The sequence below is a fragment of the Polyangium sp. y55x31 genome (assembly GCF_029946505.1).
Classification (GTDB): Bacteria; Myxococcota_A; Polyangia; order Polyangiales; family Polyangiaceae; genus Polyangium.
In genome coordinates this window covers 57,672-115,342 of sequence record NZ_JARZHG010000026.1, presented here as the reverse complement: position 1 = coordinate 115,342, position 57,671 = coordinate 57,672, and the positions used below count along the sequence as shown (strand labels likewise).

The 57,671-nt window shown below is 68.8% G+C and carries 43 protein-coding genes (2 of these 43 cut by a window edge); 20 read left to right on the top strand and 23 right to left on the bottom strand.

All coding sequences use genetic code 11. From position 1 onward, the window contains the following. The 3 genes in view from QHF84_RS34110 to QHF84_RS34100 are tightly spaced (at most 21 nt apart) and all read right to left on the bottom strand, a layout consistent with a single transcriptional unit that may run on beyond the window. Positions 1-615, bottom strand: partial view of a Zn-binding domain-containing protein gene (locus tag QHF84_RS34110; protein ID WP_281317691.1) — the 5' portion only. 2,766 nt of this gene lie to the left of the window's left edge; 615 of the gene's 3,381 nt are visible here — the first part of the coding sequence; its start codon is at positions 613-615; the stop codon falls past the left edge of the window. Then, positions 612-2,966, bottom strand: coding sequence for a hypothetical protein (locus tag QHF84_RS34105; protein ID WP_281317690.1), 2,355 nt, complete (start codon positions 2,964-2,966; stop codon positions 612-614). Before QHF84_RS34105 ends, QHF84_RS34110 begins: the two co-directional genes overlap by 4 nt. Positions 2,967-2,987: 21 nt before the next feature. Continuing rightward, a complete protein-coding gene (locus QHF84_RS34100) occupies positions 2,988-6,206 on the bottom strand; it encodes a tubulin-like doman-containing protein (RefSeq protein ID WP_281317689.1) in 3,219 nt (1,072 codons plus the stop codon). A 201-nt stretch (positions 6,207-6,407) separates the two neighbouring features. On the opposite strand from QHF84_RS34100, the gene QHF84_RS34095 reads away from it, so the two are divergent. After that, positions 6,408-7,892: an arylsulfatase gene (locus QHF84_RS34095; RefSeq protein ID WP_281317688.1), complete on the top strand. Its 1,485-nt coding sequence runs from the start codon at positions 6,408-6,410 to the stop codon at positions 7,890-7,892. A gap of 42 nt (positions 7,893-7,934) precedes the next feature. On the opposite strand, the gene QHF84_RS34090 is transcribed toward QHF84_RS34095, so the two are convergent. The 3 genes from QHF84_RS34090 to QHF84_RS34080 all read right to left on the bottom strand — a co-directional run bounded on the left by QHF84_RS34090 (position 7,935) and on the right by QHF84_RS34080 (position 15,581). Continuing rightward, positions 7,935-10,055 carry a vWA domain-containing protein gene (locus tag QHF84_RS34090; RefSeq protein WP_281317687.1) on the bottom strand — a complete coding sequence of 707 codons (2,121 nt, stop codon included), beginning with the start codon at positions 10,053-10,055 and terminating at the stop codon, positions 7,935-7,937. 13 nt (positions 10,056-10,068) lie between these two features. Then, complete coding sequence (locus QHF84_RS34085; RefSeq protein ID WP_281317686.1) at positions 10,069-12,282, bottom strand: SulP family inorganic anion transporter; 2,214 nt, start codon at positions 12,280-12,282, stop codon at positions 10,069-10,071. 149 nt (positions 12,283-12,431) lie between these two features. Next, positions 12,432-15,581, bottom strand: a complete 3,150-nt coding sequence (locus QHF84_RS34080) for a tetratricopeptide repeat protein (protein ID WP_281317685.1) — start codon at positions 15,579-15,581, stop codon at positions 12,432-12,434. A gap of 356 nt (positions 15,582-15,937) precedes the next feature. Here QHF84_RS34080 and QHF84_RS34075 point away from each other — a divergent pair, with 356 nt between their 5' ends. Beyond that, positions 15,938-16,549 (top strand): hypothetical protein, encoded by a 612-nt coding sequence (locus QHF84_RS34075; RefSeq protein WP_281317684.1) that lies wholly within the window; start codon positions 15,938-15,940, stop codon positions 16,547-16,549. A 147-nt stretch (positions 16,550-16,696) separates the two neighbouring features. After that, positions 16,697-17,425: a hypothetical protein gene (locus QHF84_RS34070; RefSeq protein ID WP_281317683.1), complete on the top strand. Its 729-nt coding sequence runs from the start codon at positions 16,697-16,699 to the stop codon at positions 17,423-17,425. A 609-nt stretch (positions 17,426-18,034) separates the two neighbouring features. Here QHF84_RS34070 and QHF84_RS34065 read toward each other — a convergent pair. The 3 genes from QHF84_RS34065 to QHF84_RS34055 all read right to left on the bottom strand — a co-directional run bounded on the left by QHF84_RS34065 (position 18,035) and on the right by QHF84_RS34055 (position 20,846). Then, the gene (locus tag QHF84_RS34065; protein WP_281317682.1) at positions 18,035-18,505 is read right to left on the bottom strand and encodes a nuclear transport factor 2 family protein; all 471 of its coding nucleotides are present in this window, start codon (positions 18,503-18,505) and stop codon (positions 18,035-18,037) included. Positions 18,506-18,573: 68 nt separating this feature from the next. Continuing rightward, positions 18,574-19,980 (bottom strand): hypothetical protein, encoded by a 1,407-nt coding sequence (locus QHF84_RS34060; protein WP_281317681.1) that lies wholly within the window; start codon positions 19,978-19,980, stop codon positions 18,574-18,576. Between the two features lie 257 nt (positions 19,981-20,237). Further along, positions 20,238-20,846, bottom strand: coding sequence for a hypothetical protein (locus QHF84_RS34055; RefSeq protein WP_281317680.1), 609 nt, complete (start codon positions 20,844-20,846; stop codon positions 20,238-20,240). Positions 20,847-21,503: 657 nt separating this feature from the next. Here QHF84_RS34055 and QHF84_RS34050 point away from each other — a divergent pair. The 4 genes from QHF84_RS34050 (at position 21,504) to QHF84_RS34035 (ending at position 25,199) form a co-directional block, all read left to right on the top strand. Next, complete coding sequence (locus QHF84_RS34050) at positions 21,504-22,298, top strand: hypothetical protein (protein WP_281317679.1); 795 nt, start codon at positions 21,504-21,506, stop codon at positions 22,296-22,298. Between the two features lie 154 nt (positions 22,299-22,452). Beyond that, positions 22,453-23,370 (top strand): hypothetical protein, encoded by a 918-nt coding sequence (locus QHF84_RS34045; RefSeq protein ID WP_281317678.1) that lies wholly within the window; start codon positions 22,453-22,455, stop codon positions 23,368-23,370. Then, complete coding sequence (locus tag QHF84_RS34040) at positions 23,367-24,521, top strand: hypothetical protein (RefSeq protein WP_281317677.1); 1,155 nt, start codon at positions 23,367-23,369, stop codon at positions 24,519-24,521. The genes QHF84_RS34045 and QHF84_RS34040 overlap by 4 nt, the downstream gene beginning before the upstream one ends. A 57-nt stretch (positions 24,522-24,578) precedes the next feature. After that, a complete protein-coding gene (locus tag QHF84_RS34035; RefSeq protein ID WP_281317676.1) occupies positions 24,579-25,199 on the top strand; it encodes a TetR/AcrR family transcriptional regulator in 621 nt (206 codons plus the stop codon). Positions 25,200-25,215: 16 nt separating this feature from the next. Here the strand turns inward: QHF84_RS34035 and QHF84_RS34030 are convergent, their stop codons facing one another. After that, positions 25,216-25,734: a hypothetical protein gene (locus QHF84_RS34030; protein ID WP_281317675.1), complete on the bottom strand. Its 519-nt coding sequence runs from the start codon at positions 25,732-25,734 to the stop codon at positions 25,216-25,218. A gap of 188 nt (positions 25,735-25,922) precedes the next feature. On the opposite strand from QHF84_RS34030, the gene QHF84_RS34025 reads away from it, so the two are divergent. Then, a complete protein-coding gene (locus tag QHF84_RS34025; RefSeq protein ID WP_281317674.1) occupies positions 25,923-26,426 on the top strand; it encodes a GFA family protein in 504 nt (167 codons plus the stop codon). Here QHF84_RS34025 and QHF84_RS34020 read toward each other — a convergent pair. Both QHF84_RS34020 and QHF84_RS34015 read right to left on the bottom strand, forming a co-directional pair. Further along, the gene (locus QHF84_RS34020) at positions 26,383-27,414 is read right to left on the bottom strand and encodes an ABC transporter ATP-binding protein (protein ID WP_281317673.1); all 1,032 of its coding nucleotides are present in this window, start codon (positions 27,412-27,414) and stop codon (positions 26,383-26,385) included. The genes QHF84_RS34025 and QHF84_RS34020 overlap by 44 nt on opposite strands. Next, on the bottom strand, positions 27,411-28,802 hold the full coding sequence (locus QHF84_RS34015) for a sigma-54 dependent transcriptional regulator (RefSeq protein ID WP_281317672.1): 1,392 nt from the start codon (positions 28,800-28,802) through the stop codon (positions 27,411-27,413). Before QHF84_RS34015 ends, QHF84_RS34020 begins: the two co-directional genes overlap by 4 nt. Positions 28,803-29,047: 245 nt before the next feature. Between QHF84_RS34015 and QHF84_RS34010 the strand changes: the two genes are divergently transcribed. The 4 genes from QHF84_RS34010 to QHF84_RS33995 all read left to right on the top strand — a co-directional run bounded on the left by QHF84_RS34010 (position 29,048) and on the right by QHF84_RS33995 (position 33,949). Continuing rightward, complete coding sequence (locus QHF84_RS34010; protein ID WP_281317671.1) at positions 29,048-31,729, top strand: OmpA family protein; 2,682 nt, start codon at positions 29,048-29,050, stop codon at positions 31,727-31,729. Between the two features lie 47 nt (positions 31,730-31,776). After that, positions 31,777-32,451, top strand: a complete 675-nt coding sequence (locus tag QHF84_RS34005; RefSeq protein ID WP_281317670.1) for a hypothetical protein — start codon at positions 31,777-31,779, stop codon at positions 32,449-32,451. Positions 32,452-32,533: 82 nt separating this feature from the next. Continuing rightward, positions 32,534-32,932: an STAS/SEC14 domain-containing protein gene (locus QHF84_RS34000; protein ID WP_281317669.1), complete on the top strand. Its 399-nt coding sequence runs from the start codon at positions 32,534-32,536 to the stop codon at positions 32,930-32,932. 12 nt (positions 32,933-32,944) lie between these two features. Then, on the top strand, positions 32,945-33,949 hold the full coding sequence (locus QHF84_RS33995; RefSeq protein ID WP_281317668.1) for a glycosyltransferase: 1,005 nt from the start codon (positions 32,945-32,947) through the stop codon (positions 33,947-33,949). A 4-nt stretch (positions 33,950-33,953) separates the two neighbouring features. Here the strand turns inward: QHF84_RS33995 and QHF84_RS33990 are convergent, their stop codons facing one another. From QHF84_RS33990 to QHF84_RS33975, 4 genes are all read right to left on the bottom strand, one after another. Continuing rightward, positions 33,954-35,051, bottom strand: a complete 1,098-nt coding sequence (locus tag QHF84_RS33990) for a DUF2786 domain-containing protein (RefSeq protein WP_281317667.1) — start codon at positions 35,049-35,051, stop codon at positions 33,954-33,956. 49 nt (positions 35,052-35,100) lie between these two features. Further along, a complete protein-coding gene (locus tag QHF84_RS33985) occupies positions 35,101-36,438 on the bottom strand; it encodes a radical SAM protein (protein ID WP_281317666.1) in 1,338 nt (445 codons plus the stop codon). Beyond that, complete coding sequence (locus tag QHF84_RS33980; protein ID WP_281317665.1) at positions 36,425-37,525, bottom strand: aminopeptidase; 1,101 nt, start codon at positions 37,523-37,525, stop codon at positions 36,425-36,427. Before QHF84_RS33980 ends, QHF84_RS33985 begins: the two co-directional genes overlap by 14 nt. A 104-nt stretch (positions 37,526-37,629) precedes the next feature. Then, entirely contained in the window at positions 37,630-37,818 is a 189-nt protein-coding gene (locus QHF84_RS33975; protein WP_281317664.1) for a hypothetical protein, read from the bottom strand. A 464-nt stretch (positions 37,819-38,282) separates the two neighbouring features. Here QHF84_RS33975 and QHF84_RS33970 point away from each other — a divergent pair, with 464 nt between their 5' ends. From QHF84_RS33970 to QHF84_RS33955, 4 genes are all read left to right on the top strand, one after another. Beyond that, complete coding sequence (locus tag QHF84_RS33970; protein ID WP_281317663.1) at positions 38,283-40,256, top strand: sulfatase-like hydrolase/transferase; 1,974 nt, start codon at positions 38,283-38,285, stop codon at positions 40,254-40,256. A gap of 13 nt (positions 40,257-40,269) precedes the next feature. Beyond that, a complete protein-coding gene (locus QHF84_RS33965; RefSeq protein ID WP_281317662.1) occupies positions 40,270-42,270 on the top strand; it encodes a sulfatase-like hydrolase/transferase in 2,001 nt (666 codons plus the stop codon). A gap of 35 nt (positions 42,271-42,305) precedes the next feature. Beyond that, a complete protein-coding gene (locus QHF84_RS33960) occupies positions 42,306-43,493 on the top strand; it encodes a formimidoylglutamate deiminase (protein ID WP_281317661.1) in 1,188 nt (395 codons plus the stop codon). A 372-nt stretch (positions 43,494-43,865) separates the two neighbouring features. Next, a complete protein-coding gene (locus QHF84_RS33955) occupies positions 43,866-44,780 on the top strand; it encodes a zinc metalloprotease (RefSeq protein WP_281317660.1) in 915 nt (304 codons plus the stop codon). An 83-nt stretch (positions 44,781-44,863) separates the two neighbouring features. Here QHF84_RS33955 and QHF84_RS33950 read toward each other — a convergent pair whose 3' ends face one another. Further along, on the bottom strand, positions 44,864-47,095 hold the full coding sequence (locus QHF84_RS33950; RefSeq protein WP_281317659.1) for a tetratricopeptide repeat protein: 2,232 nt from the start codon (positions 47,093-47,095) through the stop codon (positions 44,864-44,866). A gap of 1 nt (position 47,096) precedes the next feature. Next, positions 47,097-47,915, bottom strand: coding sequence for an SDR family oxidoreductase (locus tag QHF84_RS33945; protein ID WP_281317658.1), 819 nt, complete (start codon positions 47,913-47,915; stop codon positions 47,097-47,099). 97 nt (positions 47,916-48,012) lie between these two features. On the opposite strand from QHF84_RS33945, the gene QHF84_RS33940 reads away from it, so the two are divergent. The 3 genes from QHF84_RS33940 to QHF84_RS33930 are packed head-to-tail and all read left to right on the top strand — an operon-like array spanning position 48,013 to position 51,693. Next, positions 48,013-48,777: a ribonuclease H gene (locus tag QHF84_RS33940; protein WP_281317657.1), complete on the top strand. Its 765-nt coding sequence runs from the start codon at positions 48,013-48,015 to the stop codon at positions 48,775-48,777. A 9-nt stretch (positions 48,778-48,786) separates the two neighbouring features. Continuing rightward, positions 48,787-50,343, top strand: coding sequence for a 2,3-bisphosphoglycerate-independent phosphoglycerate mutase (locus QHF84_RS33935; protein ID WP_281317656.1), 1,557 nt, complete (start codon positions 48,787-48,789; stop codon positions 50,341-50,343). A gap of 9 nt (positions 50,344-50,352) precedes the next feature. Continuing rightward, positions 50,353-51,693, top strand: a complete 1,341-nt coding sequence (locus QHF84_RS33930; protein WP_281317655.1) for a serine/threonine-protein kinase — start codon at positions 50,353-50,355, stop codon at positions 51,691-51,693. Here the strand turns inward: QHF84_RS33930 and QHF84_RS33925 are convergent. The 5 genes from QHF84_RS33925 to QHF84_RS33905 form a co-directional block, all read right to left on the bottom strand. Further along, positions 51,685-52,050, bottom strand: coding sequence for a YkgJ family cysteine cluster protein (locus QHF84_RS33925; RefSeq protein WP_281317654.1), 366 nt, complete (start codon positions 52,048-52,050; stop codon positions 51,685-51,687). The genes QHF84_RS33930 and QHF84_RS33925 overlap by 9 nt on opposite strands. Before the next feature lie 12 nt (positions 52,051-52,062). Then, positions 52,063-52,926 carry a hypothetical protein gene (locus QHF84_RS33920; RefSeq protein WP_281317653.1) on the bottom strand — a complete coding sequence of 288 codons (864 nt, stop codon included), beginning with the start codon at positions 52,924-52,926 and terminating at the stop codon, positions 52,063-52,065. A gap of 97 nt (positions 52,927-53,023) precedes the next feature. Further along, positions 53,024-54,001 (bottom strand): hypothetical protein, encoded by a 978-nt coding sequence (locus QHF84_RS33915; RefSeq protein ID WP_281317652.1) that lies wholly within the window; start codon positions 53,999-54,001, stop codon positions 53,024-53,026. 217 nt (positions 54,002-54,218) lie between these two features. Further along, on the bottom strand, positions 54,219-55,253 hold the full coding sequence (locus QHF84_RS33910) for a hypothetical protein (RefSeq protein ID WP_281317651.1): 1,035 nt from the start codon (positions 55,251-55,253) through the stop codon (positions 54,219-54,221). A 110-nt stretch (positions 55,254-55,363) separates the two neighbouring features. Then, complete coding sequence (locus QHF84_RS33905) at positions 55,364-56,254, bottom strand: hypothetical protein (RefSeq protein ID WP_281317650.1); 891 nt, start codon at positions 56,252-56,254, stop codon at positions 55,364-55,366. A 358-nt stretch (positions 56,255-56,612) separates the two neighbouring features. On the opposite strand from QHF84_RS33905, the gene QHF84_RS33900 reads away from it, so the two are divergent. Beyond that, a protein-coding gene (locus QHF84_RS33900; RefSeq protein ID WP_281317649.1) for an AAA family ATPase crosses the window boundary here: on the top strand, positions 56,613-57,671 show its 5' portion. The gene runs 75 nt beyond the window's last position; the window shows 1,059 of its 1,134 coding nt (coding positions 1-1,059); it begins with the start codon at positions 56,613-56,615; its stop codon lies off the right edge, out of view.

The following is a 57,671-nucleotide window of genomic DNA, read 5'->3' as shown; positions in this document are numbered from 1 at the left end:
CTTGAAGACGCGGCCGAATCGGTCGTCGGCGAGGGGCGCGCTCTCGACGGGTTTGACCGGGAGCGGCCGGCCCTCGGCGAGGGCCTTGGCGATGGCTTTTTGCTGTTCGAGGCGCTCGCGCGCGAGGACGTCGTCGGGCTTCTGTTCGAGCGAGCCGAGCTCTTCGATCGTACGCGCCGCCCAGAAGACGAGGCCGAGATAGACGACGGCGCCGAGGAGCAAGGCGAGCGGCAAATGCACGGGGCCGGGGAGCACGAATCGCCCGCCCGCGGCGAGGGCGAGGATTTTACGCAAGGCCTCGTATGCTTCCCGCCCCTCCCCCGGCGCGAGGAGCAACAGCACGCGCTCCTCGATCAGGAGCATGTCGTAATGGGCGAGCAGGGCGTCGACGATCGCCACGACGAGCGAGAGCGCGAAGACGACGAGGCCGGCGAGCGCAAAGAGCGGGCCGGTGGAGACGCGGACGGCGCGGAGCTCGAAGCGGGCTTTCGCGAGGGCGCCAAGATAAAGGAGAATGGCGATGGCAATGGCCATGCCGCCGAGGGCCGTACGAATGGGTTTGGCCTGGGCGAGGCGGGACCATTCGCCGAGGAGCGCGAGGATCGCGTCGATCACGGATCCTCCGAGCGTGCGAGGGCGAGCGATTCGAGCGGCAGGCCCGTGCGCGCGACGACGAGCAGGATCGAATCGGGATCCGGCGAGAGGGCCCGCACGTCCCAGGCGCCCTCGAAGCCCCCCTCGGCGAGCGCGGCGTCGACGAGCTTGCGCGCCTCGGGCGGCGCGAAGAGGAGGCGGAGCGGCGCGGGGGCCTCGGCCGCATATTTCGAGGCGAGCTCGAGGCCGGGCGAGAGCTTGAGGAAGAGGCGGCGGAGGAAGCTCTTGGCCGAGGATTCGGCGGCCTTGTGCAAAGCGGATTTGCCTTCCTCGAAGGGCGAGGTTTTCTCGAAGGATTCGAGCTCGGCGTGGCAAAAGGCGAGCAGGTCGTCGTGCGCGGCGAACGGGGCTTCGGTCCAGGGATGCTCGGCGAGGCTCTCGCGGAGCCAGCGTTCGGCGGCGGCGCTCGGCTCGGGCGGGCGGATTTCGGCGTAAATGGCGTCGACGTCGTCGCGGCCGACGATGGTCGCGTGCAGGACCGAGGTGGAGAGCAGGCCGCCGGAAAAGAGGTGGCGTTCGCTTTCGTGTTCTTCGCGGTGCAGGGCACGATCGGCGGCGGCGAGGGCGGCGCGCGTGGCTTCGAGGGCGGCGATGGTCTGCTCGATGCGGCCGAGGAGGTGCGCGAGGACGCGCTGGACCCAGAGGAGGCGCGCGTAATGCAAGCGTCGCTCGTAATGGCCGATGAGGTCTTCGCGGATGTGGCGCGCGATCGACTGCGCGAGGTCGTCCCGGGCCTCGCAGGCCCAGTTGTGGTGGCGTTTGCGGTGTTTCCAGAGGCGATACCCCGTCGAATACGCCGAGACGCCGGCAGCGGCGAGGAGCGGGACCGGCGGCGTGAAGAAGGGGCGGAGGCGGCCGTTCGGCAAAGGGGAGACGGCGTCGAAGAAGGGCGGGAATGGGGCGAGCAGGGCGCGATAAGAGGAGACGAGCACGCCCGAGAGGAGGAGCGCGGAGACGAGGCCGAGGGCGGCGCCGAGCACGACCATGCGGCGCGGGCGCGGGCGATAGGAGATGGCCTCCTCCAGTGCGGCGAGTTTTTCCGCGAGCGGCGAGGGCGGGAGCGGCGAGAGCTCGGGGGCCTCGATCGCACGGACGACCTCGTCGAGATACCCTTTCGCGCGGGTGCGTGCGTCCCGTAAAACCAAGAGGGCCCGCGCGTGGCCCGTGGGGCGCTCGGCGACGAGCTCGGCGACGCGGGCAGCGATCGCGCGTTCGCCGCCTTCGAGGCGGACCTTGCCGCGTTGTTCGAGCGCGGCCGCGAGTTTGTCCATGCGGAACCGCTCGACCTCGTCCCGGAACGCGCCGATCGTGGCCTCGGCGCGCGCCCGGAAGAGCGAGCCGAATTTGCGTTCGAGCAGCGTCTCGGGGTCGTCGTCCCATTCGATCGGGGGGACGTCGATCGTGGGCGGCGCGAGCAATTCGAGGAGCGGCTCGGCCTCGGCGAGCTCGGTGTCGAGGCGGCTTTGCGTGGGGACGAGCGGCGCGGCGAGCGAGGCGATGTCGAGCGCGGCCGGATCGACGGGGGCGCGGAGGAGCGCGAGGATCTCGCGGCCGAGGCGCGCGGCGGCGATACGCGAGAGTGCCGCGTGATCGAAGACGAGGCTCGCGCAGGCGAACGTGGCGAAGGTGCCGGGCGGACCGTCGTCCTCGACGAGGCGGCGCACGCCGCGATCGTCATCGCGCACCGGCGGCAAGCACAATGTCGAGAGGAATGCCGCAAAGGAGCGGACCATCTCGGCGCGGGAGAGGAGGTATTTGCCGCTCTGGTCCTCGACGAGATAGACGCGGCCGCCGAGGCGCGCGCGGGCCGAGGATTGCGTTTGTCGGGACAGGTCGGCGAGGGAGGAGGCTGCGCGCGCCATCACGGCCCGGTCGCCGGTGCGGGGGCAAAAGAGTAGCGGGCAGACGACGAGCGCGCCGTCACCCGAGCGCAGGATGGCCGAGAAGGCGCGGCGCAGGCCCGAAGCGAGGGCGGCGGCGAGGGGCGCGACGAGGGGCGCGACGGAGGGCTCGCCGAGGTCGGCGACGACGAGGACGTCGCAAAGCGGGCCACGCGGATCGGTCGGGGACGAGGAGCCGAGGTAATGGCCGACGTCGAGCAGCGCCGCGAGCGCGTCCTCGGCGCGCTTCACGATCGGGGAATACGGGTCCTTCGCATTCGGATCGAGGGCCGGGGCGTCGGGTTTGCTTTCCGCGCCCACGGCGATTTCGAGCGCGACGAGCGAGCCGCCGCGGGCCGCGCGCGCGACGTCACGGCCGAAGGCGCCCACGCCGACGAGCAGCGTGGGACGCCTCGTTCGATCGTCGATCACGCGCACGCGCCCCCCGGGGCCTCAGAGCCCTTTTTCCCGGCGGAACACCGCGACGCATTCGAGCTCGCGAGCGAGGTGCTCGAGCTCGGGTTTGCCGCCCGCGCCGTCGGCGAGTTTGACCAGACGCTCGATGTCGGCGATGTGCGCTTCGAGGCGCGAGGCGAGCTCGGAGAGGTTGCGGTCCTCCTCGATCCGGAGAAGAAGCGCTGCACACGCGCGACGCACCCAGGTTTTTTGCGCGTCGATGCGGCCGCGGTAACTCGAAAATGCCTGATCGCGGAACTTGCCGAGCTTGCGGCGATCCTCCGGTAGATCCGGATCCTCGATGAAGTAGACCCCGTCCACGCGGCGGATGACACCGAAGCAAACCGCGAGCGTGAAATCACGCATGTCGTCCGTGCGGACCTGCTCCTCGCCGGCCTTCTTGCGGACGAGCGAGACCCGCTCCATCCAGGCGAGCTTGGAGTCGTTCTCGCGCACGCCGTCGATCGAGATGCGGAAGAGGCGCGTATCCGGCTCCGGCGCGCCCTCCCAGTTCCGGTCGATGTGCAGCGGGATCTGCGGGACGCCCTTGGGCAAACCCGGGACCTTCGCGCCCTCGGCGAGCTCCTTGTCCTTCACCGCGCGATAACGGCGCTCGTAATCGGACAAACTCTTCACCGCGTGCAGCGGGCAGCCGAGCCGCGCGAGGTAGAAGATGATCTCGTACGGGTGCTCCGAGGCGACGATCTGGCCACGATCGACGCGGTGCGTGGCGAGGTGCGCGAGCACGGGCCCGAGCGTGCGCTCGTAATCGCCGTGCATGACGACGTACGCCTTGTCCGGAAGGAGCGGCGCGCCCGCGCCGAGCGTCACGAAGGGCGCACATTTCGCGGCCGCGAATTCGAGCTTGTCCTTGATGTACTTCTGGATCTCGTCCTCGGGCGTGCGGCGCGCCTCTTCGATCCATTGCGGATCGGACGCGGGCGGGAGCGGGCCGCCGCGGCGTTCGAGCCTGCGCGAGGCCGAGACGAGCTGAGCCTCGAAACGAAGCTCTTCGTCGATGCGGAGGCCACGCTCTTCGAGGCCGCCCGCGATGCGGCCTCGAAGCGCGGCGGAGGCGAGCTGGACGAGGTCGTCGATGATGCGGCGCTCGATGTCCTGCTCGGCGCCGCCCTGGCTCGCGACCGCCGCGAGGCGCGAGAGCGCGCCGGAGAGCTGGAGATCACTCGGGCGCACGAGGCGCGCATAAAGGTGATCCCAGAGCCGATGGCCGGTGCGGTGGTCCTGGAGGACCTCGACGTCGAGCACATAGCGATTCGCGTCGCCGCCCTCGTGCCGCCGGCCGCCCGCGGAGACGATACGCGCGGCGCGCTCTTCGAGGCGGCGCTGAATGCGATCGACCCGCGCGAAGAAGTGGAAGCTCGACAGGCGGCGGCGATCGAGCTCGCGCAGGACTGCCGCGAAGTACTCGATCAAGGCGTTCGCGCGGATGCGCGCGCGGAGGCCGTCGAGCACGTCGCGATACCAGCCGGCGAAGGAGGCCGCGACCTCGAAGTAATCGTTTTCCCGGCCCGGGAGTTTTTCGAGGAGCGTCTCCGGCGCGGCCGCGGCGAGCTCGTCGACGCGGCGCTTGAAGTCCTCGCCGAGGCGGCCGTCCGAGAGGACGAGGCCTCGTTCGTAGGCCTTGCGCGCAGTCTCCTGCTCGGCCGCGACGGCCTGCCTCAGCAAGGCGTGGAAATAACGCGCCTCGGTCGGGCCCTTGTCCTTCGCGAGCTCGGTGAGCGAAAGCTCGCCGGATTCGGCCGCGACACGCAATGCCGCCTCGCGCGCCCGCTCACGCGCGGCGTCCTCGCTCTTGCCGACCTGGACCTTGAGCGCGGCGAAGGCCTGCGCGGTCTCGGAGCGGACGCGCTCGGGGTCGCGCTCGAACGTCGAAAGCTCGGCCTCGTCCCAGCCGCGCAGCTTGATGGCCTCGTCGATGCGCTTGGCGACGTCCTCACGCGTGCGGCGGAGGAACGCGCCGATCGTGCCCTCGCCGCCGCTGCCGCCGCCGCGCGCCCACTCGACGGCGCGGCGATACGGCTCTGCATCCTCGCCCTTGCCTTCGGCCTTGCTTTCGAGGCCACGGACGAAGGCCTGATCGGCCGCGTCGAGGTCGGCGCCGTCGCCGAGCGCCGCGCTGCCGCCGGGCACGGCCGCGAGCAAGAGCTCCGCGCCGAGCTTCAAGGCCGCGTGTTCGAGGACGTCCTCGACGGGCAGGACGAGCGCGCCGATGCCGAAGGAGCCGAACGACTTGGTAAAACCCTGCTCGTCGAGCTGCATCAGCTCGCGCGTGTCGTTGTCGAGCGTCGAGCCCTCGCGATCGAGGATGGAGGTGAAGATCTGCGCGTGCGCCGCGTCGGCGATCGCGGGGTAGACCTCCTGCGAGTCGGCGAGGACGACGCCGCTCTCGGTCTTCTCCTCGACGAGATAGATCTGATCGAAGGGAGGCCGGTCGACCAGCACGCGCTCGGGGTTGTCCGGGTCGTAGTGGAACTCGACGGGCGCGGCGGGGCCGGCGCTCTGGAGGAGCTCGAGCTCCTGGAGGGCCGCGTAGCCGTTCGACATGATCTTGTCGAACTGGTTCGGCGGCAGGCCCTTGCCGCGAAAAACGTTCGGCAGGACGAACGTGCCGATGATGCGATGTCCACGCTGGCCGCCGAGGAGGCGCCGGACCGTGAGCGCCATCGTGGCGAAGCCGCCGGAGCCGGTGCCGCCGGCGAGGGAGGCATAGACGTGGATCTTGGCGGCCTTGTTGGCGCGGAAGGGGTTGTGGACGTCGTAGGCGCGGCGGATCGCCTTCTCCAAGGTCTCGAGGATCTTGGCGCGATCGTTTTCGAGGTGGTGGTAGAGCGAGAGGCGGCTCTCGATGCGGATCTGGCCGGCGCCCTTGCCGCGGTGCGCGCGGGGCTGGTACCACGCGGGCCACCACTGCTCGAAGAGAGGATCGGCCTTGGCGTGGAGCTTTCCGCGCTTGAGCTCGACGTACTCGGGCTTGTCGAAGTCCGAGAGGACGAACTTGTGGGCCGCGTCGATCCAGACGAGCCGCGCGAGGTCGTCGGCGTCGGTGTCGAACGCGAAGAAGTGTACGAGGTCCTTGTATCGCTCGAACGAGTCTTCCTGCTTCACCTTGCGGGCGAGCTCGTCGACGATGGCGCCTCCCGCGCCCCCGAGGCCAATGAAAAATGCGGGGGCGATCTTCTTTTCGCTGAGCGGCATGCGTTTCCCCTCCCCGAGAGCGGGGGCTGCGGAGCGTACCAGAGTCGGGAGGGCCGTGGAAAGATCGATGTTCCAGAACAACTCCCTGTACTTCCACGACGATCCACGGGAGCGGCCCTCGCGAGGGCGGGGGGGCGCCTGCTGACCTCGCCGGCCACCCCGCACTAGGTTCCGCGCACACCACCAAAGGGGGGACCATCCATGCGGAAGCACAAGAAAACCGCGCAGGGCAAGAAGCCCAACATCCTCATCATCTGGGGCGATGACATCGGTCAGTTCAATCTCAGCGCCTACAACAGGGGCTTGATGGGCTACAGGACGCCCAATATCGACCGACTCGCCAAGGAAGGCGCGCTGTTCACGGACTGGTATGGCCAGCAGAGCTGCACCGCCGGCCGCGCGGCGTTCATCACCGGTCAGTCGCCCATCCGCACGGGCCTCACCAAGATCGGAATGCCGGGCGGGCCCGAGGGATTGAAGGTGGAAGATCCGACGATCGCCGTCTTGCTCAAGGCGCGCGGCTACATGACCGGCCAGTTCGGGAAGAACCATCTCGGTGATCGCGATGAAATGCTGCCGACGAACCACGGATTCGACGAGTTCTTCGGCAACCTCTACCACCTGAACGCGGAGGAGGAGCCGGAGCACCCCGACTATCCGAAGGATCCGCAGTTCAAGAAGAGGTTCGGCCCGCGCGGCGTCATTCACAGCTTCGCCAATGGCCGCATCGAGGACACCGGCCCGCTGACGAAAAAACGCATGGAGACGATCGACGAGGAGATCACCAAAAGGGCGCTCGACTTCATGGCGCGCGCCAAGAAGGCAAAGAAGCCCTTCTTCCTCTGGTGGAACTCCACGCGCATGCACGTCTTCACGCACCTGAAGAAGTCGGCGCAGGGCAAGACTGGTTATGGCATTTACGCCGATGGACTCGTCGAGCATGACGGCCAGGTCGGCCAATTGCTGGACAAGCTCGAGGAGCTAGGCCTCGCGGAAGACACGATCGTGATGTATTCCACCGACAATGGCGCGGAAACCTTCACCTGGCCCGACGGCGGCACGACGATGTTCCGCGGCGAGAAAAATACGAACTGGGAAGGTAGCTACCGCGTGCCCTGCCTGATCCGATGGCCCGGCGTCGTCGAGCCCGGCACGGTCATCAACGACACCGCCGCGCATGAAGACATGCTGCCGACGCTGCTGGCAGCGGCGGGAGATCCCGGCATCAAGGAACAATTGTTGAAAGGCAAGAAAGTCGGCGACAGGAACTACAAGGTCCACCTCGACGGCTACAACCTCCTGCCCGCGCTCCAGGGTCAGGGGCCATGGCCGCGACGGGAGTTCCTGTACTGGACCGACGACGGCAGCATCGCGGCGCTGCGTTATGACGATTGGAAGGTCACCTTCCTGCGGCAAGACGCCCACGGGCTGCGTGTCTGGATCGAGCCATTCACGGAGCTGCGCGCGCCGCTGATGACGAATCTGCGCATGGACCCGTTCGAGCGTGCCGAGTACGAGGCCATCGGTTACGGGCGCTGGTACATGGAGCACATGTTCGTGGTCCTGCCCGCGGTGGCCTACGTGGGGCAGTGGCTCGAGAGCTTCCGCGAATTCCCGCCGCGCCAGAAGCCAGGCACCTTCAATCTCAACCGCGTGATGGAAGCGGTGATGAACCTCAGGCAGTGATGCCGCACGGGCGGGCCGGGGGTACATCCCAGGCTGAGGACCTCACCGCGGGCTCCACCAGAAGACGAGCCCGGTCCCCTCGATCGCGTATTTCACGCCCGGTGAGACGCGGAACCAGCCATTCACGAGCCTCGGCTCGCGGGGCTCGCCCCCGCTGAAATCGTCCTCGCGCGGGAGCTCCGTCGCGCGTTTGCCCCCGACGGGGCGGGCGAGGACGGCGCCGCCGGGGCCCGCGCGGAGCTCGACGACGCCGCCGCGCGGCATGGGGCCCATCGGGCCGATGGTGATGCGCGCCGATCGATAAAGGCCCGCGCGCGCCTTCGTCCCGAGCGGGAATTTGGCCTGGCGCGGGAGATCGGGGTCGCGGCGATCTTCGTAATGGAGGATCGCCGTGCGCCGGAAGCGCGCCGGGAGCATGAGGCCGATGATGAGGAAGAAGGCGGTGAAGGCCGCGAGGAAGAGCTGGATGTTACGGCCGTAACGCTCCCAGAACGTGAGCGGGACGATCGTGACGGGGACGCGGACGGTGACCGCGCGATCCTCGAAGCCCTGCGGCTTTTTGGGGACGATGCGGAGCGTGATCTCGCGGGGGCCGGGCGGCGCGTCGCGGCCGACGATGAGGGTGACGTCGAATTGTTTCTTCGTGGCAGGCCCAATCTCGACGTCGCGATGCGAGAGCGACATGCCCTCGCGGTTGCCCTCGTTCTCGAGGTGCTCGTGCTCGAGGTCGGCGAAGATGAGCTCGCCGACGTCGCTGCCTTCGAGGGAGATGATGGCGGCGGCGCGGCCGTCCTGTTTGACCGGGCCAAACGGCTGGGTGACGGCGGCTTTCAGGTGAATCGGCGGAATGACGCGGACCGGGGCGCCCCGGGTCTCGCGCGTGAGGACGCCCGACTCGCCCGGGCTCATGCGGCCGAGGAGGCACAAAGCACCCTTTTTCGAGGGCGTGATCGTGGCCTCGAACGAGCCGTCCGCGAGCGCGCGGAGGGGCACGGGAGCGGCCGCGGCGAGGGCCACGTCGTCGCATGCGTTCACGCCTTCCACGGCTGCGAGGGAGAATGCGTGGCGGTCGAGGAAGGTCTTCGACGGGGCTTTTCCGCCCGGGGTCGCGAGGCGAAGTTTTACGGTGGCGCTTTTGCCGGTTTCGAGGACCTCGGGCAAACCCGGGAATGAGAGGTGCAAATCGAGGTTTTGCAGGATCGCATACCGGCCTCCCGTGCCGCCGCCGGAGACGTCGAGGCGATACGCGCCAGGCTCGGGGGCGTCGAGGCGCAGGAGGCGGTACGCAGGGTTGTCCGAGAAATACACGCCGGGACGATCGCCCGTGGTGGAGACCTCCGCCCCCTTCGGATCGAAGAGGCGCATGCCGAGCTTCGGGGGGCCGACGAGGACGACGTCGAGCGAGGCCGCGCCTTCGTCGACGGGAACGGAAATCGAAGGCGCAGACGCGCCCTCGGTGAGGCGGCCGCCGAAGAGGCGGGCATAGATGTCGGCGAAGAGGCGCGGGAGCTCGTCGGGGCGATCGGTGGCGACACCGATGCCGCCCGTGCGGCGGCCGAGGTCTTCGAGGAAGGCACGCGGGGCGCTCTTCGACAAACCAACGGCGTAGATGCGGGTTTTGCCGAAGGAAGGGACGAGGTCGTCCAGGACCTTGGCCTGACAAACCTGTTCGACCCTGGTCTTGCCGCCGCTCGCGCGCGCGGCGTCCGCGAGCGGGCCATGCGGGTCCGGATCGCAGCGGCCGTCCGTGAGGAAGACGATGAGGTCCTGGTCGCCGGGGGCGCGAGGTTTGCCCGCGAGCAAGCGGTGCGCGCCTTCGAGGCCGGCGGTGAAATCGGTCCAGTTTCCATCGTTGCCGACGGCGCGGATGGCCTGCTTGATCCGAGCGCGATCGTCGGGCGTCCGCACGACGACGAGGGTGGGCATGGCGTCACGCGCGGCGCCGTCGAAGCCGACGACGGCGAGCTCGTCGCCGCTGCGCGTGAGGTCGACGAAGAGCTCGGCCGCGACCTTGCGGAGCTCCTTGGGGTCGGTGCCGCGCATCGACGAGGAGGCGTCGATGACGAGGACCGTGCGGAGCGCGCCGTCGGCCGAAGCGAGGCGCGGCGCGAGCATCGCCCCGGTGATCAGCGCGGAGCAGAGGAGCCTCGGGAAGGTCTTCATGGCGCCTGTCGCTTCAGTTGAAGAGCGTCTTCGAGGCGCCCGTCGCGAGGACCATCCGCTCGGCCAGCAGGCAAACGACGAACTGATGGAAGGACGCCGCGAGGTGCGGCGCTTCGCGCGTCATGCGCTCGAGGGAGTCGAGCGAGAGGCGATAGAGGACCGTGGGGCAAAGCGTGACGACCGTGGCCGAGCGGCGCGCGCCGAGGTAGAGGCCCGACTCGCCGACGACGGTGCCCGGGCCCATCGTGCGCAGGCGCTTGGTCTTGCCACCGTCGAGCTCGAGCCAGGCCGTGAGCTCGCCGGACTCGATGAGGTAGAGGTCCTTGGAGACCTCGCCCTGGCGGTAGATCTGGTAGCCCGCAGGCGCCTCGACGCGCTCGAGGTACTGGAGGAAGCCAGAGACGAACTCGCGGGTGCGGAAGACGTTCTCCAGTTCGTCGACGAGCTTCGTCGGCGGGAGCATGCTCGGCGGCGCGGCGCGCAAGACCTGGTTCTCGACCCATTCGAGGCCGTGATCGAGGTCGGGGAAGAAGCGGACGCGTTTCGATCCGTCGGCAAACCCGCCCCGTTCGAGCTGCTTCTTGACGGCGCTCGGAAGGTCGGTGAGGACGACCGTGACGCCGTTCGACTCGGCGAGCTTGCGCATGCGGACGAAGGAGAGGACCGCCGAGGAGTCGATGCCGTCGACGTGGCGGAAGTCGAGCAGGACGTACCGCGTGGGGGCGGGATCGTCGCTGAGCATGCGGTGGTGCACGCGCTTGAGCAGGGAGTAGGACGTGCCGAAGAAGATGTAGCCCTGGAGCTGGAGGATGTAGAGCTCCTTGCCGCGCTCTTCGAGCGTGAGCTCGTCCCCAGCGCTGCGCTCGACGTTGCTGCGGACATCGGAGCCGACGGCCGCGCGCTTGATGACATCGATGCGGCTGTAGTTGACCGCGAAGAGGACGGACGAGACGACGATGCCGACGCCGATGCCCGGGAGGAAGCCGATCCACGCGATGACGACGAGGATGATGACGACGAGGCCGTACTCGACGCGCGGGAGGCGGAACCAGGAGTCGTAGAGGGTTTCGAGGAGGAAACCCGCGCCGAGGAAGACGAGCAGGCCACCGAGGACGGGCTTCGGGAAGTACGAGAAGACCGAGGCGCCGAAGAAGAGGGCCGCGGCGCAGATGCACGCGGAGAGGATGCCCGCGACGCGGCTCTCGGCGCCGGCCTTGTGGTTCAAGGTCGACTCGCTGAGCGAGAGATACCCGACCATGCCGAAGCCGAGGCCCGCCGCGAGGTTCGCGATGCCCGTCGCGCGGAGCTCCCGATCGAGGTCGATCTCGCGCTCGGTCGCGATCTCCAGGCCCGAGGCGTTGAGGAGGATCGAGATCGTCGCGAGCATGGTGATCGCGAGGAGGTTGCCCGAATTCGCGCCGATCTCGGCCCAGTCGATGCGGAGCGCGTCCGAAGGCGTCATCGGCGGCCAGAGAGCGCCGCTCGGGAAGGGGCCGAGGAGCATGCCACGATCGAGCGCCTCGGAGACGGTGCCGCCCGCCGCGTAGAGGACGCCGTAGAACATGCCGACGGCGAAGACGAGCAGGCCCGGCAAGAGCAGGAAGTGGTGGTAGCGCCGGAGCAGGATCGTCAAGAAGATCCCGAGCGTGAGGCCCGGGACCCAGTTGACGATCGCCTCCGCGCGGAGGAGCAGCGGCAAGGACGCGAGCGAGAACTCGGTCCCCGCCATGACGGAGATGGATCCCGTGAAGAGGAGCCAACCCGTGCCCGCGAGGAAGCCGCCGACGACGGGATACGGGATGAAGCGGACGAGGGTGCCGAGTCGAAGGCCGCCGAGGACGAGGAAGAGGCCACCCGTGACGAGCGCGGAGAGGGAGCAGACCGCGACGATCGTGGGAAACGGGTCGCCGCCCTTGGCCGTGATGTGACTGCCGATCGCCGAAGCGACGAGGGCGAGGACGACGGCCGTGTTCTCCTGCGGCGCGGCGATGACGGGGCGGAAGGAGCTGCCGAGGGCGACGATCGCGCCGATGATGGCCGATCCCGCGAGGGCCATGCCGATGCCCGCCGGCAGGTATTTCGTCAGGTTGCCGGAGAAAATGAGCGCCGCGAGCGTGATGCTGAACGTGGCGACGAGGGTGCCCGACATGGCGCCCGCGAAGAGGCCCGAAAGGAGGCGCGATCCACGGAGCCCACGCCCGATGGAGGGCGCGGGCGTCGAAGGCATCGGCGGACTCTGCTGCCCTTCCATCGTCGTCGTCGGCAGAAGCTCGGGGGGCCGTCATCTTCCGCGAACAGGGGCTCGCCTGGCAAGCGCGGCGCACATCGTCGCCCCCGAGCGCACAGTCGCCGCCCGCGGAGAGGGGTCGTTTGAGCTCAGCCGAGCTCGCGGGCGATGGCCTGGGCCTGCTCCTGGAGGGCGACGGCCTCGTTCACGTGGCCCTGCTGGTGATGCAGGCTGGCGAGGTCTCCCAGGATCTTGCCCTCGTCGCGGCGATTTCCGACCTTGCGCGCGATGTCGAGGGCCTGCTCGAAGAAGGTGCGCGCGAGCTCGAAGCGGCCTTGCTCCTTGTGCAAGACCGCGAGGCTCTTCAGCGCGAGGCCCTCGTTCCACAAGCTCTGCGCCTCGCGCGCCGTCGTGAGGGCCTGCTCGTAGAAGGCGCGCGCGCTCTCGATGCGGCCCGTCGCCCAGTTGACGCGGCCGAGGCCGAGGAGGCCGAGCGCTTCGGAGGCGCGATCGCCGAGTTTTTGCGCCTCGTCGAGCACGCGCACGTGCTCCTGCATGGCCTCCTCGTGCCGGCCCTGGAGCTCGAGGACGTCGCGGCCGAACTCGTACCGCACGACGACGCTCTCCAGCGTGGGCTCGGTCGTGAGCTTGAAGTAGGCGCGGTAGAGGCGCTTGGCCTCGCCGTGGGCGTAACGCTCCGCGGCCTTGCGCGCGCCGGCGAGGAAGTACCAGCGGGCGCGCTTGGGTTGTCCGGCGCGTTGCCAGTGGCGCCCGAGCGCGGTGAGCTGCCCCGTGAGGTCGTCCTCGTGGACGATCTCGATGGCCTCGGCCGCGCGGCGGTGCAGCTCCTGCAAGCGCGCGCGGGACTGCATCTCGTAGGCCGCGTTCCGCAGGAGCACGTTGCTGAAGCGGTAGCGGCCTTTGCTCTGGGGGTTGGGGGGCGTAGCACCGCTCGCCTGCGCGTAGCCTCCATGCGCGAGAATCGGCGACCAGATGCACTGCTCCTCGCCGACACGGACGAGCTCGGGCAGGAGCGGGTCGTCGTCCATCATGCGCGAGAGGATGCGCAGGTCGAACTCGCGGCCGAGCGTGGCGGCGGCCTGGACGACGCGCTTGACCTTGGGCTCCAGGCGATCGAGCCGCGCGATGAGCAGGCTGTTCACGTCGTTCGGGAGGAGGAAAATGCTCGGCGTCGAGACGCCCGTGTCTTCCTTCTCCTTCTTCTTGCCCGCGAGCTGATTCGCTTCGAGCCAGTACGTCATGATCTCCTGCGCGAAGAACGGATTGCCGTTCGCGTTTTCGCTCAGGAACATGGCGAGGACCTCGGAGACGGGGCCGCCCATGAGGCCCTCGGCGAGCTCGCGCAGCTTCTCGCGCGAGAGCGGGCCGAGCGGGACGGCGTGCTGCGGGACGTTGCCTTCGAGCTCGATGCGGAACGGCGTGCCGTCGTCGTTGTGGCGGCAGGTGCAGAGGACCGCGACGGGGCAATCCTTCACGGCCTGCGCGACGTGGCTGATCGCTTCGAGCGAGTCGCCGTCGGCCCAGTGCGCGTCTTCGAGGTGGAAGATCACGGGCTGGAGGAGGCTCTCGGCGCGGAGCCAGAGCGAGAGCGCGGAGAGCGTGCCGGCGAAGCGGAGCTTCGGATCCATGCGCTCGTAGACCGAGCCGTCCCAGCGGATGCCGATCATCGCGGCGAAGACGCTGCGCGCCTTTTCGAGCTCGCGCTTGAGCGCGGCCTCGCTGTCCGGGAGGCGATCGATCAGGTGATCGAGGGCGTCGTCGAAGTTGACGTGTTTCTCCTCGCGGCCCGTCGCCGACGACTGCGCGAAATACTCCTTCAGCGCGTACTCGAAGGGGTTCAAGCTCGATCGGAGCGTCTGATCGCAGCGCGCGTCGATCCAGAGGATCGGGCGATCTTTCTTGTTGTCCTCGAGCCTGCGGCGGTACGTGTCGACGAGGAAGCTCTTGCCGAGGCCGGGCTCGCCGTCGACGTAGACGATGCCCGCGTTCCTGCCTTCGAAGATCGGGCCGAGGTGCGTGGTGAGCGCCTTTAGCTCCTCCTCGCGCCCCACGAGGCCGCGGGCGAGGAACTCGCGCTGCACGGCGACACGCTTGCGATCGAGGGTGTAGACGCTGATCGGCTGCTCGAAGCCCTTGAAGAGATGATCCCCCGCGGGCTTGAAGTGGTGCGTGCCCTGGGCGCGGACGGAGACCTCGCCGTCGCACCAGAGCTCCTTCCACGGCGCCTTCATCATGAGGCGCGCCGCGAGGTTCGTCGCGGGGCCGAGGCAAGCGAACTCCTGTCGTTCGGTGCCGCCGTTGAAGCCGGCATACCTGAGGCCGTGCGTGATGCCCGCGCGGATCTGCATCCCCTTCGGCGCGTTCTTGCGAATGCCGAGCGCGAAGTCGAGCGCGCGTTCGGTGTCGTTCTCGTGCGTGATCGGCGCGCCGAAGTGGATGAGGCAGTTGATGCCCTTGTCGCCCGAGTCGACGCCCGTGAACGTGCCGCCGTAGCGGCTCGCCTCGACGTCGACGAGCTTGATGAGCTCCTCGAAGCTCGGGATCTGATCGAACGAGAGGAAGACGCTCGTGACGTGGCGGAACTCGCCCTGCGGCGGCATGTCGCGGATGCCCGGCGGGACGAAGTGCGCGCCGTCGCCCTGCGGGCGGACGCGCGGCACGGGCGGGAGCGGCATGTCGGAGACGTCGGCGAGCTTGAGGACGCCCTCGGCGACGGGCGTGACGGCGCGGCCCGGGATGCGCTGCTGGAAGGCGAGATCCATGAGGATGTCGCCCTTCTCGGCGTGGTGCTCGATCGAGGCGCACTTGTCGATCGCGGGGCCGCGGAAGTAGCAGTACGCGCGCTCGGGCGAGGTGCGGACGATGCCCCACTCGAGGGCGCCCCACGAGAGGCCGACCTTGTACGAGAAGGGGAACGTGCCGAAGCGCGTGGCGCGGACGGCGCGGTTCAGGAAGAACTGGCGCATCTTGAGCGCCGCGGCGAGCGCGTGCTCGGCGACGTTGCGCCCCGTCGAGTGCGGGAAGACGGCCGTGAACGCGTCGCCTGCGAAGCCGACGATGATCCCGCCGAGCTCGTGCACCGCGCCGATGAGCGGGTCGAAGTAGAAACGCAGCGTGCCCGCGAGGATCTCGGCGCCCTCACGACCGTGCGGGAAGAGCTTCTCCGTCAGGTTCGTGAAGCCCGGGATGTCGATGAAGAGCGCCGCCGCCGCGAAGTTGCCATCGGTCCTCCCCCTCGTGTCCTGGTACAGGATGAAGTCGGGGACGAGCGGGTTCATGTCCGTGGATTCCGGCGCTCCGAAAGCGGCGGGCTCCCCCGCCGCGGCGCCCCGGCGGCCCCCCACGACGCACCGTGCAAAGTTGCCCGATGTGGTCGTAGAGGGAGCGCGACGCCAGATGGCAGAGTGCAGGGGAAGCGAGCAAAAATCAACGGAAGCTTGACGGAAGGGCGAACGCGATCCCGCAGGCGTTGGCTGTCGTCCCGCCGCGCCCGAGGGCGGCAGGAAAGTGGCGGAGGCGCGCGATACCCCCTTGGCGGCCTCGCGGGCCTGGGATACGCAAAAAGTGCCCCCGTCCTTCCGTCGAGACGGCGCCGCCGCGGAGCGCGGCGACGAGGGGGTGCGTGAAGAGACGCATGAGCGCGAGAAGACCCTCGGATTCGGAGCACGACGGCGATCTCGTCGATCCCTCGTTCGGCGCTGGGGGGTCGCCGGAGCCGCCCCCCGTCCTCAGGCCCTCGGCCCCTCCGAACCAGAGCAATGTCCTCGTCGGCGGCGGCGAGCGCGAGGCGCGCGCCTACGTGGGCCCGACGGCGCTGCCCACGGTCCAGGCGCCGAAGTCCGCGGATACAGGAAAGGTCGCGATCGCGAGCAGCGTCGATCCGCGGCGTATGCCCACCGTGCGCATCTCTCCGGGCCGCGGGCGTCCGCCGCTCGCGCCCGGCGAGCGCCCCGCGCCGCCCGAGCCGATGGTTTCCCCCTTCGGCCCGGTGAGCCCGCGCCCGGCCCCGCCGCCCGCGTTCGTCGTGCCGCATTCGGGGCCGCATTCGGGGCCGCATAGCGCTCCTGCATCGGCGAAGGTGTCCTCGCGGCCCGAGCCCGCGAGCAGCCCGGCGACGGCCATCTGGGTGCTCGCGGTGGTGCTGGCAGCGCTCGTCGGCGCCGGCGCGGCGCTCTACATTCGCCGCAACATGGCTGCGCAACAGCCACCTCCGCCCGCGCCCGCGCCCGCCGTGCCGCACTCCTGAGGTCGGCTCGATTTCGGGTTTTCCGCGCTCGCTTGGAATCAGGCGGAAAAACGGACGTTGCCGGCGAATTTCGTCGGTCGGACGGAAAAACACGCACCGTCGAGGCGGTCCGCGCATTGCATTCGTGTCCGGGTCGGAGGACCGAACATGGATCGGAGCACGTATTGGCTCAGGGCTGCGTGGAACGATTTCCTCGCGTTTCTGCCGGATCTCCTGTGGGGTCTCGCCATCCTGGTGGTCGGCTATTTCATCGCGAGGCTGCTCGCCTCGATCGCGAGGCCGATCCTGCACCGGGTGGGCTTCGACCGGCTGGTCGATAGGCTCGGCATCGCGGTGCGAGCGGACCGAACGGAGCAGGGATCACGCTGGGGCGCGTCGATCGTCTTCTGGGTGACGATGCTCATCGTAGTGATGTACGCAGCCGACGCATGGCGGCTCGGCGCGGTGGCGGCGGGGATCGCGGCGATCATCGCGTATTTGCCGCACGTGCTGGCGGCGGCGGTGATCTTCGGCGCGGCGCTGCTGTTCGGGAACTGGGTGCGCGCGCGGATGCTGGAGACGAGCGGGCCCATCGTGCCGGGCGAGTCGTCGACGACGAATTCACAACGACCGCTCGTAGCGGGGGCGGTCCGGGCCGGCATCCTGGCGCTCGGCGCATTCATGGCACTGCGCGAGCTGCAGATCGCCGAGGAGATCGTGACGCTCGCGTTCTCGTTGACGCTCGGCGCGATCGCGCTCGCCGCAGCGCTGGCCTTCGGGCTCGGCAGTCGTGACGTGGCCGGGAAAGTGGCGCGTCGCTGGTACGAGGAGCGGCTCGGGAAGCGGGCCGCCGTGGGCGGGAACGAGGACGAGTCGCAGATCATCACGCCTCCTTGAGGCGAGAATGCACCGGTTTTTCCCGCTCATGATTGCGGCGTGCTCGGCGACGTCCGGGCGGGAGCGGGAGCGGGCGACGCTCGGGATCAAGGTGGAGGCCGTCTACGGCCTCCGCCTCCGCTTCGGGTTGGATCACGTACGTCTGTTGATCCCCAGCGCGGTCGAAGCAGTCAGTCGTCGTGACTGCCACGACCGCCGACTGGAACGTCTTCGCGATCGAGTTCACGGATCTGACGCAAGAGTCCGTCTTGGTCCCCGGGAACCAGCACGAGGCTGCCATCGCTCCTCTGTACAATGAGGATGCGATGACACCCCCCGCAGCGAACCTCGAATATACGAGGATGCTGGCCCGGAGCGCACCGAAAGAGATTGTGCGCGATTGGCCGCAGCGTCGCGCGGTTCACGGAAGACAGAGCCGCGCCGCACCGGGGACATGCCGCATGTGGGCTTGGCCCGAGACCTGTGCTGTCGAGGACGATCTTCCGGCCGCTCATCGATCGCTCGATTCTACCACAACCCGCGCTCCACATCAGGGCGTACGACCTTGATTCCACCAGCGATTCCGCGCGCATGCGGAGCGGAAGCAGCGAACGATCCGTTGGTGTTTTTTCACGACGCCGCCGCGGGTGGACCGGCGTGCGGCGCGTCGTATGCCTGGCTCAGCGCGCCGAGATTCTCGACCACCAGGATGTGGCATATCTTGTCTTCGCGGAACGTGCACACGACCACCCACTCCGTGAAGAAGACGGCACCATTCTTCATCACGCGCAGCGTTTCGTCGCCGGTCACCACGGCCTTCTCGTCGTTTGCAAGGAAGTCATAATAATTGAATCCTACGTGCTCGACCGCGGAGGGCATCACACGAAAATACTCCGCGACCCCATCCCTGCCCCGGAACTCGCCACTGAGAGGCGTCCCTGGCCCGATCGAGACCTTGTAGACGACATCGTCGGTGAGGTTCGCCAGCAGAATCCGGGGGTCACCCGTGGCCGCGAACTCCTTGAAAATTGCGCGTAATAGAGTGAGCTTTTCGTCGGCGGTCATCCTGAGCTCCTTCCCGTCGCGGAGGTGATGGTACACGAAACGAGGCGTCGCGCGCACGGCGGAGACGACACCGGACTCGGGCCAGACCTACCCCTCGGATGGCTTCATTCTGGAGCGACGCGCAGCCGCACGGCAAAGCGATCTGCGAACGGCGCCGCCGGTGCGCCCAGGTGCAATACGGTGCCGGGTTCGAAGGTCTGTTTCGATCGGACGGGACGGTTGTGCACGGTGTCCAATGCGAGCAGCTCGCAATGGCTCGTGTCCTCCGGGCACGGCTCCGAGCAGATGTAGAGCTCGCCTGGGGAGAAATTCGGCTCAACGCCGAAGGCGACAACTTGTGCCTCCAGCGCTCCTCCCGTCGTCCCGATCGACACGTCCCAGCTTTGTCCCGGGCACCACGGCCCCTGGCAAGGCCGTTCGATCCATCGCGTCGTCAGCGTCGTCGGATGCTTGTCGTCCAGAGCGAGCGGCTCCTCCGCCGGCTGGCAGGAGGTATTTCTCATCGGGCTCAGCCGCTCCTCGACCTCGGGATGAATCCGAGTTTCTCCAGGTCCCTGGAACCATGCCACGTATTCGCCCGGCGGCACGTCCAGCGCAAAGGCGCTCCCCGGCTGCGCAGGATCGATGTAGAAGTTGCGGTCTGCGCCCAAACGAGCCCCGGTGGCTCTGCCGAACGTGCCGACGGCATCGCCGCCGGCACATCGATAGAAGCCGACGCTCGACGAGAAGTACGGATCCGTCGGGACAGGATCCATCGTGACATGGAGGATGCGATCGTTCGGGACCTCGAACCGAAGGAGCGCCTCCTGTATAAAGCCGCCGCCCCAAGGTCCACAGCCCAACGTTGCGTCGGTGTCGGTCAGCGACGGCATGCTCGGATCGCAATCCATGAGCCTGAGACACAGGTCACCTAAGTATTGAGGTGGTTCCGTCCGCCAACCTGAGAACGCCTCATCGAGGCGAACCCCGAATTCAGCCTGAAACACGGCATCGATCTCCTGACGAGACCCATGTTGCGGCGCACGCGCATAGAACGACAAGAAGCGCGACGAGCCGAACTTGTCGATGAGAAATCGCACGAAGCTCGCGCTCGCGTTGTACACCCCGAAGCCGTTCGCCGCGACCCAGCCATAAAAAGCTTCTGTTTCCACCAGCGTCTCGATAGGATCGGACGTATCGAGGGGTCCTTGGCTGTCGAGCGTGTTGAGGCAGCCGAGGACATCGGCGAGCCCCTCCATAAAAAGGGCCGGCGCCTGTCCCATGAGAGAGGCATTGGCATGCACAATCTCGTGAGGATGCACCGGATTAAAGGAGTAAATCGTCGTACCATCCGCACAGCCAGCCGCGCCGACAGTACCGCATCTAGAAAGCCCTTCTTTGCTTCGAGCATAGTAATATTGGATTCTCTCGCCAGGTGGGAGGGTTGCGCCCAGGAACTTGGCGTTCGCGCTGTAGTAGCGCTCGAGCCACTGGGCGGTGCCGTCGCACGGCGGTGTGCCTCCCTCTTGCACGTAGTACTCGAAGTGCTCGCTCGTAAAGAGCTTCGTGAAGACGGGTTCCTCACCGCCGCACGCTGCAAGGGACAGGAGGGCTGCACGGAGAAGAAGCCGGGCCGGCCCCACCCGTGCGGAACGGGGGCCCCGTGAACCGATGAAGTCGCATACTGCAGGCATTTGGGTACCCCTGAATCTTGCGTTTGTTGCGAGAGGGATGCTCCGCGGGCTGCGAAACCGGTCGATGCGTCGGGTCCTCTGGTCGACCCGGGCCCTCAGGGCTGCAGGCAATCCGCAGGGACCTTGCAGACGCCGGTCGCGCTATCGCAGCTCGCGTGCGCGAGCTGGAACTGCGCCGCTACCTCGGGGTCCTCGAGCTGCGCTCGGCAATCCGAGGGGCGCGGCTCGTCGGCCATGCAGAGCGTGACCACGTCCCCTTTCTCGCGGATCTCTCCCTTCAGCTCGACGTTCTGGCACAGGCCGGCGGAGCACGCGTACTCGGCGTTCGGAAATTGCGGGCACTCGTCGTCCGCGTCGCACGCGACGAACCTGCACATCGACGCATCAGTGAACCACGCGCCGCTGTCCAACCCGACGACCGAGCAGATCTCGATGAACCTACCCCAGGCATACGAATAAAAAACCTTGCCGCTCTCGCCGCTGCTGCTGTCGCACTGCGCCGGCGGCGGCGCATCGAGGGGCTTTATCGCGCAGCCCTCGTTGTAAGAGCCGTCTTCAGCGCACGTCCACGAAAACGTCGCGCCTGTCGTGTCCCGCACGACCTCGGGGTTGGAGTTCCCGCAGGAGATGTTCAGCGCGGCGGAGAGAGCGACCAGCAACCACACCCCCCTGGTCAGACCGTATCGAATCTTGCGCATCGACATGTTGCTGTCCATACGACGTACAGCTGGATGCTGTGTCAAATGTGAGCACGAATTCGCCTGCCGCCTGCACCCGTTCGACCCCCAGCCGAGGCGCCCGCGCCCCTCATCGCGCCCTACCCGAGCCTCGCTCCACCTGGCTCGCGCCCACCCGGTTTCCTTCTCCATCACGGACCCACGTGGAGCTGCCCCGTCCAAGCTCCGACACGCACCCGGCAAAAGGCGGCTCACCCCCGACGAATCGCCGCCTCGAACCCGACGAGAGCAGACCTCCGCCCTCGAACGACGCGACACGAACCTCGCTCGGGTCGGACGTGGCCCTCTTCGTTCGAGCATCGGACGCCACTTGCAACGGGGAGCAGCCCCCTCGGACCGAGGTCACCGACGAACATGGGCGGGCGGCGCCCGGCTCGCGCTGGGTTCGTGTCGCGAAGGAAGAGGGTGTAGCCCGTTTCGACCCGCGTCCAAGCCCCACGAGGCGAGACCTCCACCCACCACGACCCTGGTGCGACCTCCACGCTTCGGGCTCCCAGCCAGCCCGCGCCCGGGATGGTGTCGGGGCCACGGATCTCCCTTGCCTTCCGGGTCGACGTCGATCCAACGTGTCGTCCGCATCACGCCCACCCTACCGGAGGGCCGACGTACCCGAGGACAGCCTGCATGGGACCTTCTCTCGACTCTCTGATTCGCCTGTACACGTTTTCGACCGGTCGGCGGCTCTTCGCCCTGCACCAGGTGCGAAAGCTCGCCCAGGCTTCTGAACTCATCGACCTCGTGGGGCACACGGGCAACGCGATCGCCTATGACACGGACACGCGCGCGCTGGAGGCGCGATGGGCCGGGCGAAAGCAATCGACGTTTTCGCCCGAAGCCAGGCAGCTCGACATCTACGTCGACGCCGCCCTCGGCGCCTTCCGCGACGGCGCGGACGCGCAGATCCGCGCCTGCGCGCCGGGCGATCCGATCGCAGACGCGGCGCTCAAGATGCTCGACGTCCTGTTCCCGAAGGGCGTCGGCGCCATCACGACGCTCGGCTTCGTGGACGAGCTGGCCGAGGTGAACCGCATTCTGGAGCGGGTGAACGAGCCCGATTACAAGGCTCTCGTGACGGAGCTCGGTCTCACGCGGCAGGTGGCGCGGCTCGCGGGCCTCGAAGGGCAATACCGCGCCGCCATCGAGGGGACGGGCGGGACCTTGACGTATGCCCAGGTCAAGGACGCGCGTGCCAAGGGACAGTCGCTCCTGCTTCAGGTCGTGGCGATGATCCTCGGGAAATACCCCTCGGACAACGAGGCCGACCTGGCAACGCGCGGAGCGCTCCTTTCGCCGATCCTCGTGCAAAACGAAGCGATCCGCCGTTACCTCCGGGATCGGAAGCCGATCGAGGACGTGAACCCGGAGACGGGGGAGATCGAGCAGACGCCGCCGGCACCGGAAGCGACCGGAACGCCCTGACATTGCCGTCCAGCCCGTGTCGTCTTCGACGCGCAAAGCCTCGCGGACGCCTGAATGGGATCGGGCGATGTAGCAGCCCACGCCCTCGCGTGCGTCCGACCTCACCTTCCTCGTGGACGCGCCCTGTCGTCCTGGGCAAGATGGCGCGGCCGTCATGAGGCTCTCCCCTGCCCCTCTGCTCACCGCACTGATGCTCGTGCTCTCGGCGTGCGCGAAGGTCCCGCGGATCAACACGACGCCGAATACGCCGGTCCTCACCGAACCGAAGAGGATCCTCGAGCTCGGCAAGGTTTCGCGCGGGGACACGCGCTCGCCGGACCATAGCGGCGGCTCGTACTGCAAAAACGGCGGACGCACGGGTCAGGACCTCGATCACCTCTACGGCTTCGAGGTGCGCGAGACGGCGAGCTACCGCTTCGAATTCGTCCCCGAGACGTTCGAGGGTGTGATCCAGATCCAGAAGAAGCTCGGGGGCCCGGGTCGCACCGGGATCGGCTGCAAGGGCGCGCATGCGGGCCAAAAGGCGACGCTGTCGCTCCCGCTCGAACCCGATTTCTACTGGGTCATCGTCGACGGAAACCTCTGGGACGAGGCGGGGCCGTACACGTTGCGCGTCGATCGCGACACCTCGGAGACCGCGGTGATCCGCCCCGAGGAGCCCGCGCTCGTCGCGCCGCTCTGCGCCGGCGCGCCGCTCCTTCGTCCAGGCGAACGGACGTACGGGGCGTTCGAATCGAAATCAGGGGGCGCGCGCGCCTCGTGTGGCCTCCTCGGGGGAGGATCCGTGCACCGGCTCTCCCTGGCCGCGCCGACGCGCATCCGCCTGCGCGCGGCGGCGCATTTTCAGCTCGCGCTGGAGATCCGGAGCGGTTGCCACGAAAAGCCGGTCGTCTGCACCCCCGCGGAGGCGGGGCAATACGAGGTGGAGGTCACGGCCGACCTGCCGGCGGGCGACCATTTCGTGGTGCTGGATTCGACGCAGCTCGGCGATCGGAACACGAATGGGAGCCACCTCGACGAGGCCCGGCTCGCCGGGGCCTACGTGATCGACGCCGAGGAGGTGAAACAATGAAGGCGGAACGCGCAATCGTGCTGGCGAGCCTGCTCGGGCTCCCGGCCTGCGCCTCGCATGCCGGAGCGAGCATGGATCGGTGCGGCCCGCCGCCCGCCATGGAAAAACCGCTCGTGTCGATGGGCCACGATCCGAAACCCTTCGAGATGCGGCACTCGCCGGAGAAGATCTTCCCGGGAAAACCCGGCGGCTACCTGTATCGATTCGAGCGGGAGGACAGCGGCACGACGGAGTCGCTGCGCGCGATCCACATGATCCGAGGCGGGCGGATCCTCGTCGTGGGCGACCACGGGACGGCGCTCCTGCGTGATCCGAAGACGGGCTGGCAACCCGAGACCACGGGGACGACGGAGAACCTCCACGCCCTGGTCCCGGTGATCCATTACAAGGAGGGGGAGACCCTCACGGAAGAGCGGAGGAAAAACCACCCCTACCTCGCGGTGGGGTCGAACGGGACGGCCGTCTTCCGCGACCTCTCCGGCGTTTGGCGGGTCGAATCGACGGGGACGTCCGCGGATCTCTTCGCATTGGACCACCTCGGCAAAACGACCGTGGCCGTGGGCGCGGGCGGGGTGATGGTGCAGCGGTCGCTCGAGGGGGTCTGGCGGACCGTCAAGACGCGGACGACGGCGGATCTGTATGGCATCGGGGGCTGCGGAGGATATCTGTGCGCCGTCGGCGCGGCAGGGACGATGGTGTATTGCAGATCCCGGGAGGGGGAGCTCGTGTGTATCCCGCGTCCCCCGCCGACGCAGGCGGCGCTGCGTGTGGCGGACGGGGCGCAGATCATGGGCGACGGGGTTTGGCTCTCGTACGTGCCGACGGACAAGGGCGAGCCCGAACCGCCGGCCTCGTTCGCGCCCTGGTCCGTGGCGAAGGATTTCATCGCGGGGGAAGAGATTCGCGCCGTGGAGCACAACCACTGGGGCGGGATCAGCGAAATGCTGGCCGTGGGGCGTCGGAGCACGGTGTGGTTCCAGGGAGGCCTGTTCTCCGATAGACACAATCTCGAAAAAGTGAAATTGCCCTTCGAGGTGGATTTCCACGACGTCGCTTACGAGCTCGTGGATGGATTTCTCGTGGGCGACAAGGGGACGATCGTGCACCTCGGCGTCCAGGATTTCGTGCCGGACCACATTTGCCTGCTCTGAGCGTCGCGGGGACGAAGTCGGGTGTGCGTGCTGCACGAGCATGCTACCGCGCCATCGATGGTGCGCCCCAAGGATGCTTGCTCCGAGGAGACCTGGAACCGGATCGTCTCCGCGGCGCGACACGAGCTGGTCGAGACGGAGGAGGGCGACGTCGACGTGTCGGTCCGGCAGGTCGCGACACGCGCGGGCGTGAGCCTGGGGACGATCCACTACTACTTCCCGACGAAGGAGAGTTTGCTGGAGGCGTGTCTCGACACGTACTACGAGCGGCTCGGCGCGCTGGTCGTCGAGCTCGCCCCGCTCGCGACGCGATCGGATACACGCGCCGTGATCGAGGAGACGGCGCGGCGAATCTATTGTTTTGCGGTCGCGGAGCGGCAAAGCCTCAAGCTGCGCGCGAAGCTCAATGCACAGCTCGGGCACCTCGAGCCGCAACGGGCCCGGCAGGTGCGCGGGCCCATGCTCGACGCGTTCGCTTCGCTGATCGGAAACATGGGCGGCCTCGGCGTCGCCGAGGCGCGGCTGACGATCCAGACGATGACCGGCCTCATCATGCACCTCGCATTGCTCGCGGACGCGGACCTCGAGCAGATCGCGGGCGTTGGAGGCGAAGCCGGGCGGCGGATCGTGGAAGATCACGTCGCCCGGGTCGCATTGCGGCTGGTATTCCCGAGCTGAGCCTGCTTCGTGGGGCTCAATCGTTGCAGAAGACCTGCATCGCGCGCGGATCGGTGTAGTCGCAGCTATTGATGTAGGACGCTCCGGCGCAGACGCCGGCGGTCAACGCGTCCGGCTCGAGACAATCGCAGAAGTCGCTGCCGTTCGTCATCGGCGTACACCCGGCGGGGAGGGGCCGGCACTCGGTCTGCCGCGGCGGCTCGCCGGCGCGAACGACGCAATACGTGTCGGGGGCGCAGGTCTGCCGGCCATCACAATCGAACGACTTGGCCGTGGTCGCCTCCCAGCGATCGAGAATGCAAAGCCTGTTTCCGATGACCGGGCCGCCCTCGCCGCAGGTCACCCACCGGTCGTCGTCGATCGGCCCGACACACGTCGCCTCGCCGCACGCGAGCTCCTGCGAGTCGCTGCCGATCGTCACGGAGCAGGTGCAGTCGCCGGAGCCGCCCGGGCCGTTCGTGTTCGAATCATCCCCACAGGCGAGCAGGCCCGAGGCGAGCGAGAGAAGGACGAGTGATCGAAGCAAAAAGCGCATGATTCCTCCAGGAAGGCCGCGAGCCTAGCGCGGCCAAGGGCGCGCGCCGCCCCACGAATCGGACGCTGTCCGAACCCCACGCCGACAAACCGAATCGCCGATCACGGTCGCGCGCCGCCAAGACCACGAGGCGCGCTGGCCTTGACTGTCCGGCGAACCTGCCACACATAGGCCGAACGGGAGGCGAGATGAACGACTGGAAATTGCCCTGGGAAGGTGGATGCCGCTGTGGTCAGGTTCGGCTGAAGATCACCGCCCCGCCGATGGTCACGGCGGCCTGCCATTGCAAAGGCTGCCAGCGGATGAGCGGCAGCGCCTTTTCGCTCGGCATCTTGCTTCCGAGCGACGCCTTGCAGGTGACGCAGGGCGAGCCCGTGCTCGGCGGCCTGCACGGCCCGGTCCGCCATTTCTTTTGCCCTCATTGCAAGAGCTGGATGTTCAACCGGCCCCCCGGCGCCGACACGATCGTCATCGTCCGCCCGACGATGCTCGACGATGCGAGCTGGTTCTGGCCGTTCATCGAGACGTGTATCGAGGAAAAACTCCCCTGGGCGACGACGCCCGCCCTGCACGCCTTCAAGGGCTTTCCCGATCCCGCGGATTATGGACGGCTGATGAAGGAATTCGCGGAACGGTTCGGGGCGGGATTCAATCCCCCCGCGCCAAACCCTGCGAGAGCGCCCGTCGCATGAAGAGGTCCTCGAGCGTCTCGCGCCGCGGGACGACCTCGATGACCTGCGCGCCGTCGTCGAGCGCCGCCCGGAGCACGTCGCCGACCTGCCTCTCGCCCTCGATCTCCACCACGACCACGTCCGCGCGCGTGCGCACGCCATGCCCTTGCTGTGCAAACGATCGGCGGAGCGCCTCGCTCGCGCCCGCGAGCGTCACGTCGGTCCGGAGCACGTCGCCGCGCAGGAGCTTGCGAAGCGCGCCACGCACGACGACGCGGCCCTCGCGCAGGATGGCCACGCGATCACACATCGCCTCGACGTCGCTCAGGATGTGCGTCGAGAAGAAGATGGTCCGGCCCGACGCGCGCTCTTCGAGGATGAGGTCGCGCACTTCCTTGCGCCCCACCGGATCGAGGCCGCTCATCGGCTCGTCCAGCACGAGCAGCTCTGGATCCGAGACGAGCGCCGCCGCGAGCCCCGTCCGCTGGAGCATGCCCTTCGAGAGGCGGCGCACCGGCCTGTCGGCCGCGTACGTGATGCCCACCTTGTCGAGCATCGCCTGCGTGCGCGACGAGAGCGCGGCGCCCGCGAGGCCCGAGAGGCGGCCGCAGAGCGTGACGAACTCGCGCGGGGTCAGGTACGGGTAGACGTAAGGGTTCTCCGGGAGAAACCCGATCCGGCGCCGCGCCTCCGCGCTCGGCACGCGCGCGCCGAAGAGGAACGCCTCGCCGCCCGTGGGCTTGATGAGGCCCGTGAGCATCTTGATCGTCGTGGTCTTGCCCGCGCCGTTCGGCCCGAGGAAGCCGAAGATCTCACCGCGCCGAACATCGAAGTCGACGCCCTTCACGGCCTCGACGCGGCGGCCCCAGAACCCGATGCGGAAGGTCTTCTTGAGGCCTCGCACCTCGATCAACGTCTCGCCCGCGGTCGTGTTCTCACTCGCCGCGCCGCTGTCCGCGCCGCCGCTCTCCGCGCCGCCGCCCACGTCGATCGCCGCTGCCTCGCTCATGCGCCGTCCTCACCGCCCTCGCGACGCGCGCCGGGCACGCTGCTCGTGTACTCGTGCAGCTTGTACTGGATCTTGCGCGGGCTGATGCCGAGGATCGTCGCGGCTTTCGAGGTGGATCCCTTGCACGCTTCCAGGGTCCGAAGGATCGCGTACTTCTCCAGATCGTAGATCGTGCTGCCGGGGATCGGCGGCATCGCGCCCTCGCCGCCGCCCACGTCGAGCGAGGCTGGCAGGTGGCGCCGCTCGACGCGCGGGCCGTCGCAGAGGACCACCGCGCGCTCGACCGCATTTTCGAGCTCGCGCACGTTGCCGGGCCAGCCGTACGCCGCGAGGGCCGCGAGGGCGTCGTCGGTGAAACCTTCGATGCGCTTGCCGTTCTCCTCGGCGTAGCGGCCGAGGAAGAAGGCCGCGAGCTCGGGGATGTCGCTCGCGCGCTGGCGGAGCGGCGGGATCTCCAGCGTCACGACGTTGAGCCGGTAGTAGAGATCCTCGCGGAACTGGCCCTCGGCGATGCGCTGTTTGAGGTCCTTGTTCGTCGCGGCGATGATGCGGACGTCGACCTTCAAGGTCTCGTTGCCGCCGACACGTTCGATCGTGCGCTCCTGCAAGAAGCGCAGGAGCTTGACCTGCGTGGCGAGCGGGATCTCGCTGACCTCGTCGAGGAACAAGGTGCCGCCGCTCGCCTGCTCGAAGCGGCCTTCGCGCCGGCCGACCGCGCCCGTGAACGCGCCCTTCTCGTGGCCGAAGAGCTCGCTCTCGAGGAGCGACTCGCTGAGCGCCGCGCAGTTGAGCCGCACGAGCGGCGCCTTCGCGCGGGGGCTGCCGCGGTGGATCATCTCGGCGACGAGCTCCTTGCCCGTGCCCGTCTCGCCCACGATGAGCACGCTGGCGCGGCTCGGCGCGACTTGCTCCACGAGCCGGAGGAGCTTGACCATGCTCGGATGCGAGGCGATCACGTGCCCGAAGGCGTTTCGCTCGCGTAGCTTCTGCCGGAGGCGCGAGTTCTCCTGGAGCAGGCGCGCTTGCTCGACCGCGCGCTCGACGACCACTTCGAGCACCTGGAAGTCGAGCGGCTTCGTCAGGTAGTTGTAGGCGCCTTTTTTGACGGCCTCGACCGCGCTCGAGATGGTGCCGAACGCGGTCATCACCACGAACGTCGCCGTGGTGCGCGACTCCTGCGCCTTTTCCATGAGGCCGATGCCGTCGAGGCCCGGCATCTTGAGGTCGGTCAGGACGACGTCGGGCGCGAACTCTTCGAGCTTGCCGAGGGCCTTGAAGCCGTCGGCCGCCGTCTCCGTCGTGTACCCCTCTTCGCGCAGGATCTCGGCCAGCGCAGCCCGCGCGTTGGCCTCGTCGTCGACGATCAGGATTCGGCCGCGGGAACCCATGCTGGCCCCTTCGTAGCACGGGGTGCGGGGCGAAGGGCGCCTCTCGGGCGCCCCGAAGCCCGGAGCGTCGAATTGCGTCGTTCCGACGGGTGGCTCGGCCGGTGGTCCCGCGAGGTGGTCCCGATCCGTACCGGGACACAACCGGATAGTTTCTGCTTTCTCACGAGAATGATACAACCGCCCGCGCAGCGAGGACGGTCCACTCCCGTGGGGGGAGAGACCCCTCCCCCGCCTTTCGAGGGTCGATGCGTACGCTTGAGAACGCCTCCTTTGCCGAGCCGCGGCGGCTCGTCGCGCTCACCGCGCTTCCCATGGCCTTTTGCCTCCTGGTCACCGCGGACGCCGAGGCGCAGCAACCGTTCGGCCCGCAGCCGCCGCCGGGGCAGTTCCAGCCGCAACCAGGGCAGTTCCAGCCGCCTCCGGGGCAGTTCCAGCCCGCGCCGGGACAGTTCCAGCCGCCGCCGGGACAGTTCCAGCCACAACCGGGGCAGTTCCAGCCGCCGGGGCAGTTTCAGCCGCAACCGGGGCAGTTCCAGCCGCCGGGAGGACAGCCCCCGCCGCCCGCCGGCCAGGGCCCGATGACGCAGGAGCTGCCGCCCGCCGGCGAAGCGCCCGCCGAGCCCCCGAAGGTCGACGAGCTCGAAGAGCGCGCGCGCACGCTGATCGAGCAGCCGAACACGTTCGGCTCGACCGGCCTTCTGCGCACCTCGTACGCCGGCTCGGGCGCGGCCGGGACGTTCCGCGTCTCGTTCCTCAGCGACTTCTTTTCGACCTCCAACTTTCTCTGCGATCCGGATCTGTCGACGGCGGCCGGGCAGCGGATCACCTGCACGCGCGACAACCTCCCGGATTCGGCGAGCCACGTCGGCGCGTTCTTCGCGCTCAGCGCGACGCCGTTCTCGTTCCTCGAAGCGTTCGCGGCGATCCGCACGTACGCGAACTCGAACGATCAAGGCAAGCCGCAGCTCCTGCAGGTCCTCGGCGACACGAACTTCGGCGTGAAGGCGTTCACGCCGTCGCGCGTCGGGACGTACTTCTCGTTCGGCGCCGAGGCGCAGGTCTTCTTGCTGAACGGCACGGGCAGCGTGGGCGTCTTGGGCGCGGGCACGAGCGCGTTCTTCCGCGCCCTCGCGAGCGCCGACTTCCGCAAGCCCGGCGGGCAAGGCTTCCCGCTGCGCGTCAACGTGAACCTCGGCTACAAGGTCGACAACTCCGGCCAGCTCGTGCGCGAGGTGGAAGAGGGGCGCGCGCTCGAGTACCGCGACGGCCGCAACCGGCAGCCGATCTCGCGCATCGAGCGCTTCGGCCTCGGCATCAACCGCGTCGACTTCTTCACGCCGTGGATCGGCGTCGAGCTGCCCTTCCGCTTCGCGCAGCCGTACGTCGAGTACACGGTCGACATCCCGGTGAACCGGCAAGGCTACGAGTGTCATACGGGCCGCGTCTCGCGCGGCGACGTCTGCCTCGGGCTCGCCGATTTCAGCGCGGATGATCCGCAGGCCGCAGGCGGCCCCGGCTACGGGGCGTTGCCCTCGCGCCTCACGATCGGCACGCGCGTGACGCCGTTCAGCAAGGCGTTCCGCGGTCTGTCGGCGCACGCGGCCGTGGACATCGGCCTCTCGGCGACCTCGGTGTTCATCGAGGAGGTCGCGCCGCAAGCGCCGTGGACCGTCTACCTCGGGATCGCGTACGCGTACGACACGAAGGAGCCGCCGCCTCCGCCGCCTCCGCCGCCTCCGCCGCCTCCGCCGCCTCCGCCGGAGCCCGTGATCCTGCCGGCGCCGCAGTCGTTCGTCCGCGGCACGGTGCACGAGACGAACAAGCCCGAGGCCGTGATCCCCGACGCGATCGTCTCCATCGAAGGGAGCCAGGATCCGCCGTTCGCGACGAGCGCCGGCGGCACGTTCCTCACGCGTCACCTCGAGCCCGGGACGTACACGTTCTCGGTGCGCGCGACGGGCTACAAGCCGACCACGTGCCAGGCGACGGTGGTCGCGCCGCCGCCGCCCACGCTCCCGAAGGCCGAGCAGCCGGCGCAACCGGCGCAGCCCGCAGAACCGCCGGCGGGCCAGCTCGGCGCGCAGGGACAGTTCGGTGGGCAGGTCCAGTTCGGCGCGCCGGGTCAGTTCGGCGCGCAGGGCCAGTTCGGTGCGCCTCCGGCGCCGTTCGGTCAGCCCGGCGCGGCGCAGCCGCAGCCCCCGGCGCCGGCGCCCGCGACGCCGCCGCCGCAACAAGGTCCGTCGATCGTGGACGTCGACTGCGCGCTCGAAGCGCTGCCGAAGATCGGCGCGATCTCGGCGGTCGTGCGTGACGCCGAGACGGGCGATCCGATCCCCGCGGCGGTCGTGCGGATCGTCGACGCGACGGGCAAGGAGCGCACGGCGACGGCCGACGGCAAGGGCGTGGTCTCGTTCCGCGATCTGCCGCTCGGCGCGACGAAGATCCGTGCCGAGGCCTCGGGCTTCATGAACCACGTGAGCGACGCGGACGTGCGCCTGAACGACGAGGCGAAGGTCTCGCTCGCGATGAACAAGCGCCCGGCGGCGCGGGCCGCGAGCGTCAAGGTGCAGGGCAACGAGATCAAGATCTCGCGGCAGGTGCACTTCGAGAGCGACTCGGCGAAGATCCTCGGCGACTCGAACACGCTGCTCGAGGAGATCGCGGACGTCCTTCAGCAGAACCCGAAGATCCGCAAGGTCGAGATCCAGGGCCACACGGACATCACGGGCACGCGCGAGCGCAACCAGACGCTCAGCGAGCAGCGCGCCCAGGCCGTGCGCACGTGGCTCATCTCGGCGGGCGTCGACGCCTCGCGCCTCGTGGCGAAGGGCTACGGTCAGGACAAACCGCTCGGGCCCAACGTGACGGCCGCGCAGCGCGCGAAGAACCGCCGCGTCCAGCTCATCATCCTCGAAAAGGACAAGTAACCATCCTGCGCCACGGCCTCCGGCTCCCTCGAGCCTTCGCGCTCGTCGTGCTCACCGCATGCACGAGCGCGCAGGCGCCCTCGGAGCCTCCCAAGAGAGAACTCGCGGCATCCACGGCGAGCGTCACGGCGGCGCCGCCGCCCGCCCCTGCGGCTCCGGTTGCAGACGGCGGCGCGGCGGACGCGGAGGCGCCGCCCGCGGATGCGTCGGCTGGCGACGCGGCGACGGCCGAGGTCTCGGACGCGGGCAGCGACGCGGCCGAGGCCGCGGTGCCTTACGTGGCGGACAACAAGGTGCTGCCGCCGAAGGACAGCGAGGAGCTGCAAAAGCGCGCGGCTGCGCTCTTCGACGCGATCACGTCGGACGATCCGGCGCGCGGCGAGTCGTTCTGGTTCCCGAAGGAGCCCTTCATCCCGCTGAAGGACGTGAAGGGCCCCGACAAGTACTGGGAGCAGCTCCACCGGACCTACGCGCGCGACATCCACGCCTTGCACAAGAAGCGCAAGTCCTGGGAGGGCGCGACGTTCGAGGGCTTCGAGCTCGGCTCCACGCCGAAGTGGGTGCCGCCCGGCGACGAGGGCAACAAGATCGGCTACTACCGGACCTTCCGCGGAAAGCTCCGCTACCGGATCGGCGAGAAGACGGAGTCGCTCGAGGTGCGCGTGCTCATTTCCTGGCAGGGCCGCTGGTACATCACGCACCTGAGCAAGTTCAAGAAGTGAGCCGCGCCGGAGCGTGCACAGCGCACGTTCCGGGCGGGCACGGGGGCGTGGTATGGTCGCGCTCGCTCCCGGAGCTCCGTGCATGTTCCAGATCAAGCTCGACAAGCTGAACTCGCAGATCGAGTTCTCGCTCGAAGGGCTCGTGCAGCTCGACGAGATGAAGCAGTTCGTCGCGGAGCTGCGCCGCTCGGCCGTGACGCTGACCGGCTCCGAGCTCAAGGTCTTCGCCGACATGCGGAAGTTCCGGCCCGCATCACCCGACGTGGTCGAGGTGGTCCGCGAGGTGCAGGAGTTCGCGAAGACCATGGGCGTGCGGCGCATGGCGAGCGTGCTCGAGAGCGAGGTGCTCGCGCTCCACATGAGCCGCCTCGCCCGCGAGACGGGCGCGGACAAGTTCATCCGCCGCTTCACGGACGAGCAAGAAGCGCGCGAGTGGCTCGTGAACAGCGAGTCGTTGCGGAAGAGCCGCAGGCTGCCATAGCTCTGCCCTTCCGTGTCGCCGCTCGTCTCCGTCCTGATCCCCTATCGAAACGCGGAGAGCACGCTGGAAGAGGCGCTCGCGGGCATCCTCGCCGAGCGTGAAGTGCCGATCGAGGTCCTCGCCGTCGATGACGGCTCGACCGATGGTGGCCCGGCGATCGCTTCGCGCCTCGCGGCGAAAGATCCGCGCGTCGTGCCGCTTCACACGGGCGGCGTGGGCATCGCGCGTGCGCTCGCCTGCGCGCATGCGGCCTCTCGCGCGCCCTTCCTCGCGCGCATGGACGCGGACGACGTCTCGCTGCCAGAGCGGCTGAGGCTACAGGTCGACGCGCTTCGCAAGGACGACCGGCTCGGCGTCGTGGGGACACGCGTCGAGCCCTTCCCCGATGAGGCGGTCGGCGAGGGGCTCGCGCGGTACGTGGCGTGGCAAAACGCGATCGTCACGCCCGAGGATCACGACCGCGAGATCTTCGTCGAGGCACCGCTCTGCCATCCCTCCGTGATGTTGCGGCGCGAGGCGTTCGAGGCCGTGGGCGCGTTCCGCGACGTGCACTGGCCCGAGGACTACGACCTCTGGCTGCGGCTCCACGCCGCGGGCTACGGGCTCGCCAAGGTGGAGCGAACGCTCCTTCGATGGCGCCATCACCCGGGCCGCGCGACGTTCCGCGACGGTCGTTACGCGATCGTACGATTCATCGAGGCGAAGGCGCACTACCTCGCGCCGCGCCTCACGCGGGATTCGCGTGGGCTCGTGGTGTGGGGCGCGGGTCCGACGGGGCGCAAGCTCGCGCGCGCGCTCGCGGCCGAAGGCGCGAAGGCCGCGGCGTTCGTGGACATCGATCCGAAGAAGATCGGCCGCACCGCACGCGGGGCGCCGATCGTGCCTGCGGCGTCCCTCGATCCATCGCGGCACTTCGTGCTCGTGGCCGTCGGCGCGCGCGGCGCGCGTGACTTGATCCGAACGGATCTCGCGGCGCTCGGGTTCGTCGAGCGACGCGACTTCTTCTGCTGCTCCTGATCGCCTACGACTTCCCCGGCAGAAGCCGGATCCCTCCGCTCGGCCCCTGTCCCACCGGCTTGTGCAGCACGATGCGCCGGCCCGCCGCGCGCCCCTCGGCGTGCGCCTCGCTGCGCGGCCCGCCTGCGTACTTCACGTGCTGGATGCGCGGATGTCGCTGCCGGTAGTACCGCCCGAGATCCGCGTCCTTCACCCACACGAGCCCCTCGCTCGTGTTGACCTCGCGTTGCGCCCCGAGCTTCTCGTCGAACCCCGCCATCACGCCCGCCACGAACGTGCGCCGATCGCGGTTGCCGCCGAGCCCCTTCGCCTTCTTGTGCGCGTTCCAGAGCTGCTCGGCCGTGCGCGTGAGGAACGCGTACACGTAGCTCGCCATCTCCAGGTTCGCGTGTGAGCCGCAGATCTCCAGCACGCTCCCGCGCTTGCCTTCGAGCGGCCGGTAGACCGGCACCCAGATGACCTCCACGAAGAAGTGCTTGCCGAGGATCGACGCGAGTCGCCGCTCGGCCTCGGTCACGCGGCCCGTGGGCTTGCCGAGGTGGCGGAAGCCGTAGCCCTGCGCCGTCCGCTCCGCGACGTTGTCGATGTTGTACTTCAGCATCAAGCGCTGCGCGGCGTTCATCGCGGCTTGCGCCTCGTTCACGTTCGCGCTCTCCGCGAGCGCGAGCAGCTTCGCGATCCGCTCGAGCACACGCGCCTCGCCCGGGTCCGCGTCTTTTGCCTCCGGCAGCCCCGAGGCGTGCGCGTCGATCCCGAGCCGCTGGCACACGCCGCGGAAGGCCGGCCCGTGCGCCTGCTCGCTCGTCTGACCGAGCACCTCGTGCACGTACTGATGCGCCATCTCGTGCTTCAGCACCTCGACCACGATCCCCCAGGGCCGATCGATCACGAGGCGCCGGCCGATCTCGATGCAGCGCGTCTCCCGGTGCCAGCGACCGAGGTAGCGCTCGGCGTCGCCGAGCTCGATCGTCGGGATCTTCAGCGCGCGCCGGAAATACGTGGCGTTCAGGTCCTGGTACGTCGAGCGCAACTCGCGCAGGAGCGCGGTCTCGAGCTCCAGGGTGAGGCGCGCGTGCTCGCTGGGCCCTTGGGACGTCGACATCGTGGATCAGCTCCCAAGCAGGTTTTACTCCAGCCTGCAAGGGGACGCGTCAGAGGATCCGCATGCCCTGGAGGTGCGCGTGGATATCGAGGCGCGCTTGCATGTTGTATTTGTGATCGGGGCAAGCCGGGTGCCCCTCGTACCAGTGCTTTGGGCAGGCGCCGCCGCAGATCCCGAAAATGGCGCACTGGTGGCAGGGGAAGCGTTTTTCGCGCACGTGCTCCGTGAAGAGGGCGAGCGAGCCGCGCCTTCGCGGCTGCGTCGCCGGCATGTCGAGACGACCGAGCGCGTCCTCTCGTTCGTGTCGCGGCACGAGCGGATGCTCGGTGCAGGCGAAGACGGAGCCCGTGCTGCTGATGACCTCGTCCGTCGTCCGCATCGCGACACACGTGACGGGCCTCGGTTTGGCCGGGACCACGGGAAAACGAAGGCCGAGGCGGAGCATCTGCACCATCCACGACACCTTCAGGTCCGCGAACAGCTCTTTCTCCAGCTCGATCGCGGAGACATCGTTCGACCACGCGTACACGGCCTGGAGGTCGAAGCTCACGTTCGGGCGATCGAAGCCGAGGCGCTTCATTTCGTCGAGGTAGGCCCCGACGAACTCCGCGTTCCGGTTGTCGATGTTCGTCCGCAGCCGCCACGCGAGGCCCGCGAGGGCGGGTTCGTCGAGCGCCGCGCGGATGATGTCGGTGATCGCGCGGAAGCTCGCGCGGCCATTCAGCAGCGGGCGGTGGCGATCGTGCGTCGCGGCGGGACCGTCGAGCGTCACGTCGAGCGAGCGCAATCGAGCGCGCGTGTGCAAGGCGCGCAGGCGCTCGAGGGAGAGGAGCGTGCCGTTCGTCGCCATGTACGAGGCGTAATCGATCGCGCGCACGTCGGCGGCGGGGACGACGGCGTCGCTGATGCGCAGGATGGCCTTGTATCCCGTCATCGGCTCCGCGCCGAACCAGGTCACGCGAATGCCCCGAAGGCCAGGGCGATCGATCGCGGCGACGATCCGCGCGATGGTCGCGCGTTCGCCTTCTTCTCCAAGGCCGCCGCGCTGGTGCGTTTGCCCGCAATAATCGCAGCCCATGTTGCAATACGACGAGGGGATCAGCGTGAACGTCGCCGTGGACGTGTCGGTCGTGGCGCGCTGGTTTCTCGCGACGAGCGCTTCGAGTTCGTCCTGCTCGGCCGGCACCAGGATTTCCGCCGCGCAGAGCTCGCCGAGCAGGGCCTCGTTCGTCGCGGGGACCTTCCCGGCATGCAGATCTCGACCGACCTCGTCCGGTACATAAAGGAGTTTGCCCGTCCGCCCGCTCAGGACGAGGCGCGACGAGGCGCCTCCCGGAGGCGCATACGCGTGCTCGCTGACCGTGAGGTAATGGCTAACCTTTTCCATGCACGCCTTCCGTGTCCTCCCCGTGCGTGTCCGAGGGATGCGGCGCGTCCGTCGGGACGAGCGAGCCGCGATCGAAGACGCCGTGGCCGTCGATGAGGACACGCGCGTCGTCGAAGACGAGGTCGAGGTGCCGCAGAGCCTGGAATGCGACGCGGCCGGGCTGGCCGTGCTCGCCGAACCCGATATGCACGCCGGGATGGCGCTCGTTGAGGTGCGAGTTCATCGGGATGAACCGGGTGATCCCGACGTTCGTCCCGAACCCGAGCTCGCCCACGTTGCGCGACGCGACGTCGGCGAAGACCTCCGCGAGCAGGGCAAGGACCCTCGGATCGTCGCAATGGTACGACGCCATCTTGCCGTCCTCGATCTCGATGACGACCGGGCTCTCGGCGAGGCGCGCGTCGATTTCGGTGGGAAAATTGTAGTTGAATGCGCCGTCGGCGACGAGCCGACCGCGGATGGTCGCAGGAAATGTGTTCACCTCGCCCGCGGGCAGGACCAGAATTTCGCCCGGACCCGGCGTGCCGTGGTTGCTCATCCAGCGATAACGCAAGGGATCGAGCGTGATTTCGAGATCGGTGCCTCCCTTCGACGTGATCCGCAGGCGGCTCGCGCCGCCGAGCTTGTGGAGCGCCTCGGCATTGATGCGGCGTTGATCGAGGGCCGAGACCTGGAAGCCGAGCTCGAAGAGATCGGAAGTGCAGTTGACGAGGCGATGCACCGACACGCGCTCGCGGTCCGCGGCGATCGCGCGGCGGAGCACGCGGCTGAACGAGACCGTCGAGAGCTCGCAGACGATGACCGTGGTGCGCTCGACGCTCGACGCCGCGCGCAGGCGCGCGAGGCTCCGCGTGAGGTCCTCCTCGAATCGCGCGTCGTCGCGGTGCGCGAAGCCGAAGGCCGCGAGGGGAATGTCGTTCAGCTCGAGCGCCGCTCCGATCCACGCGCCCGCCTCGGCGCAGGCCGCGTGGACGGCAAGCACCACGCCCGTGCGCTGGTCGACGCGCGCATACCCATCGAGAAAGATGTCCACGCCTCGCATCGCGAGGTCCGAGAGGTCGCCGCCCCTCGTCGCATTCGTGTGCATGCCGCTCCTCCTTTCATTGGTCGCAGAGGCCCGCGGGGCCGGGCGCGCCGCATTTCGACGGCGCGCCCGACCTCGCGGAGCGGATCGGGCGGTCTACGCCTCGCTCACTGCTCCTTCACCGTGCAACCGAAGTTGATCGACCAATCCGGGACCTCGGTCACGGAGGTCGTGCCCGCGAGGCGGCCCGACATCGAGAGCTCCCTGCGCTCGGCGTCGCTGAGCTGCGGGACCAGGCTGTTGATGACCGCCTTGCGCTCGTCGGACGAGAGGGCGCTGAGCTTCTTGAGAGCCATGGAATGCCTCCTGACTGGAATGATGGGGAGATGCCACGCTGAAAGCGGCTGCCGGCGTCGCCGCAATCAACCATATCGACCATTGCATTTCATTTCGGCATACGCAACGAATAAATCCAAAATCGCATCGGACATTCATCGTCATAGCAAAGGCACGCGACGCGCGGCGCAATGCAATACGCGCAATCGCGGGAATGAAATGAGGATCCGCCCCTGCGGTCCCTCGGCCGGGCGGGGCCTTTGCCACGCCGCGGCGCACGCGCGCCCCCGCCCTCACGAAACGTCGCGGCGTCACCGATTTTTCTTGCGAGCGAGGCGCAGGTATGGCTGTGCGAGGGCGCACGCCGGAAGCGCGGATTTCACGCCGCCCGCCGCCGCGGTTCTCCAGGGTCGACCACGGCTCTGCCCCGCCGCCCGACACGATCATGTCACCAACTCGTCGCCGAGCCGTGTTCTGGGCTAAGATGGCGACCTCTGTGTCCGCGACGAACTACCCCCTCGATCCCAGCGCGGAAGGCGCCCGGACGAGCGAGCCCGCGTCCCTCGCGCCGAAGAGCCAGAAGCTTCGGCGCCTGGCCCGCGCGCGGCGCTGCATCGCCTGGCTCGTGCTCCTCGCCCCGGTCGTGCTCGTGCTCGCCGTCGACATCGGGATCCGCGGCGGACGTCTGCTCGATCTGCGCGGCAAGCACGTGGCGAGTTACGCCGGCGCGCTCGTCGAGAGCGCCGTGCTCTGGGGGCTCCTGCTCTACTCCGCGTCCTCGCGGCGCGGCGCCGTTCGCTGGATCTCGGCCTCCCTCTTCATTCTCCTCGCGACGGTCACGCTCGGCGTCCAGATCTACTTCCAGCGCTGCTACTCGACGTACGTGAACCTCGACGCGTTGCTCTTCGCGACGTCGTTCTCGGAGAGCGTCGTCGGGCACCTGCGCGCCGACGGAGGGAACCTCGTCTCCGCGATCACGCCGCCGCTCGTCTGCGCCGCCGCGCTCGTCGTCGCGGCGCGCAGGTTCGTGCGCCCCCGTCAGACGCGCAGCGGCCGCGCGGCGCGGATCCTCGCGCCGCTCGCGATCGTCTTCGGCTTCGTGATCCCCTGCTCCTACCGCACCGTGCAGGCCTCGACGCCGGACGTGATCTACCTGCACGCGATGGGCGGCGTGATCAAGCAGATCACCGGCCTCCGGCCGCCCGAGCACGTCCGCCCCGGGCTGCGTACGAAGCCGGTGCTCCCGCGCGCGACGGCGGTCCCGAGCGGCGCGCGCGTGACGCGTCCGAACGTCCTTTTCGTCATCACCGAGAGCGTGCGCGCCGACGCGCACTGCACGGCGCCGACCGACGATTGCCCCTTCTCACCGGCGACGAATGCTGCGGCGCGCAAGCGCTTCCCGCTGCTCCAGATGCGCTCGAACGCCTCGACCACCGCGATCTCGCTCGCGGTGCTCTGGTCGGGCCTGCCGCCGACGGCCTCGCGCGAGGACCTGCACGGCTATCCGCTGCTCTTCGATTACGCGAACGCGGCCGGGTACGACACGGCGTACTGGACCAGCCACCACATGATGTTCGCGAACTCGCGCCTCTACGTGCAGGACCTGCCGACCTCGCACCAGACCGGCGCGACCGACCTCGATCCGCTCGCCGACATGGATCTCGGCGCGCGCGACGAGCTGCTCACCGAGCGCATCCGCAAGGACATCCGCGAGATGCGCGAGCCATTTTTCGCCGTCGCCCACTACGGCAACACGCACATCCCCTACCGCATCGATCCCGAGCACGCCCCGTTCCAGCCCGCGCAGGACAGCAAGGCGCCCGAGGACAACGAGGCGTACCGCAACTACTACCTCGACGCGGTGCACCTGCAGGACCGCACGATCGGCGAGATGCTGCGGTTCGTCCGGGAACAGCCGTTCGGCGAGCGCACGATCGTGGTGTTCACCTCGGACCACGGCGAGTCGTTCCGCGAGCACGGGCAGCTCGGGCACACGGGCGCGGTGCTCGACGAGGAGATCCACGTGCCGGCCTGGATCGACGCGCCCGAGGGCACGCTCACCGAGGTCGAGGCGGCCGCGCTCGCGTCGCACCGCGAGTCCATCCTGTTCCACACGGACCTCACGCCCACGATCCTCGACATGCTCGGCCTCGAGCGTGAGGCGGGCTTCTCGCGCTGGTACGGCGCCATGATCGGCAAGAGCCTGCTCGGGCCGATCGAGCGGACGGAGCCGGTTCCGCTCACGAACTGCTCGGGCGTGTGGGGCTGCGCGTTCCGCAACTGGGGCATGATGCGAGGGAACTTGAAGCTCGAAGCGCGCGAGTGGGACACGGCGTGGCATTGCTACGACGTGCTCGCCGATCCGAAGGAGCTCCGTGATCTCGGCGCGGCGGCGTGCGGCGACATGGCCGCGCGCGCGGAGGCCCTGCACGGAGGGCTGCCGGGCCTCGTGAAGTGAACGAATCAAAGACGTGAGTGAAGTGACGGAAGGAAGCCCTGGGCCCGCCGCGACCACGGCGACGACGAACCCCGGCAAACGCAAGACGAAGCGAGCGCTCGGACCCGCGGGGCAGCGGCGCAAGCGGCTTCGTCGGCGGCGCAGGTGGATCGGGTTTCTGGCGCTCGTCACGCCGATGCTCTGGGTGCTCGTCACAGATCTCTTGCGCCGGCACGATCACCTCCTGCGGCTCGATCGATGGCATCGGCTCGGCTACCTCGGGGGCCTCTTCGAGAGCTTCGTTTTCTGGGCCGTCCTGCTCTACGTGGCGGCGCGCGCGCGCGGGATCTTCCGTACCGCCGTGGGCGGGCTCTTCGTCCTGCTCTTCTCGGTCGCGCTCGGCATCGAGGGCGCCTTCCACAGGCAGTGGAACACGTACCTCACGCTCGACGGGCAGATCCATTCGAAGTCCGTCGCGGACTCGCTCTACGGCTACCTCCCGCTCACGCGCCCGGCCCTGCTCTTCGAGGTCCTGCTCGCGATCGCGGCCTCGATCGGGATGCTCGCCTTCGCGCGTCGATTCGTACGACCTCGTAGGATCCCGCGCCTCGTCGCGCCGATCCTCGTCCCGGCCGTGCTCGTCCTCGCGGTGAAGACGCCCGTCAGCTACCGCGTCGTCATGTCGTCGCCGCCGGATCTCCTCTACTTCCACGGCGTCACCGCGATGGTGAAGGAGAACCTCGACATCACGAACGACTCGCCCGATCTGCGCGTCGAACGCAGGCGCCCCGAGCCCGTGCCCAAGCTCTCCTCGCGCCCGAAGCGGCCGCGCAACGTGCTGCTCGTGCTCCAGGAGAGCCAGCGCGCCGACGTCACGTGCGTCGCCTACGACCCCGCGGGCGACTGCGCCACGCCCTTCTCGAACGAGGCCGTGCCGAATCGCATGCCCCTGCACGAGATGCACGCGCACGACTCGACCACGGCGATCTCCATCTCGAACATCTGGTCCGGCGTGCGCCCGACCGAGCCGCGCGCCGTCCTGCACTCGGTGCCGCTGCTCTGGGAGTACGCGGCCGCGGCGGGCTGGGACACCGCGTACTGGACGAGCCAGAACCTCATCTTCGGCAACGCGCGCCTCTACGTACAGGACATCCCCGCGAGCCACTTCGCCGTCGCGACGCACCTCGACACGATGGCCGACCTCGACGCGGGCGCTTACGACTCGCTGCTCACCGAGCGCGTGCTCGAGGAGTTCGGCGAGCTCGAAGAGCCCTTCTTCGCCGTCGTGCACTACTCGAACGTGCACTATCCCTACGTCTACGACGAGAAAGACGCGCCGTTCCAGCCGGCGGCCTTCAAGAACGCGCCCGAGCTCAACGACCAGTTCCTGAACTACTACAAGAACGTCGTGTACCTGTCGGACAAGGCCGTGGGCAAGCTGCTCCGGCACGTGCGCGGGAGCGACAAGGGCGCGCGCACGGTCATCGTGTACACGTCCGATCACGGCGAGTCGTTCCGCGAGCACTGGCAGATGGGGCACACGAGCTCGCTCTACGAAGAGGAGATCCGCGTGCCGACGTGGATCGACGCGCCCGAGGGCACGCTCGCGCCGGAAGAAGAGGCGAGCATCCGCGCCGCCGAGCACGCGTACGTCTATCACCTCGATCTCGCGCCCACGTTCCTCGATCTCTTCGGCCTCTGGGACGACCCTGCGCTCGTGCCTTTCCGGCGCCGCATGATCGGCCACCCGCTCACGCGGCCCGAGCGCACGATCGAGCCCGTGCCGCTCACGAATTGCACGGGCGTGTGGGAGTGCGCGTTCCGCAACTGGGGCGCAATGCAGGGTCCGCTCAAGGTGCAGGCGCGCGAGTGGGACGGCGAGTACCACTGCTTCGATCTGCGCACCGATCCCGACGAGGAGAAGAACCTCGGCGAGGCCGCGTGTGGATCGCTGCCGCTCTTCGCCCGCGCGCTCTACCATGTGATGCCGAACGCCACCCCGCCGGGACGCCCCAAGGTCAACTGGGGCAAGTGAATCGCGGCGCGCGTGACGTTCACGACGAGGCGCTCATGAACGAGACGTTTTTCCTGCCCGCCCTTGCGACCGCGCATTCCCACGCCTTCCAGCGCGCGATGCGGGGCGACGCGCAACGACCCACTCCACCGCTGGGGGCTACGCTCGGACAAGCCGAGCTACGCCCCCAGACCCCCGGCCCTACGGCCACGGACGATTTCTGGTCCTGGCGGACGTCGATGTACGCGCTCGCGGACACGCTCACGCCGGAGAGCATCCACGCGATCGCGCGCGTGGCGTATCGCGAGCTCTACCGCGCCGGCGTGCGCACCGTGGGCGAGTTCCACTACGTGCATCACCAGCCGGGCGGCGCGCCGTACGAGGATCGCACGGTCCTCGCCGATCAGGTGATCCGCGCGGCGAAGGCCGAGGGCCTGCGCATCGCGCTGCTCCGCGTCATCTACACGCGCGCGGGCGCGGGGCGGCCTCCCGAGGGCGCGCAACGCAGGTTTTCCGATGCGGACCTCGATCGCTCGCTCGCCGACGTCGAGACGCTCGCCGCGCGATGGGCGCAGGATCCGGACGTGCGGATCGGCGTCGCGCCGCACAGCGTGCGCGCGGTCCCGCCCGATTGGCTCGGCCCGATTGCGGCGTTCGCCGAGGCGCGGGGGATGATGCTGCACGCGCACGTGGCCGAGCAGCCCGCGGAGATCGCGGCATGCCTCGCGGAGACGGGGAAACGGTCCGTGGAGCTCCTCGCCGATCGCGGCGTGCTCTCGCCGCGCTTCGTGGCCGTACACGCGACGCACCTTTTGCCGCACGAGGCGCGGCTCCTCGGCGAGGCGGGCGCGTTCGTTTGTTTGTGCCCGACGACGGAGCGGGATCTCGGCGACGGGCTGCCGGACGTCACGGCGCTCGTCGGCGCGGGCGCCCTGCTTTGCACGGGGATCGACAGCCACGTCATGACGGCGCCGCTCGAGGATCTGCGCTGCGTGGATCTCGGCGAGCGTCTGCGCACGGGGAAACGCATCACGCTGCGCGGCAAGGACGGGGGCGGGCGGACGCCGGCGGAGGAGCTCTGGCGAATCGGCTCCGAGCTCGGGGCGCGGGCGTGTGGATTTTCGGATGCGGGGGGCGAGATCGAGGTCGACCTCGAGGCCCCGGAGCTTCTGCTCGTGCGTCGGGAACATCGGCTCGACGCCGTCGTGTACAGCGCCAACGCTGGAATATTCCGCCACCATTGATTGAATGCCGTGGTCATACGAATGACCACAGGCTGATGGCCGTCGCGTCACTGGCTCGCAATCGAACGTAACTCGATTGCATTTGCACCTAGAAGCCTGTGACTTGACCCACGACGGCGGCGTGACGATTGTCAAAACGGGACCAAATTGTCCACGGCTTCGGATATTTACACGTCCCGCCCCAGGCGGACGTAGGCTCCACCGCGTGAACGCGCCGCTTCATATTCTTGCAACCAAATTACTATTGATACCAATCCGGGTCATTACGCGTCCCGTCTGACGTCGATTTTGATTCGATTTCACTTGAATAAAACGGGGCGCACCCTGTACATTGCGTCGGTCCTTTTTTTCCGACAACCAAAGGAGAACCGCATGCGCAAGCTTCACTACACGGTCGTTCTCGGGGGTCTCTTCTCCACCTTTGCGCTGCTCGGCGCGGGCTGCAGCGCCGACTCGACCGAGATCGGCGAGGGCGTGGATGTCGGCGGCGAGACGGAAGCCGCCGGCGTGCCCGTCGTGCGCACCTGCGGCACGAAGGAGCTGACGATGGAGGAGGCGGCCAAGCTCGAAGCCGAGTTCGAGCAGCTCGCCCCGTGGAAGGACAACCTCAACATCTCCGTCGGCGCGGTCATCCCCGTCTACTGGCACGTCATCAACAAGGGCACGGGCCTCTCGAACGGCGATATCCCGCAGAGCCAGATCGACGACCAGATCAAGGTCCTCAATGCCGCGTACGCGCCCTGGGGCGTGTCGTTCAACCTCGTGAGCGTCGACCGCACGACGAACAGCACGTGGTACACGGCCGGCCCGGGCACGACAGCGGAGAAGAACATGAAGACGGCGCTCCGCCAGGGCTCGGCGGACGACCTCAACATCTACAGCTCGAACCCGGGCGGCGGCCTCCTCGGCTGGGCGACGTTCCCCTCGAGCTACACGGGCAACCCGAAGGATGACGGCGTCGTCCTCCTCTACACGTCGGTCCCCGGCGGCACCGCGGCGCCGTACAACCTCGGCGACACGGGCACGCACGAGGTCGGCCACTGGATGGGCCTCTATCACACGTTCCAGGGCGCCTGCCAGAAGACGAACGATTACGTCTCCGACACGCCGGCCGAGAAGTCGGCGGCTTACGGCTGCCCGACGGGCCGCGACACCTGCTCCACGGCGGGCGTCGACCCGATCAAGAACTTCATGGACTACACCGACGACGACTGCATGGACCACTTCACCGAGGGCCAGAGCCAGCGCATGAAGACCATGTGGGACACGTACCGCAAGGGCAAGTGATCTCGGCCTGAACGCCGGGTGAACACGAAAAACCCCGCCTCGGCGAACCGAGGCGGGGTTTCTCTTTTCGAAGAGTCCGCAGGTTACTCCGCGTTGTCTTTGGGCCCCTCGTTATAGGACCGCGGGCGATGCTTCGGATCGACGCCGCCGTGCTTCTCGCCGTTGTCGAGCGTGTCGACCGCGAGGTACGCGAGCCACGTCCCGGGGTGCTCCTCCGCGAGCGTGCGCAGGGCGTCCTCGTGCTCCTTCAGCTTTTTCTCGTCATAGAGGCACTGGAGCCCGAGCGCGATGAGCCCGATCTCGTTCGGGCCCTCGCCGAAGCCGACCTCGTAATGGGGCCACGCCTCGTCCGGGCGGTGCATGCGGCAGAGCGTGTCGCCGGTGTACACGTGCGCCATCGCCCATTTCGGCGCGAGCTCGAGCGCCTTCCGGCTCTCCGCGAGGCGCGTCTCCATGTCCCCACGCGCGCCCTTCATCACCGAAAAATTGAGGTGCGCCTTCGCCGACATCGGCACCGCGTCCTTCGTCGCCTCCCAGAACGTGAGGTCGGAGCGGTAATCCATGGCGTGCGCATAGGCCTTGACGCACTGGAACACGAAGAAGGCGAGGAAGACGGCCGGGACCACGAAGCGGAAGCGCGGGCGCTTCGAGAGGCGCTCGTGCGCGGCCGCGAACGCGACGGCGAGCACGAACGAGGTGCCGATGACCGGGAAATACCAGAATCGCTCGGCACGCACGGTCGGCAGGACAACCGGGATGTTCGAGTGCGGGAAATAACTCACGACGAGCCAAACCAGGCCCACCGCGACGAGCGCGAGCCCCGCGCGCCCGAACGGACGTGGAGCCTCCGGCGCGTCGGGCGGGACCACGCCGCGCGTGCAATCGGCGAAGAGGCCGAGCGAAATCGCGAAGATGGGCACGGCGAGGATGGCCCAGGAAAACCCGCGCAAGGTGAGCGAGATCCCGCGCGGACGGAGGTAAAAGACCTCGACGGCGACGAGCGCGGGCGCGAGCGCGAAGAGGACGGCCGCGACGACCGCGAGCCGAGGACGGCCCGGTTCGGGTGTTCCCGCGAGCCCGAGCCGAACGATTTCCTTGCGCGCCGCGCGTTCCCGGACGACGCCGACGATCCACGCCCCAATGCCCGCGAGGGGCGGGCCGATCAGGAAAAGGGCGCCGAGCACGCTCTCGGGGAAAACCAGGCGTTCGGGTGCGGGTTCCTGCGGGAACGAATAATCGCCGCTCAGGGTGCGCGGGAAAACGACCTGCACGAGGCCACGAAAGTACACGCGGAGCGCGCCGGCGACGCGGTGCGGGAAATCGATCTCGGCGAGGGGATTGTTCAGCGGATCCTTGGGCAGCGGCGCCTGGTGGAACCACAGGAGGAAGGCGCGCGCGGCCCGTGAAAGGGCCGAGGCGCCTTCGGGCAAGGGTTCGAGCAGCTCGGCCGCCGTCGGCGAGGGGAACCAACGTTTGCGCAGCTCGACGTACAGGACGAACGCAAAGGCGGAGGCGACGAGCGCGGCCGTGGTGCGGAGGATCCGCGCCGGTCGCTCGGGGTGGAAGTGCGGCGCGAAGACGAGCGCGGCGAACGGGACGAGCGGGACGCAGACGACGGCGCTCTCCTTGCTGAAGAGGCCGAAGAGGAGCGCGAAAAAGACACCCGCGGGCATGAGCCAGCCCGGCAGCGCGAGCGCGAGCACGGCGAGCAGGGCGCCCATGCCGCCGAAGACGTCGGCGATGCCGACGATGCCGCTCACGGCCTCCGTGAGAATGGCAGCGGAGACGAAGATCGCGCCGGCGAGATACGCCGTGCCCCGCCTGCGCGTGATCCGGAAAGTCACGAGCGAGAGGAGCGCGCCATTCACCGCGTGGAAGAGGACGTTGTAAAAGTGGTGGAAGAAGGGCTGCTTGGAGATGGCCCAGAGCGCGCGCCAGAGGAAATTGGGAACGGGGCGGTAGGAGCCGACGCTGCGATCCGGCGGCAAACCCCAGAAATCGCGGAAGATGGCGTCGATGTAGCGCAGGCCCCCGGTCGCATTGACGTACGGGTTCGCGAGGAGCGCTTCCTGCTCGTCGAAGATGTAATTTGTCGTGGGTGCCCGCGTATAGAGCACCATGCAGAGCAGGATGAACGGAGCGAGGACCCAGAAAAACCCGGGATCGTACCCCAGGACGTATTCGCGGCACCACGCATAGGCCGCGCGGAAAGGGTTTGTCCGGGGCGCCGGGGCGGGCGCGGGCACGGGCGCCGCGGCAGGCGCCTGCGCGGACGTTTCTCCCTCCGGGTGGGTATGAGGATCGCCGGCGCTCACGCTACGGGTCGGAGATCTGCCAGATGTCGCCCCAGAGCGAGGCGCCCCCGTCGATCGGAAACACCGCGCCCGTGATGAAATCGTTGCGCTCGCTCGCGAGGAACACGACGACCCGCGCGACCTCGTCCACGCCGCCGAGACGCTTGAGCGGCGTCGCCTTGCGCGCGACCTCGAGCATCCCATCGCCATACTGCGCGGTGCCGCTCGAACGAATCGTGCCCGGCGCGACCGCATTGACCCGGATTCCGTGCTGCGCCCACTCGACCGCGAGCGTGCGCGTGAGGTTCTCGACGCCCGCGCGCGCCGCGCCCGTGTGCGCCATGCCCGGGAAGCCGCGGACGACCATGGCCGTGACGTTGACGATGCGGCCGCGCTTCTGCGGGATCATGGCCACGTTCGCGACCTCGCGGGTCATGTAGAACGTGCCGTTCAGGTTGTTGCGGACGACGGCCTCGAAGCCCCTCGGCGAGATCTGCTCGGCCGGGCTCGGGAACTGGCCGCCCGCGTTGTTGACGAGGATGTCGACGCGGCCGAAGCGCTCCTTCGCGGCGCCGACGAACGCCTCGATCTGCGCGGGCTCACGGATGTCGCAAGGCAAACCGAGCAGGCGGCCCTCGGGCAGGCCGGCCTCGCGCAAGGCGCCGATCGCGGCTTCGATCTTCTCTGGCTTGCGTCCGCAGATGGCGACGCTCGCGCCGAGCTGGCCGAGCTCCCGCGCCACGGAGAGTCCGATGCCACTGCCGCCGCCGGTGACGATGGCTACCTGTCCCTCGAAGAGGCCAGGCGCAAAGAAGGGTCGCGCGTCTTCGTTCTCGTTCACGAAACGGGCGTGTACAACGGGCAGGGCCGGCTGTCACGGGGGCCCCATCGTCAAGACTTGCTTTCGCCGGGGCGGGGGTCTGTGCCAAGGTGCGCGCGTGCCGTGGGTACGAGCGCTCCTGCGTGGGCAAAAGGTGTACGCAAAGGCCGACGAGGCGGGCCGCCTGGTCTCGGACGGCGGTCGTGTGGAAGTTCGGTACAAGCCGAACGACGGGCGGAAATACGGAGCACGTGAGGACAACCTGAAGGTCGTCCCCGGCGAGCTCCTGCCGGATGACGCCTGTGGCGCGGCCGAGGCCGTCGAGAAAAAAGAGGGCGAGGCCAAGGGCGCGAGCGCGACGAAGTCCGCAGGGACGAGCCGCGCGAAGGCGTCGACGTCCGAGGAGCGCAAGGCCGCCGCGAAGGCCGCGCACGACGCGGCGCCGCCGCTCGCGCCCGGGCAGCTCGTCGCTTATGCGGACGGCGCTTGCACGGGGAATCCGGGGCCGGCGGGGCTCGGGGTCGTGGTCGTCGATGGGGATCGGCGCATCGAGATCAGCGAGTACCTCGGGGACGGCACGAACAACATCGCGGAGCTGACGGCCATCCTGCGCGCCGTGGGCGCCGTCGAGGACACGGGCAAGCCGCTTCTCGTTCGCACGGACAGCCAGTACGCGATCGGCGTGCTCCAGAAGGGCTGGAAGGCGAAGGCCAACACGGACCTCGTCGCCCAGGTGAAAGATGTGCTGAAGCGCAACAAAACGCGGCTCGAGTACGTCCCCGGACATTCGGGCGTGGCGCTGAACGAACGTGCGGATGAGCTGGCCCGCGAAGCGGTGCGATCGAGGCGCACGACCCGGCGAGCCATCACGAAGAGCGAGTAGAGTACACGCATGGTGGTGGAGCCGAGGCAGAAGCCCGTGGTGTTGTGCTTGCTCGACGGGCTCGGGGAGCGCGACGCGCGCGAAGGAAACGCGGTCCGGCTGGCGAAGGCCGAGGCGCTCGCGCGGCTCGCAACGCAGTTCGGAAAGACACGCCTCGTCGCGAGCGGCGAGGCCGTGGGGCTCTCCGAAGGCAAGGTCGGCTCGGGCGCGCTCGGCTACGAGGCGATCGGGACGGGCCGGACGCCGCGGCCCGCGCGCACGCGGATCGACGAGGCGATCGCCGCGAAGAAGCTCTGGCAGAACAAGGTCATCGAGCGGACGATGTGGATCGCCAACGACCGGAGCTGCCGGCTGCATCTGTTCGCGCCGATCTCCGCGGACGGCGCGCACGGGACGCTCGACCACCTGCGCACGATGGTGCGGGTGTGCGAGGCGCACGACGTGAAGGTCGTGGTGCACGCGTTCCTCGAGGAGAAGGCCGCGGCGCCGCGCAGCGCGTGGAAGCTGCTCGAGCCGCTCGCGTTCGAGCTCGAAGGCAAGGGCGTGATCGGGACGATCGCGGGGCAGTCGTACGCGATGGATCGAAGCGGGCGCTGGGACCGCGTGCAGAAGGCGTACGCGGCGATCGTGCGCGGCGAGGCGAAGACGAAGGAGACGCCCTACGAGGCGCTGCAAGCGGCGTATCAGGCGAAGCTCACGGACGGGAACGTCGAGCCGACGCGCATCGGCGAGTACGAGGGGATGGTCGGGTCGTTCATGGCCGACTTCGCTTCGGGGCAGAGCGCGGGTTGGTCGTGGTTCGGCGAGGAAGCCGGGCTCTTCTTGACGCACCGCGCGGACCGCATCGAACAGCTCGCGGCGATGCTGGTTCGTCGCGGCGTGCCGCCCGAGGTCGAGGAGTTCCTGACGGACCGGAAGAAGCCCGTGTACGCGTTCGACGAGTTCGGCTTGCTCTCGCTCGTGGGGCTCGATCCGACGTTCGAGGTGCTCGGCGCGTTCCCGGACGAACCCGCGGAGGGCACGCTCGGCGACGCGATCGCGGCGGCGGGTTTGACGCAGCTCCGGATCGCGGAGCCGGATCGGGCGCGGCACGTGGCGCACGGGTTCGACGGCGCTCGGAGGACGCGCAAACACGGCGAGGAGATCCGCGTGGTCGAGCCCGCCGAGATCGCGGTGGCGGCGGCGCGCGCGATCCGCGAAGGGAGCCACGACGTGGTGATCGTGAGCCTCGCGGCGGCCGATCACGCGGCGCACCGAGGTGATCTCGCGGCGGCGATCGAGGCGGTGGAGGCGGTGGACGCGGCCGTCGCGCAGATCGCGGCGGCGACGGAGGAGAAGGGCGGCGCGCTGTTCGTGGTGGGGACGCACGGCGGCTGCGAGGAGATGCTCGACGCGGAGGGCAAGCCGCGCGGGGGTCACACGACGAACCCGGTGCCGTTCGTCTCGACGCACCCGCGCGGAAAACTCGCGGAGGGCAAAAGCCTCGCGGACGTGGCGAAGGTGGTGCTCGATGTGCTCGGGATCGAGGCGCCGAGCGGGATGACGGGTGGCCGCTCTCCGCGTTAGAGGAACATTTTGCAGGCGCAGATAGGGCCGTACCGGGTCCGGGAGAAGCTGTCCGAGGGCGCGATCGCCACGCTCTACCGGGCCGAACACGAGCGGCTCGGGCGCGTGGCGATCGTCAAGGCGCTGAAGGGGACGCTCGCGGAAGGATCGCCGCTCGGATCGGCGCTCGGGCGCGAGGCGCGCATCCTGGCGAAGATGGGGCACGCGTCGGTGGTGCGTTGCCTCGATGTGTCGCCGGGGCTCGGCGCGACGTGGGTGGCGCTCGAAGACGTGCCGGGGCCACGTCTCTCTGCGGTGCTCGCGCGAACGAAGAAGCTGCCGCACGAGGTGGCGACGGCGATCACGCTCGGGGTCGCGTCGGGGCTCGGGCACGCGCACGCGCGTGGGATCGTGCACCGGGACGTGCGGCCGGAGGGGATCGTGCTCACGCCCGACGGGCGGAGCGTGCTCGTGGATTTCGGGGCGGCGATGGATCTGTCGGCGCCCGCCGCGCCGTCGCCGTTCGACGGGAGCGAACGACTGTCCGGGCCGGAGTACGCGGCGCCGGAGCAGATCGTGGGGGAGCCGTCGAGCCCGCGATCGGACGTGTTTTCGCTCGGGGTCGTGCTCTACGAGATGCTCGCCGGGGCGCGGCCGTGGGACGAGGGCGCGGAGGGACGGGAGGAGCTCGCGCGGCGGGTCCGGAGCCAGGAGCCTTCGCCGCTCGAGCGGCACGGCGTGGTGCTGCCGCGCGGGCTCTCGCGCATCGTGATGCGTTGCCTCGCGAAGCGGCCGGAGGATCGCTACGAGGACGGCGACGCGCTGGCCGAGGCGCTGGCCGAGGCGCTCGACGAGGCGACGCGCGAGCCGTCGCGCAAGCTCGTGACGCGGGCGCTCGCGCTGTCGTTCCTCGGCGAGGAAATCGGCGAGGAGAAGGGGCGGAGGCAGCCGAAGAAGGGGCCGCCGCCCTTGCCGCTCGGGCCGCTCGTGCAGAGGCTCGCCGTGCTGCTCGGGCTCGTGGTGGTGGGCGCGGTGATCGTGGAGGGGTTCGTGCGCGAGGAGGACGTGGCGGCCGAGCACCCGAGCGAGGCCGACACGTCGGAACGCGGGTACGTCAAGGTGCTGGCCCGGCCGTGGGCCGAGGTGCTCGTCGACGGGCGTTATGTGGACGTGACGCCGATCGGGCGTCCGATCCCGGTCGTGCCGGGCCGGCATTACGTGACGTTCAAGCACCCGAACGCGCCCGACGAGAAGAGGGAGATCCGGGTCAATGCGGGACAAACCGTATTGCTCGACGTGACGATGCGGATCGAGCGGCGCGCCGCGCCCGCCGGAGTGGACGCGGGGACGGACGCGGCGGATTCACCCTGAGCGGTTTTTCCGGACGAGCGCTTCGAGCGCGAGCAGGGGTCGCTCCGCTTTCACGGTGAGCTCGCCGAGGCACGCGGAGGTGCCGCGATCGAGGGAGCGGCAGGCGTCCGGGCGCATCGGATAGATGGAGCAGACGAAGCGGCGCGTCTCCGGGTCGGGGACGAGCGCGGCGCAATGGCCGTCCTCGATGCGCATGTAGCAACGATTGCCGAGGAACCCCGTGAGCGCGCGGGCGTCGTCATCCATGCGGTCGTAATCGACGCCGAAGACGCGGACGTACTCGGGGAGGTCGGAGAAGCAGCAGGTGCCGCAGAGCAGGCAATCGGAGGGGACGGCGGGGAGAGGGGCGGATGGCATGGGGGAAATGCGTCAGGGCTGGCAGGTGCCGGATTTGCAGGAGAGGCCGGCTTGGCAGTCATCGGGGAAGAGGCAGCCCTGTCCATCCCCGCACTTCTTGGGGCTTGCCATGTCCTGTGCGCAACTGCCACCGCAATCGGGGCCCGTCTCGTCGCCGTTCTTGATCAGGTCGTTGCAGGTCGGAGCCATGCAGACCTTGGGAGAGCCCTGGCAAGTCCCCTCCCCTTCGCAATCGACGCGCTGGACGCATTTCTGGCCGGGAGCACAGGGGAGGCAGGGGCCGCCGCAGTCGAGGTCCGTCTCGAAGGCCGGCGCGTCCAGGACACCGTTCATGCAATGGTCCGGGATGCACTTGCCCATCGGCATCGCGCAGACGCTCTCGGCGCAATCGGAGTCGCTCGTGCACTCGACGCACCGGAGGCTCTGGTCGCACAGACCCGGCCGCGTCCACTTCGTCATGCATACCCTGCCGGGATCGGGCTGCGGATTCAGCCACGCTTCACAGGCGTCCTTGAAGCAGGCATTCCCCCAGGCGTACACGTCGGCGAGGGAAGCGGCCTGCGTGATGGCGCCCGACGCGTCGCACTCTCGCTGCTTGCAATCGCCGTAGACCTGCGCGCCCACGGGTGCGCCAGGCATGGTCACCGACTGCCATTTGCACGTCGCCGCCTGGCAGGCGCCGCCGGTCCGGCATTCGTTCTCCGGGCAGTCGTCCGCGGTCGTGCACTCCGGCGCGCCGCCCGTGCCGCCCGTGCCCCCTCCCCCGCCCGTGCCGCCCGTACCGCCGGCGCCGCCCGACGCCGTCAGCTCCGGCGCGCACGCCGCCGCGAGGAGAGACATCGAAAGGCCAAGAAACCCGAAGACAAATCGATGCATCAGCGCCTCCGGGCGTGATGCTAGGCGATGTCTTTCGAGGTCGGAAGAAAAACGCCGGCGCGTGAGGAAAAATCACGCGCCGGCGCGAATACCCCGCTCAGGGGCAGGGGTTCGGGCAGGGCCCGCCGCAATCGATGCCGGCCTCCATGTTTTCCTGCGGGCCGTTCTGCACGCCGTCGGTGCAACTGTGATCGGCGCAGTAGACGTCGATGCAGACCTTGCTCTCGCAGTCCGTCGGGAGCTGGCAGCCCTCGTCCTTGGGGCACGGCGAGCAATCGGCGCCGCCGCAATCGGTGCCGGTCTCATTGCCGTTCTTCGCGCCATCCATACAGGTCGGCGCGGCGCACGTGCCGCCGGTGCAGACGCCGCTCTTGCATTGCGAGCCGTTCGTGCACGTCTTGCCGTCCTCGCAGGGGAGGCAGCTTCCGCCGCAATCGATGTCGCCCTCGCCCGGGTTCTTGATCCCGTTCGTGCAGTTGATGCCGACGCAGACGCCCTGCATGCACGTCTGGTTGCCGCTGAAGCAGCCCTGCACGCCCTCGATGCATTGCACGCACTGGCCCATGTCGTTGCAGATGCCCGCCGCGGAGCAGAGGAAGCCCTGCCCCTGGACGTTGTGCATGGCGACGCCCTCGACGCAGACGTCGTCGGTGCACTCGTTGCCGTCGTTGTAGACGTCGTCGTCGTTGTTGACGGGTGCGGGCTGGGCATTCGCGTCGCATTGCACCTCGAGGCAATCGCCGTAGACCTGCGACGGCAGCGGCGTGCCCGCCGGCTGCAGGGCCTTGCGGACGCATTTGCCCGACTCGCACGCAGGCTCGCCGCAGAAGTTCGCGGCGCCCGCGTTCGGGCAGTCCGCCGGCGTCGTGCACTCGGGGGGCTGGCCGCCGCTGCCGCCCGTGCCGCCGCCCATACCGCCGTCGCCGCCCGTACCGCCGCTGCCGGCCATCCCGCCGCCGCTCGACGAGCTCGACGTCGGGTTGTTGGAGCTGGGGTCATCCCCGCAACCGACTGCGGACGCAGCAATCGTCGCGCCGAGGATACAAGCAATCATCCAAGCTCGTTCGATTCTCATGGCAAAGCTCTCCTCCCGGGCCGCATCGCCCGCGGCTCTCTCGACGCCGAGGCGCGAGCCCCCGCGCGCGCGCCTTCCGGAAAAGAACGCGCGCCCTCGCCGGCGGGGGGCCGCCTGCGAGGGCGTGAGGGCTCGGGCCTTCGTTACGTCCGTGACAGGTGAACGGCTGCACGATAGCGCAAGAGACCGGTGCGCGGGGTGGAGATTCGCGCGCGGCTCAGGGCTCGATGCATTTCGCCGCGCAGCTTCCGCCGCAGTCGGCGCCGGACTCGTCGCCGTTCTGGGTGGCGTCGGTGCAGGTGGCCGCCGCGCACTTCGCGCCCTGGCAGACGCCCGTGGCGCAGTCCTCGGGGACGTGGCACGCGGCCCCGACGACGATGTTCGGCGGGCACATCGGGCCGCCGAAGTCGGGGAACGTCTCGGAGCCGTTCAAGGAGCCGTCGGAGCACGACGGCGCGGCGCACGTCTTCGTGGCCTGATCACAGACGGCCTCGGCGCAGTCGAGCGCCCCGTTGCAAGCCTGGCCGACGTCGCAGGGAGCGCAGGCGCTGCCCCCGCAGTCGATGTCCGTCTCGCTGCCGTTCTTCGTGCCGTCCTTGCACGTCGTCGGCGCGCACTTGTTGATGGCGACGTCGAGCGTCTCGATGTCCTTGTAGTTCTTCGACGCGACGCAGACGTTTCCGTTCTGGCATTCGTTGGCGGGGCCGCCGACGTTGCAGCGCACGCACTGGCCGGCGTCGTCGCACTTGACGTTGTTGCCGCAGGAGAAGCCGGCCTCCTGGTTGATGTGCAGCGTCGCCCCGTTCATGCACGTGTCGAGCGTGCAGGGGTTGCCGTCGTCGAACCGGTCGTTCGTGTCCTCGACCTCCATGATGCCGCCGTTCGCGTCACACACGGCGCGCTTGCAGTCGCCGTAGGTCTGGCTTTCGAGGACGGTGCCCTCCTGCAGGAGGACCAGCATTCCGCAGGCGCCCCCGTCGCAGATGCGGACGCCACACGGGGAGTCGACGCCGGGGCACTCGCTGCGCTTGCAGGTATCCCCGCTGCCGCCGCCCGTGCTCGACCCGCCGCTCTCGCCGCCCGTGCCGCCCACGCCGCCCGTGCCGCCGCCGCCCTCGCCGCCGGTGCCGCCCGTGCCGCCCGTGCCCGTACCGGTCGGATTCCCAGGGTTCGGGTCAGGCCCGCAAGCCACCGCGAGAGAAGAGAGCCCCGCGATCACGAGGGGCCAAATCCAAGCTCGTCCGATTCGCATTCTCGAAGCTCCTCCACGCCATACGCGGCGTCTTCAATCATTTCCTCGACCGGGAAAGGCCCCGCCCCCGTCCTCGCGGACGCCGGTGGCCTCCCCGCAAGGCGATGTCCTCATTGCACACATTTTCCGGCTTTGCACGACAACCCCGTGTCGCAATCGTCGGGGACGAGGCACCCGTGCTGCGCGTCTTGTTTGCACTTCTGTGCGCAGCTGCCGCCGCAATCCGGGCCGGTCTCGTCGCCGTTCTTGACGTTGTCCATGCAAGTGGGCGCCTGGCAGATCTTGGGCGTTCCCACGCACTGGCCGTCCCCGACGCAATCCGTGCGCAGGGCGCATTTCAATCCTTCCGCGCAGGGCGCGCAAGGGCCACCGCAATTCACGTCCGTCTCGCCGCTGTCCTGGATCGAGTTGTCCACACAATGCGACGGGACGCATTTCCCGATCGTCATGTCGCACTTGAATCCAGCACAGTCGGCGCTGTCCGTGCACTCCACGCAATTGAAGTTGGCTCCGCACAGACCGGCCTTCCCCCACTTCGTGGTGCACGACACCCCGGAATCGGGCTGCGGGTTTGTCCACGCCGAGCAAGCGTCCTTGTAACAGGGATCTCCCCAATCGTAGACATCCAAATCGGCGACAGCGTCCTCCGTGATGTCGCCCTGCGCGGTGCACTCCCGCTGCTTGCAGTCGCCATACACCTGCGGGCCCACGGGCGTACCGGGCATGTTCACCGTCGTCCACGAGCAGGTCCCGGCGTTGCACGAGCCGCCGATCCGGCATTCCGTCTCCGGGCAGTCGCCCTGCTCCGTGCACATCGGCGTCCCGCCCGTGCCTCCCACGCCGCCGTTCCCGCCGCCGCCATCCCCGCCGTTTCCGCCGGTGCCGCCCGTGTAGGGCGTTTTGTCGTAGATGTAGGTGTCGAACTCGACGCACCCCGCCGGCACGGAAAGAGCGGAGACGAGAGCGAGCGGAACGACCAAGAGCCAAGACATTCGGTTCATCGATGGCTTCTCCCTGCCCCGCCCGGCGCCCGCAGGCGCACGGCAGGCCAGCCCGGGCAGTTCGTTAGGAAGGTGCCCCGCCGAAGGCGCGAGGGCCGAAGGTCGGCCGTCACGCGGTAGGCTTGCCCGGGCAGTTCGTCGGGACACGTCGGGGACGATGGTAGCGAATCGGCTCCGGAAGCGCGAGCCTCCGGCGAACTTCGAGCCGCGATCCGGCGCGGAGGCGGCGAGGGCCACGCGAGCACCTGGTTTCACCACGTCGCGTCGAGGGCGCGGAGACGGGCCGGATTGACGCGGTGAAACCGCGCAGGTAGCGCTTCCAAGGCCGCCCCGCGTCGGGCGGCGAGAAGCGAGCCGCGTGCCCGAATCCATCCTCCGTCCCGCCGCAGAGGTGCTCTTTCGCGAGGAGCTCGACGCCCTCGCCGCCGCCGACACGCACCCGTTGCCGCGTGGCTTCCGGCTGTCGCCGCGGATGATCCGCACGTTCATCCTGGGCTCGGGCGAGGCGAAGCTCCCGCGGGCGGGAGGCGAAGGCGAGATCGCCGTGACGCAGAAATACTTCGGCGACGACGCGCTCGTCGAGCGCGCGATCGTGACCCTGGCCTCGCCCCGCGCGCTCCTGCTCGTCGGCGAGCCGGGCACCGCGAAGTCGATGCTGTCGGAGCTGCTCGCGGCGGCCGCGACCGGGACGAGCCTGCTCACGGTGCAAGGCAGCGCGGCCACGACCGAGGATCAGATCAAGTACACCTGGAACTACGCGCTGCTCCTGGCGAAAGGCCCGGTGCGCGAGGCGCTCGTGCCCTCGCCGCTCTTCGCCGCGATGCGCGAGGGCCGCATCGCGCGCTTCGAGGAGCTGACGCGTTGCCCCGTGGAGGTGCAGGACAGCCTCGTGGGCATCCTGTCCGACAAGGTGCTGCGGGTGCCGGAGCTCGAAGGCGAGGACGGGATCTTGTTCGCGCGCGAGGGTTTTAACTTGATCGCCACGGCGAACGCGCGGGATCGCGGGGTGAACGAGATGAGCGCGGCGCTCCGGCGTCGGTTCAACTTCGAGTCGGTGCGGCCGATCCGGGATCCGCTCGTGGAGATGGCGCTCGTCGAGCGCGAGGTGCAAAAGCAGCTCGCGGCGGCCGGCGCGAGCGTGCCCGTGCCGCGGGACGCGGTGGAGCTCGTGGTGACGACGTTCCAGGAGCTACGCTCGGGCCGGAGCCGCGAGGGCGTGCACCTCGATCGGCCCGAGGCGCCGCTCTCGACGGCCGAGGCGATCGCGACGCTGCACGCCGCCGCGCTGCACGCGCATTACTACGGCACGGGGCGGCTCGGCGCCGAGGAGGTGGCCTCGCACCTCGCGGGCGCGGCGACCCTCGACGCGGCCGAGGACACGGCGAAGCTCGAACGATACGTCGAGACGGTGGTGCGG

Coding starts and splice junctions, on each gene's coding strand:
- QHF84_RS34070 (WP_281317683.1), top strand. CDS start 16,697: ATGGATCGGAGCACGTATTGGCTCAGGGCTGCGTGGAACGATTTCCTC.
- QHF84_RS33990 (WP_281317667.1), bottom strand. CDS start 35,051: ATGTCGACGTCCCAAGGGCCCAGCGAGCACGCGCGCCTCACCCTGGAG.
- QHF84_RS33910 (WP_281317651.1), bottom strand. CDS start 55,253: ATGCGAATCGGACGAGCTTGGATTTGGCCCCTCGTGATCGCGGGGCTC.
- QHF84_RS33975 (WP_281317664.1), bottom strand. CDS start 37,818: ATGGCTCTCAAGAAGCTCAGCGCCCTCTCGTCCGACGAGCGCAAGGCG.
- QHF84_RS34000 (WP_281317669.1), top strand. CDS start 32,534: ATGTTCCAGATCAAGCTCGACAAGCTGAACTCGCAGATCGAGTTCTCG.
- QHF84_RS33955 (WP_281317660.1), top strand. CDS start 43,866: ATGCGCAAGCTTCACTACACGGTCGTTCTCGGGGGTCTCTTCTCCACC.
- QHF84_RS33935 (WP_281317656.1), top strand. CDS start 48,787: ATGGTGGTGGAGCCGAGGCAGAAGCCCGTGGTGTTGTGCTTGCTCGAC.
- QHF84_RS34015 (WP_281317672.1), bottom strand. CDS start 28,802: ATGGGTTCCCGCGGCCGAATCCTGATCGTCGACGACGAGGCCAACGCG.
- QHF84_RS34085 (WP_281317686.1), bottom strand. CDS start 12,282: ATGCCTTCGACGCCCGCGCCCTCCATCGGGCGTGGGCTCCGTGGATCG.
- QHF84_RS34100 (WP_281317689.1), bottom strand. CDS start 6,206: ATGCCGCTCAGCGAAAAGAAGATCGCCCCCGCATTTTTCATTGGCCTC.
- QHF84_RS33915 (WP_281317652.1), bottom strand. CDS start 54,001: ATGAGAATCGAACGAGCTTGGATGATTGCTTGTATCCTCGGCGCGACG.
- QHF84_RS33925 (WP_281317654.1), bottom strand. CDS start 52,050: ATGCCATCCGCCCCTCTCCCCGCCGTCCCCTCCGATTGCCTGCTCTGC.
- QHF84_RS34045 (WP_281317678.1), top strand. CDS start 22,453: ATGAGGCTCTCCCCTGCCCCTCTGCTCACCGCACTGATGCTCGTGCTC.
- QHF84_RS34025 (WP_281317674.1), top strand. CDS start 25,923: ATGAACGACTGGAAATTGCCCTGGGAAGGTGGATGCCGCTGTGGTCAG.
- QHF84_RS33980 (WP_281317665.1), bottom strand. CDS start 37,525: ATGCACACGAATGCGACGAGGGGCGGCGACCTCTCGGACCTCGCGATG.
- QHF84_RS34095 (WP_281317688.1), top strand. CDS start 6,408: ATGCGGAAGCACAAGAAAACCGCGCAGGGCAAGAAGCCCAACATCCTC.
- QHF84_RS34050 (WP_281317679.1), top strand. CDS start 21,504: ATGGGACCTTCTCTCGACTCTCTGATTCGCCTGTACACGTTTTCGACC.
- QHF84_RS33985 (WP_281317666.1), bottom strand. CDS start 36,438: ATGGAAAAGGTTAGCCATTACCTCACGGTCAGCGAGCACGCGTATGCG.
- QHF84_RS34020 (WP_281317673.1), bottom strand. CDS start 27,414: ATGAGCGAGGCAGCGGCGATCGACGTGGGCGGCGGCGCGGAGAGCGGC.
- QHF84_RS33970 (WP_281317663.1), top strand. CDS start 38,283: ATGGCGACCTCTGTGTCCGCGACGAACTACCCCCTCGATCCCAGCGCG.
- QHF84_RS33960 (WP_281317661.1), top strand. CDS start 42,306: ATGAACGAGACGTTTTTCCTGCCCGCCCTTGCGACCGCGCATTCCCAC.
- QHF84_RS34075 (WP_281317684.1), top strand. CDS start 15,938: ATGAGCGCGAGAAGACCCTCGGATTCGGAGCACGACGGCGATCTCGTC.
- QHF84_RS34030 (WP_281317675.1), bottom strand. CDS start 25,734: ATGCGCTTTTTGCTTCGATCACTCGTCCTTCTCTCGCTCGCCTCGGGC.
- QHF84_RS34010 (WP_281317671.1), top strand. CDS start 29,048: ATGCGTACGCTTGAGAACGCCTCCTTTGCCGAGCCGCGGCGGCTCGTC.
- QHF84_RS33905 (WP_281317650.1), bottom strand. CDS start 56,254: ATGAACCGAATGTCTTGGCTCTTGGTCGTTCCGCTCGCTCTCGTCTCC.
- QHF84_RS33920 (WP_281317653.1), bottom strand. CDS start 52,926: ATGCATCGATTTGTCTTCGGGTTTCTTGGCCTTTCGATGTCTCTCCTC.
- QHF84_RS34055 (WP_281317680.1), bottom strand. CDS start 20,846: ATGTCGATGCGCAAGATTCGATACGGTCTGACCAGGGGGGTGTGGTTG.
- QHF84_RS34040 (WP_281317677.1), top strand. CDS start 23,367: ATGAAGGCGGAACGCGCAATCGTGCTGGCGAGCCTGCTCGGGCTCCCG.
- QHF84_RS34080 (WP_281317685.1), bottom strand. CDS start 15,581: ATGAACCCGCTCGTCCCCGACTTCATCCTGTACCAGGACACGAGGGGG.
- QHF84_RS34035 (WP_281317676.1), top strand. CDS start 24,579: ATGGTGCGCCCCAAGGATGCTTGCTCCGAGGAGACCTGGAACCGGATC.
- QHF84_RS34090 (WP_281317687.1), bottom strand. CDS start 10,055: ATGAAGACCTTCCCGAGGCTCCTCTGCTCCGCGCTGATCACCGGGGCG.